Source organism: Nocardia anaemiae NBRC 100462, assembly GCF_001612725.1.
Taxonomy (GTDB): domain Bacteria; phylum Actinomycetota; class Actinomycetes; order Mycobacteriales; family Mycobacteriaceae; genus Nocardia; species Nocardia anaemiae.
Window position 1 is genome coordinate 1 of the sequence record NZ_BDAZ01000065.1, and the last position, 55,251, is coordinate 55,251.

Below are 55,251 nucleotides of genomic sequence, written 5' to 3' on the forward strand. Positions count from 1 at the left end.
GTCCAGCTGATCGCCGAGTCCAGCTGATCGCCGAGTCCAGCCGATGGCATCGGCCACCCCGAACGCGCCATCGAACTTGGTCGTAGCGACGAGGCCAGAGCCCTGCGGGTGACGAGGCCACCGAAGTTCGCATTGTGGTCGCCGGTGCCCGCATGGGCCATACGACCAGGCCGTAGTCACCCTGCAAACCTCGAAACTCGATCCCTCCCGGAGGGTCAGCGGCGGATGGTCGGTGAGCGCACACGAGGCCTCGGCTCGGGATGACGCAGGGTGACCTCGATGGTGGGCGCGTGCGGGGCGCGGGGTGGTGGGGTGGGACGATTGCCGCGTGCCTGCTGTCCGTCGTCTTCCCGTTGTGGCGGATCTGACGTTGGTCACGGCAGGGGCGATGACGGCCAATGTGGCGGGATATCTGCTGCAGATGCTGGCCAGCCGCTGGTTGGGGGTCAGCGGATACAGCGAATTCGCCAGCCTGCTCGCGGTGCAGCTGTTGTGTGCGGTGCCCGCGCTGGCGTTGCAGAACGTGGTGGCCAGGGAACTGGTGCGCGGTGCGGGCGTCGCGGTGCTGCGCGGGTTGCAGTGGCGGTGTGCGGTGATCGTCGCGGTGGTCGCCGCGGTGCTGGTACCGGTTGTGACGACAGCACTGGATGTCGGCGTAGTCGCCAGCGCGGCCGCCCTCGGCGCGGCCCCCGCCTTGGTACTGCTATCCGGTGAACAGGGAATCCTGCAGGGCAGCAGGCGTTTTCGAGCCTTGGCCGTAGTGCTGGGCGCGGCCGGAGTAACGCGCGTCGTCCCGGCGTTGGTGGTCCTCGCGGCGGGTGGCGACACAGCGCCCGCATTGTGGGCCGCCGCGATAGGAATCGTCGTCGCGGCCGCATTCGCCCGCGCCACTGCGGGCTCGCCCCTCGCACGCGTTCGCGCCCCTGTGACGGATCGGTCGCCGGACGTCACCTCACAAGGTCCGCCAGGTGGCGCTGCCGCCGAGGCGCCGATGCCTGGATTCGCGGTCGGAGTGTTGCCGGTGTTGCGTGCGGCGCAGGTGCAGGCGGCGTTGATGGCATTGTCGTCGGCGGATTTGATCGTCGCGCGGATCGTCTTGGACGAGGCGGATGCGAGCCGGTATGCGCTCGGTGCGATCGCGGCGAAGATCGCGTTCTGGCTGCCGCAGGCCGTGGGGGTCGTGCTGTATCCGCGGATGGCGCAGCCAACGCATTCGGCGCGGGCGATCCGGGATGCACTGGCAGTGCTGTCGGGCATCGGAATCGTGGCGGTATTGGGCGCTGCGTTGGCGGCACCGGTCGCGCCCTTGTTCGCGGGACAGGATTACGCGCCGATCCAAGGCCTGCTGTGGTTGTTCGCCCTGCAAGGAGCCATACTCGCGGTGCTGCAGGGTGCGTTGCTTTCGGCGATCGCGGTGGACCGCACCGCCCTCGCCGCGGTGACCTGGCTCGGCCTGGTGGCCGAGGTGGTGCTCATGACCTGCTTCGCCCGCTCGGTTCCGGCGCTGATCACCACCGCCCTCGGTGTCGCGGCCGCTACCACCATGTTCGTGGCGGTGATCGTATTGCGTACCGCCGACCGCGCCGGGACCGCCGAACGTATTTGACCGAAGCACAATCGACGCGGGGACGACAGAACACCCATCGCGCAGCCGTCCGCTCACCTAGCATCACCAGCATGATCACCGCTGTGCACACGCTGGTCTACGCGGAGGATCCGGACGCGGCCCGCGCCTTCTTCCGTGATGTTCTCGGCTGGCCGAATGTCGACGCCCACGGTGGCTGGCTGATATTCGGAACGGGGCCGAGTGAGCTCGGGGTGCATCCTGCTGATGGGCCGCCGCGCCATGAGATTTCGTTGATGTGCGATGACATCGAGCAGACCATGGCGGAATTGGGCAGTCGTGGGGCGCAATTCGTGGGTGAGATCGCCGAGCGGAGTTTCGGACGCTGCATCGATATGAAGATTCCCGGCGCGGGACTGATGCTGCTGTATCAGCCGTCGCATCCCGTCGCCTACCCGTTGGCGCCCTGAATCAACCCAGGCCGAAACGAACTCGGCTCCCCGACATAACGCCGGGGAGCCGAGTAGCGGAACTAATTGTCAGAGATTCTTCTGGATCCGGATCTGCTCGGTCGGAGCGTCATCCCCGCCACGACCCGGCCCACGCCGACCCGCACCGACCGGGGCGGACTCGCCGCGGATACCCAGGAACACACCGGCGACCACGGCGATGACACCGAGCACACCGAGCACGATCGGCATGATCCGGCCGTACAGCGACAGCTTGTCGATGTTCTCCTTGGCCACCGAGATCTGCGATTCGATGGTGTTCTCGTCGAAGACCAGGTGCGACTTCAGCGCGGTGACGTCCGGGTGGTCGCCGCTGCGCGCGTAGTACAGGTGGATCTGCTCGCCACCCTTGACCACGGTGCCGGTCTGCGGCTCGACCCACAGGTCGCGGGTGTCGGTGTAGAAGCGGGTCATGGTGACCGGGTCGTCGCCCTCGAGGCCCCACTTCGAGGCGGGCAGGCTCAGCTTGTTGGACGGCGACTGGATCACGTCCCACAAGTTGGTCACCGGCACCGACATCTGGAAGTGGTAGACCTTCATATTGTTGATCTCGGCCTCTTCGATGAACTTGGCGTCGTAGGACTTACGCGCATTGACATCGAAGTACGGGTAGCTCTTCTTCTCGGTGCCGATCGGGAAGCGGTACTGCAGACCGGTGTGCTGGACCGGGTCGGCGATGCTCTGCATGTCCTTGTTCACCGTGACGGCGATGGAGCCGTTGGGGTCCTTGGCCACCGGCTCGCCGGACTTGCGGTCGATGGTGACCCGGTCGACGGTCGCGGTGAGCAGGCCGGTGTCGCCCTGCTTATCGATGCGACGCAGGGTCTGACCGGCCTGGACGGTCATCTCGGTGGCGTCGGAGGGCTCCTCGACCGTGAGGAACCGCTGCGAGATCAGCGGCACATTGGTGTCGACCTTGGCTGCGCCCTCCGGTGCGGTCAGCGATTTGGAGTCCAGGACCAGGCTGTCCTCGCCCGGCTGGTTCGTCGCGATGGTGGTGATCTCAAGATCGAGTGGAGTTTTCGCCAGTTTGCTGACGGTGTAGGTCGGGATCATCACTGCTGCGACGATCAACAACGCGCCCAGACCCACGAGCAGGCAGGCCACCGTCCTTCTGGTTCCGGCACTCAGTGCCATGCAAACTCTCCTCGTCGTAGAACACAGGTCTGTGCGGCGAGTACTGCGGGCGCGCCGCGGCACTCGTGAGCCCCGACACTAACAGCCCGATGTCGTACCATGCGCTGCCGAGGCCGGATTCGACCCAGAAATCGCCCGAGTCTAGCGCGAAATCTGAAACGGTGGGTTACCAGCTGGTAGAGGATCCGGCAGACTGGAGTTCGATGACCGCAACCCTACCCGCACCGACAACCGACGCACCCACGCGCACACGCGGTTTCGTGCCCGCCTTGGAAGGTATGCGCGGCATGGCCGCACTCGGCGTGCTACTGACCCATGTCGCATTCCAGACCGGCGCCGCGAATACGCCTGTGCTGGGGCGGATTTGGGAACGGTTCGATATGGCGGTCGCGGTGTTCTTCGCGCTGTCGGGATTCCTGCTGTGGCGTCCGCACGCGCAGGTGGCGCGCGGACTGGGGACCGCGCCGACGGTCGGCTATTACCTGCGGCATCGGGCGGCGCGCATTCTGCCCGCGTACTGGGCTGTGGTCGTCGCGGTGCTGATCCTGGTGCCGAGTGCGGCCGATACCGCTGGCCTGCGGGTATGGCTGTCGAATCTGGCGTTGACGCAGGTTTTCGTGCCGCTCACGCTCACCGATGGACTCACCCAGATGTGGAGTCTGTCGGTCGAGGTGGCTTTCTACGTTGTGCTGCCACTGCTGGCATTCGCGGCGGTGCGACTGCGTGGCGATGCCGCGCGCTGGCGCGTCCCCGCGATCATCGGGCTCGCGTTGGTGAGCCTGGGCTGGAACTTCATTCCGGTGCCGACTCCGGACGCCATTCACGCCGACAATTGGCTGCCCGGATATCTGCCGTGGTTCGCGGGCGGCATGTTGCTCGCCGAGCTCGTCGACAATAGGGATCTGCTATCGCCGAAACTTCGGCTGCTGGCCAATCAGCCGGTGATGTGGAGCATCGCGCTGGTCGCCTTCCTTGTCTCGGCCACCGATCTGGGCGGTCCGGCCGGGCTGACGCGGGCCGAGCCGTGGCAGTACGCGGCGAAGATGGGTTTCGGGGCGATCATCGGTTTCGCGCTGCTCGCGCCGCTGGTGCTGCGCCCGCCCGGCGCGCGTCCACATCGCTGGCTGGAATCCGGGGTCGCCGCGATGATCGGCCGCTGGTCCTACGGCATCTTCCTCTGGCATCTCGCGGTGCTTTCGGTGGTGTTCCCGGTTTTCGGAATCCTGCCGTTCGGCGGCAATTTCGTAAAGGTGCTCATCCTGACGATCGCGATCACCCTCCCGATCGCCGCGGCCAGCTACGCACTCATCGAGGAACCGGCGCGCCGGTTCGCGCGTGACCGCGATCGTGCCAAGGCCGCGCGGCGGGCCGAGGTGAGTTGACCGTCGTCAGTCGAGCTGGCGACGGATGTCGAGCAGATGGTGCCGCAGCTCGTGCAGGGTGTGCAGGGCCAGCCAATGCAGCGGACGTTCTCGAGGCTCGGGGAAGGTGAAAATGAGCGTGCGGTCCCAGTCCGAGGGGGCCAACCGGTCGAGGACATTGCTGAAGAGCAGCGCGGCATCCTCGAGTTGCCTGGCGACATCCGAGGGTCGCTGATCGGCATATCCGTCGTGTTCAACGCGTTCGTCGCGCCCCATCGGCTCCGGTGCCGGTGTATCGACCCGGCGAGCAAGCAGCACCCGTTCTCGTTGGGCGAGCAGCACATCCCGTACATGGCAGGCATATTCCAATGGTGACCACACCTTCGGCGCGGGGCGCTGCCGCAGGCCATGGTCGTCACCGGCGAGCAGTTCCGCGTATTCCGCCGCGCGGGCCCTGGTCAGCGCCGACACCTCGGGAACCAAGGCCGAGTCGTACTCGAATCCACACTCCGCGCAGTCCGTCATCTGGTCGAGGGTATTCCCTCAACGATGTTCACGTTGGGCGGGTAGAGCCGCGATGCCGAGGGCGATCACCGCGATCAACGCGGGCAGTTGGACCCACAGCGAGCCGCCCATGTATCCGTTCGCGGCGCGCCATGGTCCGGTGGACAAGGCCGCGGCGGCTGCCGCGGTACCTAGACCGGCAACGGCCGCAAGGACTTTCGACCTCACCTGCACGGCGAATCGGTTCGCGGCGAGTGCGGCAACAGTGAGTACGGTGCCCACCGGCCCGGCGATGATCGTTGCGACAGTGGCGATTCCGAGTGCGCCGATAATGCGATTGCCCCAGGTGGTAGGGGCCGACGCGCCGTCAGGGATTTGCTCGGCCGCGTGCGCGTCGGCGTCGGCGCGGCCGCGCGTACCAGGTGGATTTGCGGTGGCGTCGGTGCCCGCGGGTGAACGCGGCTCCGGGGCAATGGTTGTCGGGATCCCGCGCTTGCGTGGGATGGCGAGCAGGATCAGCGGGATGAGCAGAAGCAGGCCACCGAAGATGCTGAGGCGGTACCAGCGGTCGATGGGGAATGAGACGGTGATGGGCTTCGATCCGGCGACGTAGTCTTCCGGGAGCAGCCAGCCCTGCTGCCAGCCGTTGACCACGACCGGTTCGAGTACTTTGCCGTCGACAGTGCGCGCCTTCCAACCGACATTGGTGCTCAGCGGCAGGACCAAAAGCTGTCCCGATGTCATGGGCGCGGCGACAGGGTTGAAATCGGTGCGGTTCAGGCGAAGTCGGTCGACGAAGAACAGATCCGTCGGCGCAACCGTGACATCCGCGCGCCCTGCGGACAACGCGACCGCGTCGGTGGATTCGAGACCGGTGCCAGCCGCATCCGGTGCGGGGGCCGCACTCGGGAGGGTGGGGTCGGCCGAACCGAGACGGGCATTCCCGGCGAGCTCGGGCGGAAGTTCCGAATCGGCACAGACGCGAGCGGGAACCGGTGCACCAGAGCGCAATTCATCAGCGGTCGCGGTGACGGAGGTATGCACGAAGCGCCCACCGAGCGCAATCGTCGGCCCCTTCGCACACGGGACGGTGATCAGTCGATCCCCCGCGGCGGGCGCAGGGTAATCGGGGCCGAGTACCGATACCTCGGCGAGACCAGGCGGCTGCGTCTGGGCGAAACCGAGTGCGGTGCGGTCGAGTACCGGCTTCCAGGTCTGAATGCTCAGTTCGATGCGGTCGGTCACGGTTGGCTGCAACGAGACGCGGGTCGGTTCGCCCGGTTCGATCTCGCGAACCTGTGGACCGTTGCCGAGGTTTACCACTATCGAAACAGGTGCGGCGGGCAGCTCACCGAGCGACGGCGTCACGTCCAGCCCCGTCACCAGTGCCGGTTCGGGCAACTCGAGGGTGAGAGTCGGTTTGCCGCCCGCCAGATTGCGTACCGAATCCTCCGGTGCGGTCCAACTGGTGCGCGGATCCCCATCGGTCGCGGCGAAGGCGGATCCGCGCAGGTCACCGACATCGGCCTTACCCCGGGCAACGGGATGCGTGTGGTCGGTGAGCAGCGCTTCGAGCGCCGGGCCCTGTCGAGTCCGCACGGTCAACTGCGGCGTCACACGCACCGGTTCCGGCACCGAAAGAGTCCGTTCGAACGTGCCGGGCTCCTCCGGTGCCAGCGCGAGTCCCTTACTGCACCGCACCCGGTCCGGCGCATCGAAACACGCACTGCGCCCGGGGAATTCCTGTCCGAGATCCCAGGCCCGCACCTGCGCGCCCGCCGGGGTGGGCGGCAGTACGGTCCGATGCCGAATATCGACCCGCACTGGCGCGCTGCGGTCGGTGTAGTCGTCCAGTGTCAGCTCGCTGATCCCGAATTGCCCGCCGCGGGTACCGTCCTCGGTGCGGATGGCGGTGATGGTGAGCCAATCCGTCTTACCCGCTGGCAGCGAAATCGACACCGGCATACCAGGTTCGGGGATGCGCGCGGAAACGCTCCCGTTCGCGGTCCGCACCTCGACCCATTTCACCGGATCGCCGATCGCGGCCGCGCTGGTGGTCAACTGCAGTAGCCCGGAGCTGATCGGATGGTCGAGATCGAGCCGAAGCCATTGCCCCAGTGCGTGTTCAGCGCCGTTGCTGATCCACGCGGTCGACGGATCGCCGTCCACGACCGCGGCGGTCGAGCTGCCTGGCGCGGATCCGCCCAGCTGTGTGGCGTCGGCGGCGGAACTCGATGCGGTGATCGTCGCCCCCGACCATTCACCGCGCACCAATTCCGCACCGGGAACCGGATAGTCGGGCACCAGATTGTGTGTGCGGCGCGCATCGTCGGGAGCGCGCAGCGCCGAATTGTGATTGTCCACCCGACCGAAGTCGGCCTCCCGGTCCATCGGCGTATCCGTCACGGTCAACGGCCCGATCGGCAATCCGGCCGCGGACACGTCGGACGCGAGGAGTGTCGGCGCGGTCGTGCCGTCACGGCGCATCCGTTCGAGCACTTCCGGACCGCCCTGAACCGTCCCGACCGAGGTCATGGGCACCGTGTAGGCGCCGGGGAATGTTGTCGGCGCGCCTGTGCCGCTGCGAATTTCGATCGGTGTGCCCGCGGGCGATGCCTCGACGCGATATATCTCGACCGCCGGATACGCGGGGCGCAGATCACCGTCGGCGACCAGACCATCGGGCCGGACAGTCTCGATCGGGTTACCGAATTCGGCGACTTTGTGCAATCCCGGGGACCCGTCGATCGCCTGATGCGCCAACATCGGCCGGGTCGAACGCGACGTCTCCGGATCGAGATCGTTGCGCAACACCAGAATTCCGATGCCCTGTTCGGTCAGCGTCGCGGCGAGTCCGGTCGACGGCCTGCCGTCGGCAATCAACCGCTGTACCGAATCCATGGCCCGGATGGTGCCCGGCGGATTCAGCGGCACCGCGTCCCGGATCGCCCACGGCGTACTCGCGAGCGCCTGCAGTGGTTCGTCGCGGGTCAGCCCCCACACCTGACTGCCGAAGGGCGCGCCAGGCACGACCAGCGCTCGGGTGTCGGAGGCATGGTGGGACAACCACTGCGCCGTCTGCTTCCAGTACCCGGGCACTTCGTCGTAGGCGCCGCGCGGTGCGAGCTTCCCGGTCCAGGCCAGTGAGGTGGACAGTGTGAGCGCGGTGAGGATCAAGGCGGCGACGGCGACCGACTTATCGCGTTCGGGATGCGCGAAGGCATTGCGCCACACCGGCATCGGGACGGACGCGGGCAACGGCACCCGGCTCAGCAGATGAGCCAGGCCGAGCACCAATGGAATTCGAATCAGCGGTTCAAGCTTGTGCACATTGCGCAGCGGCGCACCCCCGGCATCCAGGAACACTCGCACCGAATCCGCGAACGGCCCGCTCAGTTCACCGACGAATCCGGCACAGATCCCGACCAGCCCGACCAGCAGGATCAGCGCGAACCGCCCGCGATACGGCATGGAGCGCATCGCCAATCCGGCCATACCGGCGGCCGCGAGCAGCCCGGTGGCCAGCACCGCGGCGGGTTGGGTCACCAGCACCGCGCCCGCGATTCGCTCCGGTGAGACGAACGGCGTCCAACTGTCGGTGCCGCGCAGCACCTCCCCGAGAGACGCCCACTGTGTGGTCACCCCCGAGGATTCGATGTAGTCCAGGAACGGCGGACTCACCTTGCCAAGCAACAGCAACGGCACCGCCCACCAGAAGGTGGCCAGCACCAGCAGCGGAATCCAGGCCAGGGTGAACCGCCACCAGCGCCGGTCCGGGCGATACGACGCCCACCACAGCAGCGCGGGCAGAAACGCGGCGACCGTCGCCACCGCGTTCACCGCCCCCATCAACGCCAGTGCCAGCGCGCTACCGGCGGGCGAGGCCGCACCGCCGCGCCGGTTCCGGTAGGCGGTGCCGAGCGCCGCGGGCGCGAGCAGCACCCACGGCGCGAGCACCATCGGCAGCGTCTCCGAGGAGATCGAACCGAGCGTGGTCAGCACCCGCGGTGACAGCGCAAACGCGGCCGCCGCCACCATCCGGGACCCGCGCGAGCCGATGCCGAGCGTTTCGCAGAGCCGCACGATGCCCCAGAACCCGGCGAGCAGCAGCAACGCCCACCAGATCCGCTGCGTCACCCACGCGGGCAGGCCGAGCACATGTCCGGCCGAGAAGAACGCGCCGTGTGGAAAGAAGTATCCGTAGGCCTGGTTCTGCACCTGCCCCATCGGGGCCTGACTGCTCCACAGATGGGCGGCGCGTTCGAGGAAACCCAGCGGATTCTGCGCCAGGTCGTATTTGGTGTCGGCGACCGTCAGGCCGGGCGCCTGGAGAAAGGTGAGCAGGAATGCCGCGACCACGGTCCCCACGAACCAGCCTCTGCCCAGCGGGGCGAAGTCATGCTGACGCGCCGCGCCGGAGGAACCGAGCGAATCGGTAGCCGAAGGCTGTGTTGAATCTGCGGCGCTCACCGGCCCTCCGTGGTTATCCGGGCTGCCGCCTACGGGCCTATCGCCCGCACCTCGCGGGATCAGCGGCTGCCGTACTCAACGTTGTTGAGTAGCGAGGAGGTGGAGTCGGTGCGCTCGATATCGGGCCGCGTGTTCTGCTGCACTGCCATCGTGATGACGAACACCGCGATCGCGCCCAATACGGCGCCCGCGACCGCACTCGCAACACCAGGGACAGCAAACTTCATCGCGGCACTCCAATACATCGATGCAGGCACATTCTGGGCCAACCTAGCAGGGCCGCGCGCGATCACCTACGTTCAGGCCACCGATAGCCGAAGCGAATAGCGGGGCGCGGGTCGCTCAGCTCGGAATCGCGCAGTGCAAACTGCCGAGCAATGTGCGCAGCTTGGCCGTGGTCTCGTCCAACTCGGCATGCGGATCCGAGGCGGCCACGATGCCGCCGCCCGCGAAGGCCCGCAGCGAGCGGCCGTCGGCGGCGATTTCCGCGCTGCGAATCGCGACCACCCATTCGCCGTCGCCGTGCGCATCGCACCAGCCGACCGCACCGCCGTAGAAGCCGCGCTCCTCTTCTATGCGCGTGATCGTGTCGAGGGCGAGATCGGTCGGCGTGCCACAGACCGCGGGCGTGGGGTGCAGCCGGATCGCCAGGTCGAGCGCGGTCGTCGCGGGATCGCGTAGGCGGCCGGTGATCGGGGTGGCCAGATGCCAGACCTCATGGGTATTGATCAGCTGTGGGCCGTCCGGAATGGTGAGTTCCGCGCAGACCGGCGCGAGCACCTCACGAATCCAGTCGATCACGAAAGCATGCTCATCGCGGTTCTTGGTGCTGGCCAATAACTCTCGCGCCTGCGCGGCATCGGCGTCCGGATCGGCGAGGCGGGGCAGCGTCCCCGCGAGCGGATGCAGCGTGACGGTCGCGCCGTGCCGTGCGACCAGCACCTCGGGGGTGGCGCCGACCAGCGTCGCACCCGGCCGACCGGCGGCCGTCAGGTCGACCGCGAAGACATTCGCATGTGGATGCCTGGTCAGCAGATGTCCCGCGACCAACTCCGGTTCCAGCGCGCTGTCGGCCTCGGCCAGCACCGATCGGGCGGCCACGACCTTGCGCAGCGGCTGCGCCGGATCGTTCAGCTGCTCGACCAATTTCGTCACCCGCGCGACATGCTCTGCCGGACTGGGCATTTCGGTGATGACCCGAACAGCGGGCAGGTCCGGCAGCGCTGCGGGCCGCCACGGTCCGACCGTGCGTTGCGCCCGCTCGGGAACGCACAGCGCGGCCGAATTCCGGGGATCGAACGGCAGGGCCCCGACGATCAGCTCGGCGGTCCCGTCGCGCAGCGCCGCCACCGCCCGCGCCGCCTCGTCGAAGGTGACCCCGGTCCCCGACGCGCGGATCACCCCACCGGGCTGAGCGAGCAAGAAACCGTTCATGATCCCTCGACCCTAACCCCGCAAACCGGGAGCAGAGCCCCTGAGCGACCCAAATCTCAGCGCCGCGGTTCCTTACCGGGCGGCACCATGAGCACCGGACGGTGGCAATGTTTGAGTACCGCGTCCGCGACGCTGCTGTGCATCAGCGCTCGAATGCCGGTGGCGCCGCGCGTGCCCGCCACGATGATGTCGACGTCCAGGTCGTCGGCGGTTTCGACAATGGCGTTCCAGATCGTCGATGTGCATTCCGCCGTGCGCGCCTCGGCGTTCAGACCGGCGAGTTTGGCCAGGCGGACGCCCTCGGTATTGATATTGCGGGCGTCGACGTACGCGACATCCTCGATCTCCTCGTCGGGAACCCATTCCGGCTGCATCACGCCGGAGAGTCCGGACAGCCGAGCGGCCTGGCGCACCATCGGTTCCCAGGCGGTGAGCACCACCGCTCTGTTCGCGGCGAGGAACCGACCGGCGTATTCGATGGCCCGCTTGGCATTTTCGGAACCGTCATAGGCAATGAGCATGAGATCGCACGGCACGATGACCTCCAGTTGGGAGTCATTTGGCTACGCCACAACATTACTCCGGACAACCGCGTCCCGAGGTATTGCCGCGCGCGGATAATCTGCTGCGGGAACGGATTGAACGGCGAATAACCGACCGGGCGCCACGGACCAGGAGCGGATATGCCCGATGCGAACGAACTGGTGTTCTTCGGCAGGCACGAGATCGACCCGCGGACGTTGCTGTTCTATGAATGGCGGCAGCGGCTCGAATCGGGCTATCGGGTGGCCGAGTTCGAGTCCGAGGTGCGCGCCTCGGTCGCCGCCGAACATGGCGAACCTGCCGAATGCTGGTCGGTTTTCGACCGACTCGAAAATACCGAACGCGATCCCGACTGGGCTTATGACGAATCCGAAACCGCGGCACCGCGGTCGGTAATGCGGCCGGTCGGGCCGATACCCGAGCTATTCGAGCGGATCCACGGCGGTTGGCTCGGGCGCTGCGTCGGCTGCACGCTGGGTAAGCCGCTGGAAAACGGATTCGTCTGGACTCCCGCGCGAATCCGCGGCTATCTCGAGCGGGCCGATGCCTATCCGCTGACCGACTATGTGCCCGCATTATTACCGCCGTCACCGGAATTTCCGTTGAATCCGACCTGGCCGGTTTCGGTGCGGGGCCGAATCGACGGTGCACCGCGCGATGACGATGTCGATTACACCGTGCTCGGATTGCAGCTATTGGAAACGTGCGGAGCGAATTTCACGCAATCCGATCTCGCGGACGCCTGGTTGGCGCATCTGCCATTTCTGCAGACCTACACCGCGGAGCGGGTCGCTTACCGCAATCTGATCGCCGGACGAAAACCGCCGCAGGTGGCCCGGTATCGAAATCCGTACCGCGAGTGGATAGGCGCGATGATTCGCGCGGATGTCTACGGCTATGTCAACCCGGGTAATCCGGCGCGTGCCGCAGAACTGGCCGCCCGTGATGCGGGGCTTTCCCATACCGGCAACGGTGTGTACGCCGCGATGTGGGCGGCCGCATTGGTGGCGGCGGCCTTCACCGCCGACGGTATTTCGGATGCGCTTTCGGTTGCCCAGCAATGCATTCCGGAACGTTCGAGGTTGCACGTCGCGGTCGCCGAAGTGATCACCGACCATGACAGCGGCATGCCATGGGAGCGGGCCATGGAAGCCATTCACCGCCGCCACGACCACTACAACTGGGTGCACGCCATTCCGAACGCCTGTCTCGTCACCGCTGGATTACTTTGGGGCGCAGGTGATTTCACCCGAACCATCGCGCTCACCGTGCAGGGTGGTTGCGATACCGACTCCAATGGGGCGACCGCCGGTTCAGTGGCCGGAATTCGCATCGGCGACCATGGCATCCCAACCCACTGGACCGACCCGTTCCACGACCGACTGCACAGCGCGGTCTTCGGCCACGACGGCAGCCGGATCTCCGAGCTGGCCCGCCGGACGCAGCGACTGGCCACTAGCCGTACCTGAGTCGGACCGGCCGGACCGTGCCGATTACCGTGGACTCTCATGCGGAAGACGCCTCTCGTCCTGCTCGCAATCCTGGCCGCCGTCGCGACGGCGTGCTCGAACGGTGACTCCGGCCCCGCGCCGTCGAAAGCCGCGACTCCCGCCGCGACGACCGGTTCCCCGGCTCCGGCCAGCACCACCGCCAAAGGCGACTGCGGCGCCGATTACCTGGCGAAACTCACCCTGCGCGAGAAGCTGGGGCAACTGCTGACCGTCGGTGTCACCGGTGCCGACGACGCCACTAATGTGGTGCGCAATTCGCAGGTCGGCGGCATTTTCGTCGGCGGCTGGACCGATAAGTCGCTGCTGGCCGACGGCCTGATCAAACAGGTCAAGTCCGCGGCCAAGGTGCCGCTGCTGGTGACCATCGACGAGGAGGGCGGCCGGGTCTCCCGGGTCAAGGACCTGATCGGCCCGGCCCCGTCGGCGCGGGTGACCGCCCAGACCATGACCGCCGAGCAGTTCCACGACGCCACCGTGACCCGCGGCCGCGCGCTGAAGGATCTGGGCGTCACGGTGGACTTCGCCCCGGACGTCGATGTGAGCAGTCAGCCCGACGATTCGGTCATCGGTGACCGGTCCTTCTCCGACGATCCCGCGGTGGTCACCGAATACGCCGACGCCTATATCCGCGCCATGAACGAGGTCGGCGTCGGCACGGTGATGAAGCACTTCCCCGGCCACGGTTCCGGCTCGGGCGATTCGCACACCGGCGCCGTCCGCACCCCGCCGTTGTCGCAGCTGCAGACTGTCGATCTTGTGCCGTTCCGCAATCTGGTCGACTCCGGTGCCGCCGTCATGGTCGGCCACCTCGACGTACCCGGCCTGACCACTCCCGATGTCCCCGCCAGCATCAGCCCGCAGGCCATGGCACTGCTGCGCGATGGGACCGGCTACGGCGCGGCCCCGTTCCAGGGTCCGATCTTTACCGACGACCTCGGCGGCATGGCCGCCATCACCAGCCGGATGAGCATCGAGGACGCGGTCGAGGCCGCGCTGGTCGCCGGTGCCGACAATGCCCTGTGGATCACCACCGATGCGGTGCCGCGGGTGCTGGATCGTCTCGAGCAGGCGGTATCGAGTGGACGCCTGTCCGCCGAGCGGGTCGACGCGTCGGTGCTGCGGATGGCTCGGTACAAGGGCGCGCTGCCGTCCTGCTGATCTGCCTGTCGTATGTTGTACAGCCGCCTTATCGCCGGGCACCCGTAGTATTCCTCTGCTGGACAGCTGAACAGCTGCGCCCGCGAATCCAAGGACATCGCGGTCCGAAGGATGGGAACCGAGTGCCGATAGTTCGCCGAACTTACGAACGCGCAATCCGACCCGCCGAACTTACCTTGGAGTAATATAAGAGATCGACCATGCGGTAGGAGAGTGATGGCGGGCGGAACGAAGCGACTTCCTCGGGCGGTTCGTGAGCAGCAGATGCTCGACGCCGCGGTCGAGGTGTTCTCGCGTAAGGGGTTCCACGACACCTCGATGGACGCCATCGCCGCCGAGGCGAAAATCTCCAAGCCGATGCTGTACCTCTACTACGGCTCCAAGGACGAATTGTTCCGCGCCTGCATCCAGCGCGAGGGACTGCGCTTCATCGAATCGGTGGCGCCCGCGGGCAATCCGCAACTTTCCCCGCACGAACAGGTACGCACGGCACTCGAGGGTTTCCTCGGATTCGTCGACCGCAATCGCAACTCATGGCAGGTGCTCTACCGCCAGGCGATCGGCCAGCAAGCCTTCGCCTCGGAAATCGAAAACGCCCGCGAACGCGTCATCGAACTGACCGCCAAACTCCTCGAATCCAGCGCCAAGCACGCCGAACCCGGCACCAACTTCGACGTCGTCGCCGTGGCCGTCATCGGCGCGGGCGAAGCCATCGCCGACCGGGTGGCCAGCGGCCGCATCGAAGTCTCCGAGGCGGTCGACCTCTTGGACGATCTGGCCTGGCGCGGCCTCGCGGGCCGCAAGAAAGCGGAGTAGCTCAGCGGCCCGGTCACTGCCCCAGCGCCATTGTCGTAGCAGCGCCACTCTATTCGCGGCTGTGCATCGCGAATAGGCGTGACCGGGTCTGTGCAAACGTGGGCAGTGGCTGGGCTTGCGGCGGTGTTAACGGGCTGCCAGAGTGCGGGAGATCAAGAGAGTGGACCGGCATGTGGGTCGGGGAACGGGGTGGAATTGTTCGGGATGTTGCGGCCGTGTTCGCATGGGGCCGAGAAGTATGGGATCGATGCGAGCACGTGGCGTACCCATATGTGTGGGCTGTGTTTGGGGCTGCGCGATGGGCACGGGCAGTTGGCGCGGGCGGCGACGAATACCGATGCGATCGTCCTGAGCGTGCTGACCGAGGCACAGACGTCCGGCTCGGTGGGGCGGACCACGGCCGGGCCGTGCGCGTTGCGCGGGATGCGGCGGGCCGAGGTGGCGAGTGCGGATTCGCCGGGCGTACTGCTGGCCGCGACCGCGTCACTATTGCTGGGATCGGCCAAGATTCGCGATCATGTCGTCGATGGTGACGGTTCCGTACTCACCCGGCGGCCGATGACGAAGGTCTCGAGCCGCTGGGCCGACCGTGCGCGAGCACAGGCCTCCCTGATCGGCCTCGATGTGGAACCGCTTGTCGCCGCGATCAATTCGCAGGCCGAGTTGGAGGCTCTTGCCTCGACGCGCGCGAGTATGCGCAAAACATCGGAATATGCGTCTCGCACAATCTCTCTCGACGAGCTGACGGCACCGACACAGATCTGCGGGGCGGAATTCTTCGCGCACACCGCGGTGCTGGCCGACCGCCCGGACAATGTCGCCGCTTTGCGCGAGGCGGGCAGGCATTTCGGACGGATAGCGCATCTCGCCGATGCCGTCGAGGACTTCGACGCCGATCGGACCCGCGGCCGCTTCAACCCGCTCGCCGCCACCGGAACCACCATGCCCGAGGCATACGATCAACTGCGGCAATCGGATTCACACCTGCGCAAGGCGGTCGCGGAAGCGAAACTGGACCAGGTCCCCACCATCCGCTGGATGCTGCTCGACCCGCTGCACGCCCTGGTGCGCAGGGTCGGCCGCGGCCTCGGCGCAACCGCCAACGCCTGCGGTACATCTCGGCACACCGCGACGATGCAGTATCCGATGCCACCGGGAACGGGATACGAGAAACCGCCGCGTCGCCCCGGCATCGGCGGGGCGCTGGCATTGGTCCTCGGCGTCTACTGCACCGGCTACGCCTGCTGCGCCGACCACACCAACCCGTGCGACGGCAAGCGCAAGGACGCTTGGATCAAGAACTGCGACTGCGGCGACTGCTGTGACTGCGGCGATTGCAGCTGTAACTGCTGCGGCAACTGCTGCGACTGTGACGGCTGCTGCTGCGACGGTTGCGGCTGCGACTGCTGACACCGCCGTTGGCGAGCCCTGCCGTTGCGGCACCTGTTCGTCATGCCGCGCATTGATTCGCCGGGATTCCGTGCCCGTGCAGCGAATTCTTGCGCGGCATGACCCGCATCGATCGGCTTGCCGGTGGCGCGCTTGTGTCGCGGCGCGCACTGATTCGCCGGTGATTCCCTGCGCGGGAGGCAAACTCGTGCACGGCAGCCTGGAAATGTCGAAGCCGCACTCCGAACCAGGAGTGCGGCTCCGACGTCGGGTCAGCGCAGGGTGGCCGTCAGGTGCGGATACCCCTTCTTCGGATGCAGCAGCGCCAGATCCCAACCGCCGTCGACCTGGTCGGCATACACATTCACTGTGGACGGCAGCAGAATCGGCTTACCGAATTTGACCGTGTAGCTGGCCTTTTCGGGAATCCGCCCCTCGACATTCGAGAGAATGTTCGCCGCCGACCACATGCCGTGCGCGATCGCCTTCGGGAAGCCGAAGGCCTTGGCGCCCAATGCCGAGGTGTGGATCGGGTTGTGGTCACCGGAGGCGGCCGCATACCGGGTGATCGTCTTCTGATCCACCCGAACGGTCCGCATCGGCGGTGGCGGAACCTCTTCCGGCTTCGGCTCGGCCTTCGGTTCGCCCGAGAGCGAGGTGCGCTGTTGGTGCAGGAAGGTGGTGACCTGACGCCACACCAGCTCGCGGCCGACATTCACCTCGGTGATCGCATCTACCAGCAGCCCCTTCGGGTGCTCGCGCAGATTCTCGATATGCGTGCTGAAGTCCAGCGGCTCGCTCACCGAGATCTCGCGACTGCGCTCGATCAGATTCTGCGCGTGCACCGCACCCACCGCGACGAACGGAAAGTCGCGTGCCACAACGAGTTGCATCGCCAGCGGGAAGCTGAGGATGAACGGATAGGTCAGCGGTAGCGAGTCGCCGAACCGCAGTCCGGTCGCCCGGCAGTAGGCGGCCAGGTGATCCGGGTCGACGCGCAGGCCCTGCAACCGGACGACGCGATCGGGCAGCGTCGATTTGCGCGCCGAGACCAGTGGCACCGGTACCGCACCGAGCGCGGCCTTGACGAAAAGGCTGCTGTTCTTGGGAGGTTCGGTGAGCGTGATCGTCTCGGTCATCATGCTCCGATCAGGCTCTGACCGCAGACCCGAACCACATTGCCGCTCACCGCATTCGATGCCGGACTGGCGAAGTAGGCGATGGTCTCGGCGACGTCGATGGTCTGTCCGCCCTGCAGCAGCGAGCTCATCAGCCGACCGGCTTCACGGGTGGCCAGCGGGATGGCCGCTGTCATGGCGGTTTCGATGAAACCGGGCGCGACGGCGTTGATGGTGATGCCCTTCTCGGCCAGCTTGGGCGCCTCGGCGTCGACCATGCCGATGACACCGGCCTTGGACGTGCCGTAGTTGGTCTGCCCGCGGTTACCCGCGATGCCCGCGATGGAGGATACGTCGATCACCCGACCGCCCTCCTTCAGCGCGCCACGGGCCACCAGGCCCTCGGTAATGCGATGCGGGGCAGCCAGATTCACATTGATGACCGAATTCCAACGGCCCTCGTCCATATTCGCGAGCAGCTTGTCACGGGTGATACCGGCATTGTGCACGATGATATCGATGCCGCCGAAGCGCTCGGTGGCGAATTCGGCCAGCTTCTCCGCGGCATCGGGCGCGGTCACGTCGAGCGCGAGCGCGGTGCCGCCGACCTTGTTCGCGGTGGCCGACAGGGCCTCACCGGCGGCCGGGATATCGGCGACGATCACGGTCGCGCCGTCGCGGGCGAACACCTCGGCGATGGTCGCGCCGATGCCGCGCGCCGCGCCGGTGACCACGGCGACTTTGCCGTCGAGCGGCTTATCCCAGGCTGCCGGGGCCACCGCGTCGGCCGCACCGACCCGGATGACCTGACCGTCGACGAAGGCCGACTTGGCCGAAAGCAGGAAGCGCAGTGTGGATTCCAGGCCGGACGCGGTGGCGGAGGCCTGCGGGTGCAGGTAGACCAGCTGGGCGGTGGCGCCGCGCAGCAGTTCCTTGGCGACGCTGCGGGTGAAGCCCTCGAGCGCGCGCTGGGCGATCTGCTCGTCCACGCCCGCGGTGAGCTCCGGGGTGGTGCCGATGACGACGATGCGACCGGACGCCGCGACGCTGCGCATGGCGGGCTGGAAGAATTCGAACAGCTGCGAGAGATCCTCGACCGTGCCGATGCCGGTCGCGTCGAATACCAGCGCGCCGTACTTCTGACCCGCGGCGGGCGCGTCGGCGAAGGTGTAGTCCGAAAGCAGGGTACGCACCGGTTCGGCGACCCGGCCCTTGCCGCCGAGCAGCACCGGACCGGGCAGCGGCGGCTCACCGGCCTGGTAGCGGCGCAGGTTCTCCGGCTGCGGCAGGCCCAACTTACTTGCCAGGAACTGGCCGGGAGCGGAGTGTACGAACGATCCGTAGAGGTTGGGAGCACCCTTGCTCTTGCTGGCTGCCACTGTTTCTCCCTTTTCTCGTGTGTCGTGGTTTCGGCCCGCCGGTGGCTGCGTTGCCGTGATCTGCGCATGCCCCGGCGCGAATTTTCGCAGACTTGCGGGGGTACGGTGTCGACAACAAACTTACTCCAGAGTAAGTTTAAAGTAAACCAACCGCGACGGGGCGCCGATCTGCGCGGATAGTTCCGTGTCGAACGGCCCACCGGGCACCCGACGAGACCTTGGAGACTCGAGTGACAACCAAAGCCCGTTCAGCGAAGAGCACGGCAAAGAAGGGCCCACGCCCGGTTGCGATCGTGGGCGGTAACCGGATTCCGTTCGCCCGCTCCGATAAGGCCTATGCCCACGCCTCCAATCAGGACATGTTCACCGCCGCGCTGGACGGCCTGGTGAGCCGGTTCGGTCTGCAGGGGGAACGCCTCGGCATGGTCGTCGGCGGCGCGGTGCTCAAGCGGGTCGGCGAGCACGGCATGGTCCGTGAGAGCGTGCTCGGCAGCAAGCTGAGCCCCTACACCCCGGCCCACGATCTTCAATTGGCCTGCGGCACCGGGTTGCAGGCGATCGTCACCGTCGGTGACGCGATCGCCGCCGGTCGTATCGATGCCGGTGTCGGCGGTGGTACCGACACCACCAGCGATGCCCCGATCGGGGTCAGCGAATCCATGCGCGAGTGGATGCTCGACGCCAACCGCGCCAAAAGCAACAAGGACCGCCTCAAGCTGGTCGGTCAGCTGCGTCCGGCGATGCTCGGCATCGAAATCCCGCGCAATGCCGAACCGCGCACCGGCCTGTCCATGGGTGAGCACGCCGCCATCACCGCCAAGGAATTCGGCATCGCGCGCGAGGCCCAGGACGAACTGGCCTACCTGTCGCACAAGAATATGGCCGCCGCCTACGACCGCGGCTTCTTCGACGACCTGATCACCCCGTTCCTCGGCCTGACCCGCGACGACAATCTGCGTCCCGGTTCGACCATCGAGAAGCTGGCCACCCTGAAGCCGGTCTTCGGCACCAAATTGGGCGATGCCACCATGACCGCCGGTAACTCGACCCCGCTCACCGACGGCGCCTCCGCGGTGCTGCTGGCCAGCGACGAATGGGCCACCGAGCGCAACCTGCCGGTGCTCGCGCATCTGGTCGATTCCGAGGTCGCCGCGGTCGATTACATCCACGGCCCCGACGGCCTGCTGATGGCGCCGACCTACGCGGTGCCGCGTCTGCTGGCCCGAAACGGCCTGACCCTGCAGGACTTCGATTACTACGAGATCCACGAGGCCTTCGCCTCGGTGGTGCTGGCCACCCTGCAGGCGTGGGAGTCGGATCAGTACTGCAAGGAGCGCCTGGGCCTGGACGGCGCGCTCGGTTCGATCGATCGCAGCAAGCTGAACGTCAACGGGTCCTCGCTCGCCGCGGGCCACCCGTTCGCCGCAACCGGCGGCCGCATCGTCGCCTCCACCGCGAAGATGTTGGCGGAGAGGGGGTCCGGCCGCGCGCTGATCTCCATCTGTGCCGCGGGCGGTCAGGGCGTCGTCGCGATCCTGGAGCGCTAGACAGCCGACAGGAGGTGGCGTCCGGCTCGTCCGACTCCACCTCCTGTTCGGCGCCGCACTGTGCGAGTACTCTTCGGCACCAATCTATTTCGCGGTGACATCGGCGAACTCCCGGCAAGGCCCTGAGGACTCATTCGCGGGCGAGTGCCGCACGATCCTCGACCAGTCCGCGCGTGATCTCGGCGAGCCGATCCGTCGGAACCTCCACCGCGCCTTCGGAATTGATGACGATCACGGTCGGATAGATGCCGCGAGTGAGATCCGGGCCGCCGGTGGCGGTGTCGTCCTCGGCGGCGTCGAAGAGCGATTCGACGGTGATCCGCAGCGCCTGATCCTCATCGATGCCGCGGCTGTAGGTCTTCTTCAGCGAGGATTTCGCGAACAGCGAACCTGAACCGACCGCGGTGTAGCCGAAGCGCTCCTCGCTGCGCCCGCCGACGACATCGTAGGAGAAGATCCGCCCGACCTTCTCCGGGTCGGTGGCGCTCAGGTCGTAGCCGACCAGCACCGGGACCACCGCCATATCCTGCAGTGCGGCAGGCAGATTGTCGCGCACCATCTTCGACAGCTTGTTGGCCTTACCCTCGAAGGTCAGACCGACGCCCTCGATCTTTTCGTAGTGTTCGAGTTCGACCGCGAACAACCGGATCATCTCGATGGCCATGCCGACCGTGCCCGCGAAACCCGCCGCCGAGTAGGTATCGGTGATGAAGACCTTCTCCATATCCCGGCTGGCCAGTAGATTTCCCATGGTGCCGCGCCGGTCACCGGCGAGCAGCACGCCGCCGCGATAGGCGACGGCCACGATCGTGGTGCCATGCGGCGCGATATCCGATCCGCGCACCGTGGCCTTGCCGAAATCACTGCCCGGCAGGAGTTCCGGGGCGTATCGGCGCAGGTTCTCGGAGAAGGAAGACGTCGCGAACTCCATACCTCTCACGGTAACGACTCGCGCCCCGTGCGTCAGCGCACCGAACTCCCACCGGCGGTGGCGAATCCGATCGGGCCCGAATCGCGGCTAGTCCTATTTCGCGGGCAGCTCGATGTGACCGCCGAACGCCTTGCGCATGGCCGAGAGCATCTTGTCCGCGTACAGCGCCTCGCCTCGCGAGGAGAATCGCGCGAACAGTGCCGCCGCGAGCACCGGCGTGGGGACGCCGGTATCGATCGCGGCGTCGAGGGTCCAGCGGCCCTCACCGGAATCCGAGACCCGGCCGTCGAAGGATGCCAGCGTCGGATCGGCGTAGAGCTCACTCGCGGTGAGGTCCAGCAACCACGAGGCGACCACCGAACCACGGCGCCACACCTCGGTCACCTCCGGCACGTCGATGTCGTATCGGTACCACTCCGGATGTTCGAGCGGGGTCTCCTCGGCGGAGGCCACGGCATCGTGCGTCGCGCCGATATTGGCCTTGTGCAGGATATTCAGACCCTCGGCGTAGGCGGCCATCGCGCCGTATTCGATGCCGTTGTGCACCATCTTCACGAAGTGGCCCGCACCCGCAGGTCCGCAGTGCAGATAGCCCTGCTCGGCGGGTGAGGGCTCGCCCGTGCGGCCCGGCGTCCGCTCGGCCGCCTCGACTCCGGGTGCGATGGACTTCAGCAGCGGATCCAGATGCGCCACCGGCTCGGGCTCGCCGCCGATCATCAGACAGAAGCCGCGGTCCAGACCGAACACACCGCCCGAGGTGCCGATGTCGACGTAGTGGATACCCTTGGGTCGCAATGCCGCGGCGCGCGCGATGTCGTCGTGATAGCGGCTGTTGCCGCCGTCGATGATGATGTCGCCGGGTTCGAGCAGCTCGGCCACCTGGTCGATCACTTGACCGGTGACCGCGGCCGGGATCATCACCCACACCACGCGCGGGGTGTCCAGCCTGGATACGAAGTCCTTCAGATCGGTGCCGCCCTGGAAACCATCGCTGCCCAGTTCCGCGACGAGCGTGTCGACGGTCTTGGGTCTGCGTTCGTAGCCGACGGCGGTATGTCCGTCCTTGACAATCCGGCGCACGATATTGCCGCCCATCCGGCCCAGGCCGATCATTCCCAGCTGCATTCCATCCATCTCCTCGTCGCGTGTGGAGCCCTGGTGGCAGGGATTCAGCTCCGATTGTCCCGCGCGTGTGTAACGCGCGGTGCGCCGAACCGATAAACGGGTTGGCTCCGCGTAGTTGCCAGACCCCCGACCCGGCAACTACGCGGGGCCCTTCCATGTGCGGTGCGGTCCATTGCACGGGATTTGCTGGTGGACCGTGCTGTGCTGACGATGTCGGTGGTGACGATTATCGTTGGCGGGGCTCGCACCGTGCGAGCTCCTTGAAATCGAGCGGGGAGGACGGTTCGTGACGAGCGAATCGAGTACCGGACGGCACGACCGAAACGAAGGCGGCCAAGTCGGACTACGACAGCTCCTCGACTCGGCTCGTTCCGCCACACCGCAGCAGCCACCACCGCCGCGTACCGTCGCGCAACAGGCTCCTGCCGCGGATCAGCGGCCGCCGCAACCACCCAGGCCTCGGTCGGCGCAGCCCTACCAGGCGGCGCGGCATGAGTCGGGTGTACAGCCGCCGTCCGGACATCAGTCATCGGAGTGGGCCGGGGATGCCATGCCGACCGAGCCGCTGCGGACATCCCGGCGGCCCAAGGCAACCGGCGCACCGCGGCGTCGCGCACCCGAACAGCCGTCCAGACCGAGCGGGCTCAGATCGCCCATCGCCAAACGCATCGGCATCGGCGTCGGCGCACTGATCGCGGTGTGCGGACTGGCTTACCTCGCCGATCTTGTACTTTCCTCGGGCCATGTACCGCGCGGTGTCGTGGTGGCCGGAATCGATATCGGCGGCAAAGATACCTCGGACGCGGCCGCCCAGCTGCGCGCAGCGGTGGATCCGCGCGTCGACCAGGAACTGCCACTGCAGATCGGCGACGTGCAGACCAGGCTCACGCCCAAAACCGCTGGCCTTGCCGCGGATTGGGATACCACCTTGGCCCGCATCGGCGGCCAGCCGCTCAACCCGATCACCAGACTGACCTCGCTGTTCGTCACGCATACGGTGCCGATCGCCAGCACCGTCGACGACAACGCACTGGATGCCCAGCTCACCGCCCTGCGCGTGCACGACCGCGCCACGGTCGAGGGCACCATCGCCTTCGACGGCGCCCGCCCGGTCGCGGTGCCACCGGTACCCGGGCGCATCCTCGATGTGCCTGCCGCGCGTGCCGCGCTCATCGACAACTGGTATCTCGGTGCGCTGCTCGATCTTCCGGAGACGGCCGCGCCCATCGCCGTGCGCGCGGAGGCGGTCGAACAGGCCTTGCACAGCATCGCCGAACCGGCGGTGAGTGCGCCGATCGTGTTCGCGGGCAAGAACGATGCCGTGGGCAAGCTGGAACCGGAGCAGATCGCGTCCATACTGTCCTTCGCCCCCGACGGTCAGGGCGGTCTCGCCGCGACCTTCAAACAGGATGTCGCACTCGGGGTGCTCGGTCCGCAACTCGCGCCGTCCGAGGTCGAGGCCAAGGATGCGACCTTCGCCGTGACCGGATCGACCGCGACGGTGGTTCCGGCCGTGATCGGCGACAAGATCAATTGGGCGAAGACCTTCGAGCAGCTGCCCAATCTCGTCGTCGCACCGCAGGAGCGCACCGCGCAGGCCGTCTACGAGAAGGTGGATCCCAAGCTCACCACCGAGGCCGCCAATGCGCTCGGCGTCACCGAGGTCATGGGTCAGTTCACCACCAGCGGCTTCAGCGGGCCCTCCGGTGTAAATATCCGCGTGGTGGCCAAGAAGGTGAACGGCGCCATCGTCAAGCCGGGAGAAACCTTCTCGCTCAACGACTTCACCGGCCCGCGCGGCACCGCTGAGGGCTACGTCGAATCCGGCATCATCGATCACGGTCGCCCGAGCACCGCGGTCGGCGGCGGCATCAGCCAGTTCGCGACCACCCTCTACAACGCCGCCTATTTCGCGGGTATGGAGGATGCCGGTCACACCGAGCACAGCTACTACATTTCCCGCTATCCGGCGGCGCGCGAGGCCACCGTCTTCGACGGCGCCATCGACCTCAAGTTCCGCAACAACAGCCAATCCGGTGTCTACATCGAAACATCGACCACCGACTCCGAGGTCACCGTTCGCCTCTGGGGCACCAAGACCGTCAATGTCGAATCCATCACCGGCGAGAAGACCAAGCCCACCGAACCGACCACGGTCAAACTGCCCAAGGGCAAGGATTGCATCGCCACCGAAGGGGCGCCGGGCTTCACCATCTCCGATACCCGAGTCATCACCGACCGCAAAACCGGTCGCGAGATCTCGCGCAGCACGCGGACGGTGAAGTACGACCCGGTACCAGTGGTGAAGTGCGAGTAGATAACTGCTACAGCGGGGCTCGCATCAGCAGCACGTTGTACTGGTTCCATACCGACAGCAAGAAGTACAGGTCACTGCCGGTCTGATACGGGAAGATCATCGGCGCGTAGGCACTCGGCAGCGCGGTGCCGTCGACGAGCACCTCCGACTCGCTCCACGGTCCCTCCGGCGCCGGTGCGGTGCGCAGCACCACCGAATTCGTGGAATCGGTGGTGAGCATGATGAATTTGCCGAGGTGCTCGTTCCACATGACCGACAGCTCACTGACATCTCCGACGATCGGTGTGGCGTCCTTGGCCTCGGGCTTCCACTCCTTGCCGTCCCAGTACTCGTAGCGATCGAGATCGGCGATATCGGATTCCTTTGCCCGCGAGACGAATCCGGGATTCAGCCGACCGGCGGGTGTGCCGTAGCGGTAGATGTAACCGGCGTCCTTCAGGAACGCGTTCTGCTGAAAGTTCTGGTGCCCGTCCACATTCGCGCGTCGGGTGGTGGTCAGCGGGGTCCAGGTCCCACCGCCGTCACCGGAGGCGGCCAGGGTGGAGAAGTTGGTCGCCCACTTGCCGTGCTGACCCCATTCGCGCACCGACATCAGGCTCATGTACTGCACCCCATCGACCGAAATCCCCGCTGTCGGAATGAGACTGATCTCGATGCCCGGAATCTTCGGGCTGGGCAGCGGATTGGTCACGGCGTCGTCGAAGGAGATCCCGTGCGACGGATCCTTGGTCGAGCTGTGGAAAACCACCTGACTGCTCCAGGCGAAGACGCTGCCGACGAGCAGGTTGGGGAAGCCGAGGCCCGCGCTGTCGCCGAAGGCGGTGATCATCCGGCCGTTGCCGTCGTCCCACATGACGCCGAGGTCGGTGCCGAGCACATTGACGTTCTGGGTGCGATTGGGGCTGTCCATGCCGGTCATCTGGAAGACCGCCTGGGTCGGTCCTGGTAGATGCGGCAGGCCGCGTGGCTGTCCGTTGACGCCGGGAATGGGATTGATGCCGGGAATGGGAAGCACGAAATTCGAATCGGCGGCGGCCGGTCCGGCCAGCGCGACCGAGAGTGCGGCGGCGAATGCCCCGGCTCTGGTGAGTGCGGACAGCGATCGGTTCATCCGGACGATCCCTTCTTGCGCGCGCGGTCTAGCCCGGTCATTGTGCACCGTTTCGTGACCTGTGTCCGGCTGCTACGCGCTGGAGCCCGACATGTGACCGTCGCTACACTGAAGATCACCAGGAGACGGAGGCTTCGACAGGGGCTGGCCTGTCACCGCTGCTTAATGGTCGCTCGAAATGGCAAAGCTGTTCGGTACATCCAGCAGGATTTCGTGAACGCTAGGCGGTGGCTCCATGGGTGATAGTCGCGCGATACTTCGCAGTTGGTGGCGCGATCCGGCGCACTATCGCTGGTTCGTGCGGACTCTCGAATCCCATTCCGGGCTGCGCCTGATCAAGGCGATCATCGGTGCGGGCGGTGCGATCATGCTCGTGATCAACATCCTGATCTGGATGTCGCCCGCCGGTCCGGCCGGGACGGTGAACCGCACCATCTTCGCCGCGGCCGGTGCGACGGCGGTGGTGTGGACGGTTCGTTGGTGGCTGTTCCCGTGGCCCCGCGCGATCACCTCGCTGGCCATGTTGACCTGGGCGGATCTCGCGATCACGGCGTCGTGCCTGGTGGACAGCGATCGGGTGTACGGCGCCTTGAGCGCGATGCTGCTGGTGGTCACCGGCGCCTACATCACCTTCTTCCACAGTCCGAAGGCCCTTGCCGCGCATGCCGGATGGTCGCTGCTCACGGTGGGTGCGCTGGCCGTGCTGCTGGTGACCGATGCGCAGAGCAATGATCTCGCGCTGGCCGGTGCGATGGTCTTGATCATGGTCGCGGCCATCGTCGTTGTGCTGCCCGCGTTGCAATTCTGCTACTGGGTGCTGCGACTCGATGTGCTCTCGGATCCGCTGACCATGCTGCTGAATCGCCGCGGACTCGACTACTACGCGCACCGTTCTCGATACCAGCGCCAACTGTGTGTGATCACCCTCGACCTCGACCACTTCAAGGCGGTCAACGACACCTTCGGCCACACCATCGGCGACGAGGTGCTGGCCTCGACGGCCGAGCGGTTGCGTGCCGCGGTCGATGCCGATGCCGTCGTCGCCCGCACCGGTGGGGAGGAATTCGCGGTCGTCGATCAGTTGGATCGAGCGGACGCGCTGAGTCTGGGCGAGCGATTGCGGCGTGCCGTGGCTGAGACGCCCGGCATACCCGTCACCGTCACTGTCAGTGTGGGAGTCGCGGTGTGCGACTGCGGCACGGACGCCGGACGGCCGCAGTTGCTGCTGCGGTGTGCCGACGACGCGATGTATCGAGCGAAACGGCTGGGCGGCAATACGGTTGTGCTTGCCGAAGATTCGGAACACGCGACGATCCCGCTCGCCGAGCCCGTCCGAGAGATGGTGCACCGCACCGAATAACAACAGCGGCCCCGGAGATTCCGGGGCCGCTGTCTGCGAAATCTATTGGATCAGAACGCCGCTTCGTCCAGCTCCATGATGTCGTTGTCCACGTTGGACAGGATGGCGCGGGTCGCGGTCAGCTCCGGCAGCACATTGCGTGCGAAGAACTGCGCGACGCCGACCTTGCCCTGGTAGAACGACTCGTCGGCACCGGTCGCGCCATTGTCGAGTGCCTTGATGGCGACGTCGGCCTGACGCAGCAGCTGCCAACCGATGAGCAGGTCACCCACGGCGAGCAGGAAGCGCACCGAACCCAGACCGACCTTGTACAGCTCGCTCGGCTGCTCCTGGGCGCCCATCAGGTACCCGGTCAGCGTGGCGGCCATGGCCTGCACATCCTCGAGCGCGGTGGCGAGCAGCTTGCGCTCGGCCTTCAGTCGGCCGTTGCCCGCCTCGGACTCGATGAACTTCTGCACCTGTCCGGCCACATGGGCCAGCGCGACGCCGCGGTCACGGGCGATCTTGCGGAAGAAGAAGTCCTGCGCCTGGATCGCGGTGGTGCCCTCGTAGAGCGAGTCGATCTTCGCGTCGCGGATGTACTGCTCGATCGGGTAGTCCTGCAGGAAGCCGGAGCCACCGAAGGTCTGCAGCGATTCGGTCAGGTACTGGTAGGCCCGCTCGGAACCGACACCCTTGACGATCGGCAGCAGCAGATCATTGACGCGGAAGGCCACATCCTTATCGGCGCCGGAGACCAGCTCGGCGATGTCCGCATCCTGGTGCGCGGCGGTGTAGAGGTAGATGGCGCGCAGACCCTCGGCGTAGGCCTTCTGCATGGCCAGGCTGCGGCGCACGTCCGGGTGGTGGGTGATGGTGACGCGCGGGGCGGCCTTATCGGTCATCTGGGTCAGGTCCGCACCCTGGACGCGCTGCTTGGCGTAGTCCAGTGCGTTGAGGTAACCGGTCGACAGGGTCGCGATGGCCTTGGTGCCGACCATCATGCGCGCGTTCTCGATGACGTCGAACATCTGCGCGATGCCGTTGTGCACCTCGCCGACCAGCCAGCCCTTAGCGGGCACGCCGTGGCCGCCGAAGGTGACCTCACAGGTGGCCGAGACCTTGATGCCCATTTTGTGCTCGACATTGGTGACGAAGACACCGTTGCGGTCGCCCAGGGTCTGGGTCTCGAAGTCGAAGTGCCACTTCGGCACGTAGAACAGCGACAGGCCCTTGGTGCCCGGACCGGCGCCCTCGGGGCGGGCCAGCACCAAGTGCATGATGTTCTCGAACAGGTCGTCGGAGTCACCCGAGGTGATGAAGCGCTTGACGCCCTCGATGTGCCAGGAGCCGTCCTCCTGCTTGATCGCCTTGGTGCGCCCGGCGCCGACATCGGAACCGGCATCCGGCTCGGTCAGCACCATGGTGGCGCCCCAGTTGCGATCGGCGATGATCTGGGCCCACTTCTTCTGCTCATCGGTGCCGTTGTTGTAGAACACCTGCGCGAAACCCGCACCGGCGGCGTACATCTGAGCAGGCGGGTTGGCGCCGAGGATCATCTCGCCCAGCGCCCAGGAGACGGCGCTCGGGGCGCCGAGGCCACCCAGTTCCTCACGGACGGCGACCTTGGCCCACCCCGCGTCTTCCAGCGCGCGGTAGGACTTCTTGAAGGATTCGGGGAGAGTGACCGTGTGGGTCTCGGGATCGAAGGTCGGCGGGTTGCGGTCACCGTCGACGAACGAATCGGCCAGCGGACCCTCGGCAAGACGACGCACCTCGTTGAGCATCTCCTTGACGGTCTCGGTGTCGAGATCGCCGTAGGCGTCGCTGTCGAGGATGGTGCCGAGGCCGAGTACCTCGAAGAGGTTGAACTCCAGGTCGCGGACGTTGCTCTTGTAGTGGCCCATTTCTGTTACTCACTCTCCGTTGAGTTGGTGCGGTCGGTTGGTTGCCGTTCCCGCCCGTTGTCCGTCCACCGGGTAGCCTTGCCGGTATTCCGCATGCTACTCGCGGGTAACTTATCCGCCATATTACCGGTCGGTAATGGGGGCGCAAAGGCTCGAGCGGGCAAATGTGATGTGAAAAACACTCGAATGCGTTGCCGTTCGTCTACGGCTCGCGTAGGAGACGACCGAGCGCGTTTGCCAACGCAGGTCTGGCGGCCGACTGGCTGGGCATCTCCGAATAGCTGGCGACTACCGTGAAGCTGTGCGAATCGAGACGAGCGCGGGCCCCGCGGAGATCGAGCTCGACAAGCCGCGCAAGGCGGCGTTCCTACTGCTGCTCACGCATGGATCCGGCGGTGGTGTCGACGCGAAAGACCTTCTCGCCGTTCGCGATTGCGCCTACCAGCTGGGCGGCGCGGTAGCGCGGGTGATGCAGCCGTATCGGGTCGCGGGACGACGCGCGCCCGGGTCCGCGGTCAAGCAGGACGAGGCCTGGCTCGAGATCGTCGCCGACCTGCGCAAGCGGGTGAAGAAGGGTCCGCTGATCCAAGGTGGCCGCAGCAATGGCGCCCGGGTGGCCTGCCGCACCGCCATTGCCGCCGATGCGCGTGGCGTGCTCGCGTTGTCATTCCCGCTGCATCCGCCAGGTAAACCGGAGCAGACGCGTCGCGAGGAACTGCTGGCCGCGGGCGATATCGAAGTCGTCGTGATCAACGGTGCGAACGACCCATTCGGGATCCCCGACCCCGCCGATGCCACCGAAGTGCGCGTTATCCCTGGTCAGCCGCACTCCTTCCGATCGGGATTCGACATCATCACCGAGACGGTCACGCCCTGGTTGCAGCGCTGGTCACAGTAGCGGCGCTCATGTACAGCCCGGGATCTGCACGCCGAGGCTGCCTGTGACAGGTGGCGCGATATGCCACGCCTGCGCTTTGCGCGCCCCGTGTGAAATCTGATGTTTGCGTAGTGAGTTGAGGCCTGTGTGCTCTGAGGCGGATTCGGCGACGACAACGGTCGACCGCCCGCTGAACTCGGTATCGAACCGCCGCGCGTGCCCTCGACGATGCCGCCGATGAGTTCGACGGGTGTGTCCGAGGCGGCGGCGATGCCGAAAGACTGGGTGGTCGGCTGAGGCCTGCGCGGCTGAGATGTGCGTTGAGGCCCTGCGCGTGCTTTGAGGCAGATTCGGCGAAGGGAACGGTCAGACCTGCCGCGGACCTGCAGAATCGGACGGCCGAGTGTGCCACCGGTGCCACCGATGAGTCCGGCGGGTGCGTCGGAGGCGATGGCGATGCCGAGGGACTGCGTGGTCGGCTGAGGTCTGCGGGGGCTCAGATGTACCTGGTGCGTTGAACCGTGCGTGGTGGGCGAGAATGCGGCAGCGTCGGTCAGCTCGGGGATGCGGGTTCGACGGGTGGCGGGTCTGTCGGGGGCTTGGTGGCGATGACCAGTGCGTCGATGGCGTCGCGTTCCTCGGTAGGGCGGTAGATGCGGTCGGCGATGCGGACCCGGATGCGGTGCGGATCGGGGCCCAGGTCATCGATGATGTCGTCGGGAGTGAACAGGACCGAAGGGTCCTTCGGGCCGCCGAAGCCCTCGGTGAGATTGCTGGTGTCGTGTCCGAGGATCAACAGGGTGCCCTCGGGGGCGAGTAGATCGGCGAGGCGGCGGACCAGCGGACGGCGTTGCTCGGCGGGTAGGTGCAGGAAGACCATCAGCACGAGTTCGTAGGGGCCGGTTATGCCCGCGGCATCCAGGTCGGTGACATCGGCGCACTGCCAGCTGATCCGGCTGCGGACCGAGCGGGACAGTCGGCTCGCGATGGTGCGGCCCTTATCAATACCTACCTGTGAATAGTCGACGGCATGCACGTGCCAGCCGTGCGTGGCCAACCACAGCGCATTGCGTCCTTCGCCGCAGGCGAGATCGAGGGCACGCGGCAGTGCGGGCGGCTCGCCGTCGGGACTGTCCGGCATCACCGGCGCGTTCCGCTCCAACCCGTAGACATGCTCCACCACGGTGCTGTTCGGCGGCGCACCCCAAACCAGTTCACTCTGCGTATACCGCGTATCCCAATCGGCCGCGTCCATATGCGCGAGTGTATTGCCCGCACGCCGCCCGATGCTCCTGTGCCATGCGATGCCCGCCCAGCCGCGATCGCCCCACGACCCGCCCTGCGCTGCGTGCTAGGCGTGCGCCGTGCGGCCGCGTGGTGGGCGTGCACCCGTGACGGCCGCGCATTGCGCACCCGCCACGATCGCGAATCCCTCCGCCGTGTGCGTCGGGGATATCGTTGCTGGTCGGCCAGAGCTCTAGGCGCTCGCTTGCGGTAGCCAGTGCACCGGTGAGGTCTCGCGGATGTGGACGAGTACGTCGAAAGCGTCTGCGAGGGATCGCACTGTGGTGTGGGCGGTGGCGTCCTCGGCCGGATCGTAGATGCCGCTGATCGTGCGCAGCTTGGCCGGACCGTGCAGCCACTGCCGCACCGATTCCGGTGCGGCGCTGTGCAAGTCGATGTAGAAGGCGGGCAGATCCACTGTGCCGAGCGCTGCGTCGACCAGCTCCGGCTGCGGTTCCGGTGCCACTGCCATACCGAGGTCCCCGTGATGGAAACCGATGGCCACCGAGACGTACCCGGCATCGAAATGTTCGCGCAAATAGCTACCGGTGCCACGGAATTCGGAGGTCTCCGCCGGACCGGCGCCGAGGGTGAGGGCCGCGGTGTGGGCGATGCCGTCCCAATACGCGATTTTCACGCCGGTATCTCGCTGCCATTCGATGACGCGATCCGCGGCGGGCCGCTCATCGCGCGCGAAACCACCCTGTCCGGCGACGCTTTTCTCGTGGAATTCGACGATGAGCCGCAGATGTGTCAGTGCGTTTTCGAATTCTGTTGTGGTCGGAAGCTTTTCGAATAAATTCAAGGCATCGCGTGCGTCGTCGACAAAGGCGCGCCCGGGGTGAATTCCCTGATGGCGCTGCACATGTTCATCGATCTGATGCGCGGTGCGTATCGGGTCGAGGTGGGATTCGATGGCGGCCAACCGATCCGGTGCATGCCTTCGAACATAATCGAGCACCACATCGTAATCCGACGGTTCGGCGCGCGGCGGCTCGACGCCGAAAATCCGCACGGGATCTTCCGGGTGCTCCTTATTGAATTCACGAATCCACCCCAGTGCCGCCGCCATTTCGGCGGTCCGGGTCGGCCGCCACGCATCCGCGAGCACGGATTCGGGATCACCGGTGCCGGTTCGCACATAGGCATCGAGCCGCTCACCGGAACGCGCACTGTCCTGTACCGCGAGCGCGCGAAAACCGTATTTCGCCACGAGCACCCGGAATACCCGCTCACGCAGTCCGAATGTCTGTCGGGAAAACCGGGTCGACTCGCCGAGCCCGACCACGGTCGCCGATCCCAGCCGCTCGTTCAATTCCGCGATATCTGATCCGACGCTATTCGAACCCGTATCGAAAATCGGCCGTGCCTGTGTGCGCAGCCATTCGCGCAAATCCGAAGTGCCGGTATCCGATTCGCTGGATGCGAGGGTGGTGCCCATGGTCTCTCCCGAAGCTCGACGACTCGACTCGCCCCAGCCTCATACCTGAAGTGCCATTGAGGTCAAGTCGGTGGAACATTTCGCACATGGCCGCGGGCAGGCCGCGGCCATGCGCCGTGGGAAGGACTAGAGCGTGGCGCGCATCAGAATCACGTTGTACTGGGTGTGCACCGTGGTGACGAAGTACAGATCGCGCCCGGTCTGGTACGGGAAGATCGACGGAGCGTATGCGGCCGGGAGCTCGCGGGTGTCGATCAGCACCTCGGGATCGCTCCACGGACCCGCCGGTGAGCTGGCGCGTCGCATGACCACCGAGTTGAACGGGTCGGTGGTGAGTGAGATGAACTGGCCGAGGTACGCGTTGTACTGCACCGACATCTCGCCGACGCCCCCCATGATCGGCGCCGCGGCATCGACATCGCCCTTCTTGCTCCAATGCTCGCCGTCCCAGTACTCGTACTCGCCCAAGTTCGCGATATCGCCTTCCCGGACCCGCGCGATGTATGCCGCCCGGTTGCGCCCGGCCTGGGTGCCGTATTCGTAGACGTAGCCACCGTCCTTGACGAATGCGTTCATCTGGAAGTTGGCATTGCCGCCCTCATTCGGCCGCCGGGTCTCGGGTAGCTCGGCCCAGGTCTCACCGTTATCGCCGGAGACGGCGAGTCCGGAGAAATTCGTGGTCCACCGGCCGATATCGTCCCAGCTCTGCACCGACATCAGGCTCATGTACTGCACGCCGCCGACCGAAATACCAGCGGTGGGGATCCGACTGATCTCGATGAATGGAATCTTCGGGCTGGGAATCAGATCGCGCGCCTGGCCGAAGATATCGCGCACGACGCTGTCGAAGTAGATGCCGTTGGACGGATCGTGGGTGTGGCTGCGCACGAGAATATTGCTGCGCCACGCCCAGGTGCTGCCCGCGAGCAGATTCGGCAGGCCGAGTCCGGCGGTATCGCCGAATGCGGTCAGCATCTCGCCGTTTCCGTTATCCCACATGATCCCCAGATCGGTGCCGAGCACGTTATAGGACTGGGTGTTATTCGGGCTGGCCATGCCGGTCACCTGGAATACCGCCCTGGTTCGGCCGACCAGATTGGGAAGTCCATTGGTGCCGTTCAATACCGGGATCGGATTGATCGCATTGGGGTTTGCCGTGGCTGGGGTAGTCGCTGCGAGGAGCAATGCCGAAGCTCCTGCCAGTGCCGAGAGCAAGGCGGACGCGGTTTTGTGCAAGTCTCAAAGCCCTCCGGTTCTGGCCGAAGTGGCACGGTACGCACGCCCCCACACCGTGTGTCGTGTCACATTTCGGCTGGCTGGCAAATCGTTCAAGATGCTAACAGCGAAACCGCGGAAATTGGTGGCTTGAGTGATTCGATTGGAAACTTGTAAGCGTAGCGCTACCTGAATTGTGATCAGCGACTACGGGATATGGCCTGCCGCAGGATCAACGGCAGCTGGGAGGCCCGTTCGATGGCGAAGGTGCGCCGAGCCGAGGCGTGCCAGGAGCGATCGAAGAGTTGTTTGGCGCCCGCGACGGCGCGCGGGGGGCGGATGGCGATGCGATCGGCGAGCCTTTCCGCCGCCGCGATCGGATCCGCGGTCACCTCGGTGACCAGGCCGATCCGCTCGGCGTATGCGGCGTCCACGATATCGGCGGTCATGGCCAGCAGCAGTGCCTTGTCGACGCCGATCAGCCGGGACAGCGTCGCCGCGCCGGTCATATCCGGGACCAGGCCGTACTTGGCCTCCATTACCGAGAACTCCGCGTCGGGGCTGGCGAAGCGGACATCGGCGGCCATTGCGATCTGCAGTCCGCCGCCGTAGCAGTGGCCGTGCACCGCCGCGATCACCGGCACCGAGAGTCGACGCCAGGCCCAGCAGGCCTCTTGAAAGGTGTTGGTGCCGCGCCATGGCAGCGGTATGAAGCCGCGGACGGCGGCGAGCGGATCGCGCTTGGCCCCGGCGATGTCGAGGCCGCTGCTGAAACTCGGGCCGTTGCCGGACAGGATGACCGCGCGGACCTCCTTGTGGCCTGCGACGGCATGCGCGGTCGTGACGAGATCGCGCAGCATCTCGATGGTCAGGCCGTTGTGCTTATCCGGCCGGTTCAGCCTGACGTAGGCGCGGTCGTCGACGAACTCCAGCTCGATATTCGAAGCCATTCCCGGATCTTACCCGCGGGTCAGTTCGAGGGCTATTGCCTGCACGCATGCGGTTTGCTCTAATCGAACGCAAGTTACCGTCAACATTGACGGTAAAGAGTGGAGGAACCGTGCTGCCACCCGGATTGGACCCGCGCACACCGGTGCTCGTCGGCGTCGGACAGATCGTGCACCGCACCGGCGAGCCCGGCTTGCCCGGACCGGTCGAACTCGCCGCCGAATCGCTGCGCCGCGCGGGCGCCGACAGCGGCACCGGGGACCGGCTATTGCGCTCGGCCGATCTGATCGCGGCCGCGGCCCCGGTGACGAGGCCGTATCCGGATCTCGGCGGGTTGGTCGCGGCGGAATTGGGCGCCGCGCCGAAGCACACACTGCAATCCGCGCGATTCGGCGGTGACGCGCCGCAGCGCCTGGTCAATACCGTCGCCCAGGCCATTGCCGACGGACGCTGCGAGGTCGCCCTGATCACCGGTGCCGAATCGGTCGCATCCTGGAATGCGGCCACCCGCACCGGCGCCGCACTCGATTGGCCAGAGCAGGGCGAGGATGTGCGACCGACCGAGCTCATCGGCACCGAGCGCGGCCCCAATTCAGAGATGGAGACGGCGGCGGGGCTGTGGGGGCCGATCTACTTCTATGCGCTGATGGAGACCGCGCTGCGCGGACGGCTCGGCCTGAGCGAGGCCGCGCATCGCGAGCGGATCGGGGGACTGTGGTCGCGGCTCTCGGCGGTCGCGGCCCGGAATCCGTATGCGTGGCAGCCCGCCGAACACTCGATCCAGGATCTGATGACGCCGACGCGCACGAATCGCATGGTGTCCTCGCCTTATCCGAAGCTGCTCGTCGCGAACCTGTCCGTGGATCAGGGCGCGGGGCTGATCCTGTGCAGTGCGGCCGCGGCCGACGCGGCGGGCGTGCCGAGGGACCGCTGGGTCTTTACGCACGGCGGGGCGAGCGCCACCGATGAGTGGTTCGTCTCCGAACGCGCGGATCTGTCCAGGTCACCGGCCATCGCCGCGGCCGGGCGGGCGGCATTGTCGGGCGCGGGTATCGACATCGACGATGTCGCGCATATCGACCTGTACTCGTGCTTCCCGGTCGCGGTGCAGGTCGCGGCCGAGGCGCTCGGGCTGCCGATCGACGATCCGGCGCGTCCGCTGTCGGTCACCGGCGGACTCACCTTCGCTGGCGGCCCCGGCAATAACTACGCGACCCATTCGATCGCGACGCTGGCCGGTCGGCTGCGCGATGACCCGTCGGCCTACGGCTTGGCGAGCGCACTCGGCTGGTACATCACCAAGCACGCCATCGGTGTCTACTCCGCCCGCCCACCTGCGCGACTCTTCCATGCCGTCGAACCGGAAGTGCCTGTAGCACGGCGTGATACGGCACCCGGCTACACCGGTCCGGCAACCGTCGAGGCCTACACCGTCGCCTACCGCAAGGGGCCCGCGCCCGAACACGCCGACGAACCCGAGGCCGTGGTGATCAGCGCGTTGACTCCGGCCGGTGCCCGCATACTGGTTCGGGCGTCCGATTCGGAAACCGTCGCGGCGTTCACCGACGGCGACCCGATCGGCGCGGACGCCGATGTGATCGCCGCCGATAAGCTCATCATGCTCACCGAGAGGACCGTCTAATGAATTCAGCATCGCACAGCGACTCCGTGAGCGGTGGCGGCCGGGAGACGGGTGAGCCCGATCTTGTGCTGGTCGAAAAGCGTGGTCCGATAACGCTTTTGACCATCAATCGCCCGGAAGCCCGCAATGCCGTCAACCTGGCCACCGCGCAGGCCATCGAGGCGGCCGTCGACGAATTCGAGGCCGACGATGCCGCGCGTGTGCTCGTGCTCACCGGCGCGGGCGCGGCCTTCAGTGCCGGAATGGATCTCGTCGCGGCATCCAAGGGTGAGATGCCGATGACCCCCAACCGGGGTCCACTCGGCATTGCCGCCAAACCGCCCGTCAAGCCGATGATTTCGGCCGTCGAGGGTTTCGCGCTGGCCGGAGGGTTCGAACTCGCGCTCTCCGGCGATCTCATTGTCGCCGCGAACAATGCCCAGTTCGGTATCCCCGAGGTCAAGCGCGGTCTGGTGGCCGCGGGCGGCGGCGTACTGCGACTGACCCAGCGGCTGCCGCGCCCCATTGCCGCGGAGCTGGCACTCACCGGTGGCCGCATCGATGCCGAACGGCTCTACCAGCTCGGGCTGGTCAACCGGCTCACCGAACCCGGCGCGGCACTCGACGGCGCATTGGCGCTGGCGGCCGAAATCGTCGCGGCCGCACCGCTTTCGGTGGCGGCGAGTAAGCGGATCATCGATGAATCCCCGGATTGGTCGGTCGCAGAGGGATTCGCCAAACAGGGCGAAATCGCGCTGCCCGCGCTGTTCTCCAAGGATGCCGCCGAGGGTGCGCTCGCCTTCGCGCAGAAGCGCGAACCCCAGTGGCAGGGACGCTGATCCGATGTCCGAACGCGTCCGGGAGACGCAGGCGCAGCGGAGCTCGCGCATGCGCACGCGGCTCCTGGACGCGGCGGTGGAGAGTCTGGTCGAGGTCGGCTACGCCGGTACCACCACACTCGAGGTGCAGAAGCGGGCCGGGGTGCCGCGCGGCACGCTGCAACACCACTTCCCGACCAAGGCGGATCTGCTCGCCGGTGCCGTCGAACATCTGGCCGAGCGCCGATTCGCCCAGCTGACAAGGGAATTCGAGGCGATTCCGGTCGATGCCGATCGACTCGAAACCGCGGTCGAGCTGACCATGCGCATGTTCACCGGGCCGTCGTTCTGGGCGGCGCTGGAGATGTGGGTCGGCGCGCGCACCGACCCCGAGCTGCTCGCCGCTTTCCTACCGCTGGAGCATCGACTATTCGACCTGATGCACAACAGCATTCGCGATATCTTCCGTCAGGAGTTCCCGGATGACCCGCGCGTGCCGACCATTACCGAATTCACCATCGAGATCATGACCGGTCTCGCCATGCGTGTGCTGCTCACCGGCGATCTGGACCGCAATCGAATCCTCCGGCGGCGCTGGGGAAATGCGGTCCGGATCCTGCTCGGCACGGCGGATCCGGCAACACTGACGGTCAGGAATGTGGACTGATGGTGTCGAGCAGGACCTGCGCGCAGCCCGCCGGATCGTCGAAGAACGGGGTGTGGCCGCTGCCGTGCAGCGTGACGTGGCGGGCATTCGGCAGCACGGTGCGTGCCTTCCTGCTCTGGGTGGCGTAGGTCAGCAGGATATCCCGGTTGCCCCACGCGATGGTGACGGGAATGTCGGCCAGCGCACCGATTTCGTGCAATTTCGCATCGGTGAAGGAGGCAAGGGCGGGCTCGAAGCCGGGTGCGTCGGCCGCGTCGGCGGCGGTGTCGATGGCCACCTGTGGATCGATCGCCCACGGCTTGCCGAAGACCAGTGACAGGAATGCGGTGCGGCCCGCGGCGGTGCCGAGCACGTCGGGCAGCCATCGGCGCAGTACCAGGGCCAGTTGGCGGGATTTGCCGAGCGACTGTTGGCACCACACCCGGCCGGGGGTGTCCCAGAATCCGATCGGCGAAAATGCCGTGACCGAGCGGGCCGCACCCCGCGCGCCGAGGTTAAGGCTGATGAGTCCGCCCATCGAATTGCCCGCAAGATGCGGACGCTCGATGCCCTGTTCGGTGAGGAAGTCGGCGAGTGCTTCGGTGAGGGTGTCGACGGTGGTGTGCTCGATCGGCGCGGAACCGGCGAAGCCGGGCAGATCGACGGCGATGACATCGAAGGATTCGGCGAGGGTGTCGATGATCGGCTCCCACACCTGCCAGCGGCTGCCTACGCCGTGCACCATGACCAGCGGTTCCCCCGCGCCTGCCCGGTGGTGGTTCAACGTCGTCATAGCTGTGACCGTACAGCGATTCCCGGCGGTCGGACCGAGATTTCCGGCCACGGCCGAGGCGGGATTCGCGCTGGTAGTCAGCCGAAACGCCGGTACGATAAATGGTATGGCAACGCGTAAGGTCACCCTCTCGCTGGACGAGGCGTCCTGGGCCTTCGCCGAACAGGCGGCGGCTCGCGCTGGGATGTCGCCGTCGGCGTGGATATCGAAGGCAGCGCGTCGCGAAGCCGTTCGGACCGGCGTCGGTCCGGTACCCGATGTGACGGCGCTGGCCGGGGCGGACGAGGCGGAGCTGGCCGCCGCCGAGGAGGCGATGCGTGCGCAGGGGTGAACTGTGGACCTATCACCCACACGGTTCGCCGCGGCGCCGTACCGTCGTGCTCATCAGCAGTGATGGCATCAATGAATCACCGAGGCAGTGGCTGATCGCCGCCGAGGTCGTCGACGAGGACCCGCTGGACATTCTGGCTGTGCCCGTGGAGCGGCACGGTTGGGTGCACGCCGGGAATATCGGTCGCATCTATCGCGGCTGGCTGGCCGAGGCCATCGACGAGATGGAAGCGGATGCGCTGGAGCGGTTGGATACCGCGTTGCGCGCGGCCATGGACCTGTAACCCCTTCCCGACTGGGAAGTCGATCGCCGCGCTACCGCTTGACCCCGTACGGCATTATCGTTGCGGCACCACCGCGGTGGCCGTGTATTCGAACTGAATCGAGAAGAGGAATCAGGTGCGGACCTTCCTGATCGCCGCAGCGCTCGTCGCGCTGCCGGTACTGGCGGCTTGCGGCAACGACAAGGCCGCGGACCAGCCCGCGGTAACCCAAGCGGACCTCTCCAAGTCGCTGCAGGACAAGGGACTCAAGGACAAGAGCCTGGCCGACTGCGCCGCCAAGCTCTATGTGGACCAAGGCATTTCGCAGGAGGGCCTGCGCAAGATGATCAGCGACGAATACGACACCAAGGCCGCGGACCCGAATAATTTCGGCATGAGCCAGTCCGATGCCGATAAGGCCCGCGAGGCCAACACCAAGATCTTCACCGAATGCCGCGCGAAATAACGGGTTGACCTCCGCCCCGAACCCAGTGGGTTCGGGGCGTGGCCCGGTGAAGCCATTGCGCCACTACGACACTCAGCGGCTCAGGTCAGGGAGTTGACCGGCATAGTGGCTGGTCTGATAAAGTCGCGGACGCGCATAGCGCGCTGCCGATGTAGTTCAATGGTAGAACTTCTGCTTCCCAAGCAGACAGCGCGGGTTCGATTCCCGTCATCGGCTCAAAAGGGCCCTGACCAGCATATTTGCGGTCGGGGCCCTGTTGTTTGCGCAGGCCTACGCGGTTCGATCGCGGCGGTGTTTGCGGTGGCTCGTGTCGCACAGTGGGTAATTCTTCGAGCGACGGCACAGGCAGATGGCCACCAGGAAACGGTCGCAGTGCAGTGTTCGTCCGTCGGCAGTCACCAGCTCGACCGGGCCCTCGACCAACATGGGCCCGTCGTCGGTGAAGGACAGTCGGCGTACCGGATCAGATTCGGTCGGCACGGATCACCACCAGCTCTTCATGTCGTTGTCGTGGACCGATCAAACCGGTCGCCTCGAGCCAGGCGGCGCGCCCGCGCATCACCGGACCGAACGGCAGGATGGCCCTGGCGACGATCGCCGCCTTCAGTCCGCCGCCGCGCAGTTGGGTGAGGGTGCGATCCGGATCGCAGACCGCGGAGTGCACGATCAGCCCGATACCGTTGTGCGCCAACAGCGTCGGCAATCTGCCGCACAGCTGGTTCAGTACGGTCCTGCCGTGCTGTCCGGCGTCCCAAGCGCGCGTATGCCCCCGACCCGGGTGAGCGCTCGGTACATACGGCGGATTGGCGACCACCACATCGAATCGGCGATCGCCCAGCGCGGTGGCGACATCGCCGCGCACGACCTCCACGCCGATGCCGCGGATGCGGCTGTTGAGCCAGGCCGAGGCGACCGCCGCCCGGGAGATATCCACGGCGGTGACCGACGCGGCTCCGGCCAGCGCCGCGTGGATCGCGAGTACTCCGGTTCCGGTGCAGGCATCCAACGCGCGCCCGCCGCGCGGCACCGGAGCGTCCCGCATGGCGCGGGCGAGCAACCAGGTATCGGCTTGCGGGCGATAAACGCCCGGCGGGCGAATCAACATCACATTCGCCGATTAACCCGAATAGTGCGCGGCAATCGGGTCCGCTGGTATCGAATCGGGGCCGAGGAGTCCGGGACCGCGCAGCGAACTGCGCCCATGTGCCCAGCTCTGGGCGAGAACATGATCGGCGAAGCGATCTTCGAGCAGGTTGGTGGCCTGGATGCCGAGGACGATCGACGAGGTCAGTTCGGGTTGGCGGGCGATCAGGTCGCCGATCACATCGCGTCGCATGACCTGTTCGTGGACCGCGTCCGCCTCGACATGTTCGGTGTAGAACCGCACGCACTGCGGGGCCGCATCGAGTCTGCGCAGGGCTTCGACCATCCGTGCCGCCCCCGGCGACGATGTTGTCTCAACGGTTGCGAAGTGTCCGACCAGCGCACCGCGCAAGTGCCGATGCAGCCCGAATAGCGACATCATGTTGACCACCGCCAGCATCGGCGCGGGCACCACATCGAGGTAGTACAGATAGCCGGACTCCAGCCCGGCCGCGGCCATCAGGTCCGCGTAGAGCTGTGCGTGCACGCGCTCGCCGCGCCCGCCACCGAATTCGTCGAACTCCACCGCGACCAGCGATGCCTTGGCCTGACCGCGCAGTCTGGGGATCACCCACGCATACGGATCGGCCTCCTTGTGGTGGTAGATCGATCGATGCACGAAATACTCACGCAGCTGCCACCATTCACCGGCCTCCCACAGGTGCGCGCCGATGCCGGTCGGCTCGGTGGGCTCGGTGACCAACTGTGTCAGCTCGGCGTCCAGGTCCGTGCCGCCCGGCACGTCCCGCAGCAGCGCGTCGAGGAACTGTTTTTCACATGCGGCCCGCAATTCCAGTAACCGCGGATTCCACTCCCACCCTGGATCGACCCCGTCGAACCCCTGGTAGTGCAGCTCGTAACACAGCTGCAGAGCCAGTTGCAGATCTTCGCCGTACGGATCCGCATCGATCATGGGCGGAACGGGGCCACCGCCATCCCCGCGCAACACCTCGATGATCCCCGCGGAGAGTTCCCCGCGCGGTCCGGGCAGCACGGGCGCCGAAGTATCGACTGCTGTCATGGTTGCGCAATACCCGACCTCGGCGAATCTATCGCCGCGCCGTCGGCCGAACTCGCGCGCGAATGGCGGCTGAGGAGCGGTATCGAGCAGGCGCTACGCTCGTCGGCGTGCTGCTTTCCGATCGTGACATCCGTGCGGAGATCGCCGCTGGGCGTCTCGGTGTCGAGCCGCTGCTGGAAAACCTGATCCAGCCGTCGAGTATCGATGTGCGGCTCGATGGGCTGTTCCGGGTTTTCGACAACAGCCGCTACACCCATATCGATCCAGCGCAACGTCAGGATGAGCTGACCAGCCTGGTCGAGCCCGACGAGGGTGAGCCCTTCGTGCTGCATCCCGGCGAATTCGTGCTCGGCTCCACACTGGAGGTCTGCACGTTGCCGAATGATCTGGCCGGTCGGCTGGAAGGCAAGTCCAGTCTCGGACGGCTCGGCCTGCTGACCCATTCGACAGCGGGCTTCATCGATCCTGGCTTCAGCGGACACATCACGCTGGAACTGTCGAATGTGGCGAATCTGCCGATCACCCTGTGGCCGGGTATGAAGATCGGTCAGCTGTGCCTGTTGCGCCTGACCAGCCCGGCCGAGAACCCCTACGGCAGCACCAGCGCGGGCTCGAAGTACCAGGGCCAGCGCGGGCCGACACCCTCGCGGTCCTATTTGAACTTCCCGCTGCCCACCTAGGTCGATTTGCCAAGTGGCAGTGCGGGTTTCGGCGAACCGGAAGTAGCGCGGCAACCCGTACGTCGGCGTCGACCCGAGCGATCTTCCTCGGCTCGCTCGAATCGTGCGCCCACGTACGGGTTTCGGCTCCGGCATGCAACTCCGGTGCCCTTTCGCTGCCATTCGCCAGCATGGAATCGGCTCGCAAACACCCGACCGAGTCCGCCCCTGTCGACTGCCAATAGAGGGGCGGACTCGGTAGGCCCGGCGCCGAGTGGCGGCGGGGACCGACGACGCATTCAGTCCCCGCCACCCGCCCCCACCGCGAGTGCCGCCGTGACAACGACGGATAACGGTGGGAGCGTGTCGCCGCGACTCGGTGGGTTGACCCAGAAGCACCCTTCCCGGGTCCACCGCCCGAGCCCGGTCGGCAACATCACGGCACTGCCGATGGCCGGAATGCCTATATCGAGACGGTTCAGCACCTCCAATACCTGTGCGCCCGGCCGACTGTCCGGCGCGGCGAGGAAGCTCCAGCGGATCTGCCTGGCCAGCATGGGGCCCCTCGTCCCCTGCTGTTCCATTGCGGCCCTGACCTTTTCGGCCCGAGTCGTCGGCAGATGGACAACGCATACCCGGCCGGTGATGGGCAGCATCACGAACCCGCCGCGTTCGGTGACCGGCAATCCGAACTCGTGCCGGTAGTAGGCCACCCAATCGTCGACTGTTCTGAGTTTCTCCACATTCACGGCCAACTCCTTGCCTCCTCGGTCCAAGGGTCCTGTGCCGGATGGCGATTCGGGAATTGCCCACCCGCCCGCCTTCCACTGCCTTTCCGCTGCCTCTGATAGCCGAATGCTTTTGCCTGTGGCCGCACTCACAAACCGCTCGTACTCTGAGAAGGAGTTCGTTCGGAAGGGATGCCATCGTGGTCCGGCAGTGGTCAGGTAAGGAGGCCCGTGCCCTTCGCGATGCCAGGCGGATGAGTATCCGGGAGTTCGCGGCACATCTGGGAGTGCACGAGCGGCTGGTATCGAAGTGGGAGGCCGGTGGCGCGCGGGTCCATCCGCGTCCGGTCAATCAAGCCGCCCTCGATACCTCCCTGGCCAGGTCCGACGAGGTTGTGCGGGCACGGTTCGCGGCCATGATCGATCAGCCCGTATTCGATCGACCGACCGCGCCCGGATTCGACAGGCGGGCCGATGCCTCGGCCCGCGCCAACTATTCCAGTGACGCGGACCTTTTGGCTCTCATAGACGCCGGTGCGATGAGAGGTGATGCGTTAGCGGCGATTTCGGAGAGGGATCTGATTATGGCGGCTGCCCACGAGGCGAGCGAGCACGCCGGCCGGGCCGAGAGCACCAATGTGGGCGCCACCACGTTGGAACAGCTCGATGCTGATGTCACGCGCATCGCGAATGAATATGTGCACATCCCGCCGGTACCGATGATGGTGGAGATGCTGCGAGTGCGACGCCGGGTCTACCGGCTGTTGGAGGGGCATCAGCGCCCCGCCGATACCAGCCATCTGTATCTGCTGGCGGGCACGCTGTCGGGATTGCTCGCCAATGCGAGCACCGACCTCGGCTATCTCGATGCCGCCGGTGAGCAGATCAGAGCGGCCTGGGCCTATTCCGAATTGTGTGGTCACAACGGGTTGCGCGCCTGGACCCGCGGCATGCACGCGCTGATCGAATACTGGTCCGATCGGCCGCGCCGGGGAGTGCTGCTGGCGCAGAGCGGGCAGGAGTTCGCCGAATCGGCCACGGCCAAGGTTCGACTATTGAACATCGAGGCCAGGATCTGGTCCCGGTTGGGCAGTGACGCCGATGCCGACCGCTGCATTCGGGCCGCCGAGGATGCCCGCGAGGCGGCCGATACCGACTCGCTGCACGACGAGGTCGGCGGCGTCTTCGGCTTCAACGAGGCCAAGGCCCATTACTACGCGGGTGCGACCTATATCCATCTCGGTCAGGCCGAACCCGCATTGGCCGCGACCCAACAGGCCATCGAGTTGTATGCGAACGGTCCGTCCGAGCGGCGCTCCTACGGCACGGAGGCGATGGCCCGGGTCGACAGCGCCGCGGCGCATCTGATCAATGGCAGCCTCGACGGTGCGTCCGCCGCCCTGCTTCCGGTGCTCGGCCTCGTCGAGGACAAACGCATCGCGCAACTGGAGGAACGGCTCATCGGGCTGCGGCGGCGGATCGCCGGACCGCAGTTCCGCGACGCCGTCGAGGCGCGGTTACTCGATGAGAAAATCGAGGAGTTCTGCGGATCCACTGCGGCCAAAGGCATCCCGCCGGGGAATTCGTCGTCGTAATTCGAGCGCACTGGATCTCGCTGCGGCTACAAGCACTCTCGACCACAACGGAGCGAGACTTACGAGCGACCCGTTCGCGGCCCGTCTCGCGTCCGAGTCGTCGAAGCGCATGCGCCGCAGGCGCGAGTCTCGACGGCTCGGACGCGAGACACCAGGGGGCCGCGAACACGCCGCGGCCACGCGGCCAAAAATACAGATGGCACCATAGGCAAGGTGAGTCCTAGCCATTTACCGCACCATCCGCCGCGCGTGCTGGAGCAATCCACGAAGCTGCAGAACGTCCTCTACGAAATTCGTGGACCGGTGGGCGCGCATGCGGCACGGCTGGAGGCGGAGGGGCATCGCATCCTCAAGCTGAATATCGGCAACCCTGCGCCGTTCGGATTCGAGGCGCCCGATGTGATCATGCGCGACATCATCGCCGCACTGCCGTATGCCCAGGGCTATTCCGAATCCAAGGGCATCCTCTCGGCCCGGCGCGCCATCGTGACCCGGTATGAGCTGGTTCCCGGCTTTCCCGAACTCGATGTCGACGACGTCTACCTGGGCAACGGCGTCTCCGAGCTGATCACCATCACCATGCAGGCGCTGCTCGACAACGGTGACGAGGTGCTGATCCCGGCCCCGGATTATCCGCTGTGGACGGCCATGACCAGCCTGGCCGGGGGCACCCCGGTGCACTACCTGTGTGACGAATCCAACGGTTGGCAGCCCGATATCGCCGATATCGAATCGAAGATCACCGCCAAGACCAAGGCGCTGCTGGTCATCAACCCGAACAACCCGACCGGCGCGGTGTACTCCACCGAGGTGTTGCAGCAGCTGGTCGACCTGGCGCGCAAGCATCAGCTGCTGCTGCTGGCCGACGAGATCTACGACAAGATCCTCTACGACGATGCCAAGCACATCTCGCTGGCGACGCTCGCGCCCGATCTGCTCTGTCTGACCTTCAACGGACTCTCCAAGGCCTACCGGGTCGCGGGCTACCGCTCCGGCTGGTTGGCGATCACCGGACCCAAGGAGCATGCGGCCGGTTTCCTCGAGGGCATCGATCTGCTCGCCTCGACCAGGCTTTGCCCGAATGTGCCTGCGCAGCATGCGATTCAGGTGGCACTGGGCGGACATCAGAGCATCGAGGATCTGATCCTGCCCGGCGGGCGACTACTCGAGCAGCGCGATGTGGCGTGGGAGCGGCTGAATATGATCCCGGGCGTTTCCTGTGTGAAGCCGAAGGGTGCGCTCTACGCGTTCCCGAAGTTGGATCCGAACGTCTATGAAATCCACGATGATTCGAAGCTGATCCTGGATCTGCTGCTGCAGGAGAAGATCTTGATGGTGCAGGGCACCGGATTCAATTGGCCGAATCATGATCATCTGCGGATCGTCACGCTGCCGTGGGCACGGGATCTCGCGGTGGCCATCGAGCGCTTCGGGAACTTCTTGTCGAGTTACCGGCAGTAGCGGGCTGGGCGGTCCGATCTTCGGCGCCAGCGTGTGCTGGGCTACCGGATCGCCCTGCTTCTGGGGCCGAAACATACCCTGCGTACGGATATTCAAGAGTTTTAGTTACTAGCTAGCGCTAAACGAGACTTTTTGTGTACAGTGTCTCTTGGCACTTCGAGTGCCCGGTCAAGTTGTCTACCCCCCCTGGACAACCTGACCTCGGGTTAGGCTGCCTACCCCCCTGGGCGCCGACCTGCGGGCGGCGGAGACATCCCCCTGCTCTCCGCCGCCCCCTCCCGATCTTCCATTCGGAACCTTTCCTGACTCCGCGTCGGTCACTGTCGGTCCGTGAATCCGATCTTGAAAATGAAATCCTTTAAGCTCGCACCCTGGACTACAGACGAAAAGGTAGGAGTCCGGTGAGCCATGAGTGATCATCACCATCACCACGACCATTCCGGCCCCATCGCGATCGGCGCGACCGCGGCCCGTGTCGTCGTCGGGCTGCTCGCGGCGATCGGAGTCGTGGTCGTGATCGCCGCCATCGTGCTGTGGCCGAGCAGTCAGCACATCGATATTCCGCTGCCGATGCAGAACGCGGGCGGTGGCGCGGTACAGACCGAGGCCGGAACCGTGGTGATGCAGGACCTCGGCGCCTGCGGCAGCAGTTCGATCGGCAAGGTGTTCATCGATAAGCCCGAGCAGCCGCGTGCCGCCGGATATACCTGTCAGCGCAGTCTGATCAGCATCGATTCGGGTCCGCACAAGGGCAATCACACCCTGTTCGAAATTGCGCCCGGCCCAGGCCAACCCGATCTGCACGCCGGTGATCACATCCGGATCGTGCGGCAGACCGATCCGAGCGGGATGCCGCTGTACTCGTTCGAGGACTATTCGCGCGGGCTGCCGTTGATGCTGATCGTGCTGGCCTTCGTCGTCGTGGTGATCGTGGTGGCGCGCTGGCGCGGATTGCGGGCACTGCTCGGGCTGATCTTCGCCTTCGCGGTGCTCGTGCTGTTCATGCTGCCCGCACTGTTGGACGGCAAGCCCGCCATTCCGGTCGCGCTGGTCGCGGGTGCGATGATCCTGTATGCCGTGCTGTATCTCGCGCACGGGGTGAATCTGCGCACCAGTTCGGCGTTGCTCGGCACTCTGACCTCGATGATCGTCGCGGCGGTGCTGTCCTGGGTCGCCATCGAGATCACCCATCTGACCGGGCTGTCCGAGGAACAGAACACCAATGTCGCCACCTACATTCAGCACGTCAGCATTACCGGTCTGCTGCTGGCCGGCTTCATCATCGGTTCGCTCGGTGTGCTCAACGACGTCACCATCACCCAGGCCTCGGCCGCCTTCGAACTCGCCGCCATCGACCAATCCGCCTCGCGCCGCGAGGTTTTCGCCGCCGCCATGCGCGTCGGCCGGGACCACATCGCGAGCACGGTCTACACCCTGGTGTTGGCCTATGCCGGTGGCGCGCTGCCGCTGCTGCTGCTGTTCAGCGTCGCTGGCCGCTCCATCCGGGACGTGCTGACCGGTGACGCGGTCGCCATCGAAATCGCTCGCTCCTCCGTCGGCGGTATCGCGCTGGCCCTTTCGGTCCCGTTGACCACCGCCATCGCCGTCATGCTCGCCCGCCCCTTCGGTCACAAGCCCGAACCCGCGGCCCCCGCCAGGCACTCGCGTCATGCGAGGTCCGAGTCGTCGGCAGCGGCCCGGCGCTCCGGCGGTCCGGCCAAGCGGTCCAGCGGCGCAGTGGCCACCGATACGAGCAATACCGGACGCCGACGGATATCGGATCAATCCCGGGACAACGAGGCGGGCACCGGCTCACACCGCCAGGTCAGCTGGGACGATCGAGCCTCCAATCCCCGTGCATACGACCGTAATCGCGGCTACCGCAGCGCTGATCCACAAGAGTACGAATCCGATTACGAGACCGGCCACCGCGGCTACCGCCGCCCGGATCCTCGCGGATACGAGAGCACGGGGGACGACGAGGGTCCCGCCCCTCGATAACTGCCGCAGTGCTCAGCTGGTGCCGTGTCCAGATAGCTTCTGCCGTATCGCCGCTCGGCCCGGGGTCCGTCGAACGTAGTTGAATGGTGGTCGCCTACGACGAAGTCGACCGCCATATCACTACGCTCGGCGAGCTGCTGGAGGCGGATAGGGCGGCAACCAGCTCAGCGCGGTCCCGGCGGTGGGAATGGAAAGACCTCGGGTGGAATCGTCGGCACCACGATCGGCGGTAGGCCTGGTACGACAATGGTATTCGGGCCGGGTGTGGGCGGGGCCTCGGATGTTGTAGTGCGGCGCACGGGCGGCGGTGCGGCCACCGACTCGCTGGACTCGGTGGTGCTGGCGGGGGCGACGGCGATCTGCGGGTCCAAGGTGGTGGTGCGCGGCGGGTTGGTCGGGGAGACCGAGGTGGGGCGGTCACTGCTCTGTGAATCGCGCGTGAGAACCTGTGGACCGTAACCGAGTCCGAGTCCGATCGCCGCGACCACAGCCAGCGCGCTGACGGTCAGCACCGCACCATTGATCTCCCGCTTGCCACGGCGCCGCTTGGCCGGTGCGGATAGCCAGGCGGGTGAGAGGTCATCATCATCGAGCAGCGCATCGGCGGCGGGCGCGTGCCGCTGCGGGGTCTGCACGACCGTGCGAACCGGACGCGCCATCAGTGCGGCACCGCGGGTGACCACCGTCTCCGGGCTGTCCGGAACGATGACCGGCACCCCCATCCACCGCTCGAGGACCTTGGCGATCAGCGGAATTCGCGCGCAACCGCCGATCGCGAGCACACCGTGCACCGGACGATCCGAGCGCACGATGACATCGCGCGCCATCCGCGCCGACGATTCGATCGCCAGCATGATCAGGGCTTCGAATTTCTCCTGGGCCAGTAGCACCAGCCCTTGTTCGCTCGGCAGGGCCACCGCGGTATTCGAGGACAATTGCTCCTTGGCCTCGCGGCACAGCGCGTCCAGCGCGGCCAGCCCCGCCGAGTCCGGCGGATGCGCGATCCGGCCCGAGGCGATCTGCTGTTCGCGGATCAGCGAATCCAGATAGTCGCCGCTGATATCGCTGGTGCGTTCGCTGTGGCGGATCTCCCGGGTCTGGGTGTCGACGACGCTGACCGTCAGTCCGGAGCTGCCGAGGTCGTAGACGACGAGTGAGGAGATGCCGCGGATATCCCCGGTGGCCTGGGCGAATTCGACCGCCGCGATAATTTCGGGCACCAGTTCGTAATTGGTGAGCTGCTGGCGCGCCATGGCCGCGCGCAGCGCCTTGGCATGCTGCTCACTGCGGTAGGCGATCGCGGTGGCCGCGATGCCGGGCATGGCTTCCAGCGTCACGCCGATCGCCTCGGCGGCCAGTTCCTCTACCTGCTGCTCGACAACCGGAATGGTCTGTAGATCGAAGGAATGCGGGCCGATGGGGCCGTGGGGGCTCGCGGTGTGTGGTCGCGCCATTCGGACGGCGCCGGCCCCCACCGAAACTCCCAGAACCGAACTCATCAGCTGCCCATCCCGTTTCACACATCACGACATGCGAGCCTGCGCCGCCCGCCGGTGGATCGGCCCGCTCCCGGGACCCTACCGTCGACGTCCGACAGACCCGAAGGCAGGAGCTGATCGTCCCCACGTCGCAGGCAACTCTACGGTGTGCCGAGTCCGGCGTACACCCATCCGGCGGCTCTCCAGGTGGCACGATTGAGACAGTTCCGGCCGTCGATGATCGACCGTTTGCGAACCACCGAGTCGAGGTCTTGCGGACGCAATGTGACGAATTCGTCCCACTCGGTCAGCACCAGTACTACATCGGCGCGATCGCAGGCCTCGGTCACCGAGGTCGCGTAATTCAAGGTGGGGAAGACCCGTCGCGAATTCTCCGCCGCCTTAGGGTCGTACACCGTCACCACCGCGCCGTGCAGTTGGATCATCCCGGCCACATTGAGCGCGGGCGAGTCACGCACATCGTCGGATTCGGGTTTGAAGGCCGCACCGAGCACCGCCACATTGGCGCCGAGCAGCGATCCGCCACAGGCCCGCGCGGCCATATCGACCATCTTGGTGCGGCGGCGCATATTGATGTTGTCGACCTCGCGCAAGAAGGCCACCGCGTGATCGGCGCCGAGTTCGCCAGAGCGCGCCATGAACGCGCGGATGTCCTTGGGTAGGCAGCCGCCGCCGAAACCCAGTCCGGCATTGAGGAATCGGCGGCCGATGCGCGCGTCGTAGCCGAGCGCGTCGGCCAGCATGGTCACATCGGCGCCGGTCGCCTCGCAGACCTCGGAGACCGCGTTGATGAAGGAAATCTTGGTCGCCAGAAAGGCATTCGCGGAGACCTTGACCAATTCGGCGGTGGCCAAGTCGGTCAGCAGGAACGGCACCTCGGCCGCGATCAGGTCCGCGTAGATCTCGCGCACCAATTCTTCCACCCAGTCCGCGCTTTCACGTTCGCGGTCGACGCCGAGTACCAGCCGGTCCGGGCGCAGCGTGTCCTTCACCGCGAAACCCTCGCGCAGGAACTCCGGATTCCAGGCCACTTCGACCTCGGCATCGGTGAGCGCGCGGGCCCGCGCACCCAGTGCCGCGGCGGTCCCCACCGGCACCGTCGACTTTCCGACGATCACCGATGGCCGCTCCAGCAACGGCGCGAGCGTATCCACCACGGCGTGCACGTATTTCAGGTCCGCGGCGTACTCGCCCTTCTTCTGCGGTGTGCCGACACCGAGGAAATGCACCTGGGCATGGTCGGCGGCCTCCGCATACGAGGTGGTGAACCGCAGCCGACCGGCGTCCAGGTTCCGGCGCAGCACCTCCTCGAGCCCGGGTTCGTAGAACGGCACCACGCCATCGGACAGCTTCGCGACCTTGCCCGGATCGATATCCACGCCGATCACATCGTGTCCGAGGTCGGCCATGCACGCCGCGTGCGTGGCCCCGAGGTACCCGGTTCCGAAGACTGTGCATCGCATGATCGATTGATAAGTCCCGCCGATGGCCGTCCCACGTCAGCGAGGCAAGGGTCTCGGCAACAGCAGATGTACAGGTGGCGACACGAATTGCGGATAGCCTTGCTGACCTGCGCAAAACCCTCCGATGACGGCCTGGTTACCATCGATCCCGTGCGACGCCAGCGCAGCATCCGGGCCCGCAGCGCCTGGGCGGTACTCGGCGTTGCGATGGTGGCGTCGGTCGCGGGGCTGTGGCCGGTTTATGTCCGGCCGCAGGTCGATGTGCCCGCGAAAGCCGATGCGATTCTCGTGCTCGGCGGCGCACACGATGGGCGCGAGAAACTGGGACTGCGGCTGGCCAGCGAGGGTTACGCGCCCCGGGTGCTGTTCTCCGACCCATATGAGAACAGCGCGCTGGTGAATCGAATCTGCCACAGCCGCTACAGCTTTCAGGTCACCTGCTTCGATCCGTCGCCGCGCACCACGCGCGGTGAGGGTCGGGAACTCGCCGAACTCGCCGCGTCGCAGGGCTGGCGTCGCGTCATCGTCATCACCTTCACGCCGCATATTTCGCGGGCCCGCTACGTCCTCGGGAAATGCTGGGACGGCGAAGTGCTGATGGTGGATCCGCAGCCGCGTCTTTCCGTCGCCAGGTGGGCCTACGACTACGTCTACCAGTCCGCCGGATATGTCAAGGCCGTCTTCGAAGACTGCTAGTCCCGCACAAGTGCAGGCAGGTGGCCTCAGTTTGATTTTCCAGGTGGGACGGACGTACATTGCGTCTCATGGGGCCGCAGGACGACCCGATGCAATGACGCAGATCCCTCCGGGAGGGCAGATGGATTACGACTGGTCGGCGGCCGATCTGGCCTTTCGCGATGAGGTTCGCGCATTTCTCGACGAGAAGCTGACGCCCGATTTGCGGCGAGCCGGGCGCTTGGCGACGAGCGTGTACCCGGACCACGAGGCGAGCATGCGGTGGCAGCGCGTCCTGCACGAGCGCGGCTGGGCGGCACCGGCCTGGCCGGTGGAGCACGGCGGATGCGATTGGAGCCTCACCCAGCACTACATCTTCAATCGCGAGTCGACGCTGGCCGGTGCGCCTTCGCTCTCGCCGATGGGCATCCGGATGGTCGCGCCCGCGATCGTCGCATTCGGTACACCGGAGCAGAAGGCGTTCTATCTGCCGCGCATCCTGACCGGGGAAATCTTCTTCTGCCAGGGCTATTCGGAACCGGAGGCCGGTTCGGACCTGGCCGCCCTGAGCATGGCCGCAGTCGACGACGGCGCCGATTTCGTCTGCACCGGCAGCAAGATCTGGACCACCCACGCCACCGAGGCGAATTGGATCTTCTGCCTGGTCCGCACCTCGCGCGAGGGTAAGAAGCAGCAGGGCATCACCTTCCTGCTGATCGATATGACCACACCGGGTATCGAGATCCGCCCGCTGGTGATGACCTCCGGCGAACAGGTGCAGAACCAGGTCTTCTTCGATAACGTCCGGGTGCCGAAGACCAATGTGCTCGGTCGCATCGATGACGGCTGGACCGTGGCGAAATATCTGCTCGTGCACGAGCGCGGCGGTGCGGCCGCGCCGATGCTGCAGGTCATGGCCCAGGATGTGGCCACCGCGGCGGCCGGGCAGACCGGACCCGACGGCAATCCGCTGATCGATGACGCGGCATTCGCGGCGAAGCTCGCGGAGGCTCGAATTCGCACCGAGGTGCTGGAAATCCTGGAGTACCGCACGCTTTCGGCGATGGCGCACGGCAAGAATCCGGGTCCGGCATCGTCGATGCTCAAGATCCTGGCCACCGAATTGAGTCAGCGGCTCACCGAATTGGCGCTGGAAGCGGCCGGTCCGCGCGGACGCGTCTATCAGCCGCATGCCACCGCGCCGGGCGGGCCGATTGCCGAATTCACCCCGCCCGCCGACGGCTATCGCAGCGGTGCGGACTGGCAGGCCGTCGCGCCGCTGCGCTACTTCAACGACCGGGCGGGCTCGATCTATGCGGGCAGCAACGAAATTCAGCGAAATATCCTCGCCAAGGCAGCATTGGGGCTCTGATGGACTTCACCTTCACCGATGAGCAGGAACTGCTCCGCGACACGGTGGCCGGATTCCTCGGCGCCCGTTACGAATACAACAGCGTCGCGCAGCGACTCCATGAGGGGCGGTGGTCGGGCGACGGGTGGGCCAAGAGCCGGGGCGCCGCGAAATCCGATGCCGGATGGCAGCCGAGCGTATGGCGCGGATTCGCCGAGGAGCTGGGCATTCTCGGCGCCACCCTGCCCGAGCGGGTCGATGGCATGGGCGGTGGTCCGGTCGAAATGATGATCATCACCGAGGAACTGGGCCGTGCGCTGGTCGTCGAGCCGTATGTCGACACGGTGGTGGTCGGTGCCGGTCTACTGAACCGCGCGGGTGGCGCGCTCGCCGATTCGGTACTGCGTCAGATCGTTTCCGGTGCGGCGCGGACCGCGTTCGCGGCGCTGGAGCCGAGCTCGGGGCAGACGCTGCACGATGTGTCGACAACCGCGCGCCGCGACGGTGACGGGTGGGTTCTCGATGGCGTCAAGACCGTCGTGACCAGTGCGCCGTTGGCGACGCATCTGCTCATTACCGCGCGCACCGCCGGTGAGCGGCGCGATAAGGATGGAATCTCGCTGTTCCTCACCGAATTCGATGCCGCGAACCCGCCCGCCGGTATCGAGGTGCATTCGTATCGGACTATCGACGACCGGGTCGGCTCCGATCTCACCTTCAGCGGGCACCGGTTGCCAGCCGATGCGCTGCTCGGGGGCGAGGGCGCGGCCTGGGACGCGATCGATGCCACGGCGGACGAGGCGATCGCCGCGATCGCGTCCGAGGCGGTCGGCTGCATGCGAAAGGTATTGGCGGACACCGTCGAATACGCCAGACAGCGGCAGCAGTTCGGTCAGCCGATCGGCAGCTTCCAGGTGCTCCAGCATCGGATGGTCGATATGTTCATCGAGCTCGAGCAGGCCATTGCCGCGGTATACCTGGCCGTCTACTCGCTGGGTGCCGCAGCGGCGGACCGGGCGCGTGCGGCCTCGGCCGCGAAGGTCACCATCGCTCGGGCCGCGCGGTTCATCGGCCAGAATGCCGTCCAACTGCACGGTGCCATGGGTATGACCGAGGAACTCGCGATCGGCCACTACTTCAAGCGCCTGACCGCGATCGAATACGAATTCGGTTCCAGCGACCAACATCTCGCTCGCTATGTGGCGTTGACGAGGCCGTAGTAGTACTGGAGCGGGTCGGCAGGCCGACGCCGTAGCGGTCCAATCTCCGGACATCAATGGTTTGCACTGAAAAGCGAATCGGCCCGGGTGCGCAATGCGCGCACCCGGGCCGATCTCTATCCCGTCAGTTCTTGCGGCCGGGGGCCTTGGCACCGGATTTGAAGCCGAGGCCGCCGGGCTTGGCGGGTGGGGGTGTCACGGCGGGGGTGCCGTTGCCGTTGGGCTGGTCCGGTTCTGCGGCGGGTTCCGTCGCGGCCTCCGGGGTGGGGGAGGCTGGTTCGGCGGGTGCCGGGGTGGCCGTGCCGGGGGCCTTGGGGCCGGGGCGTTTGAAGCCGGACTTCATGGCCAGGCCCTTGGCGGGGAGGGACGGCTTGGTTTCGGTCGGGGCCGAAACCGCTTCGGAGGCAGGGGTTTCCGTTGCCGCGGCTTCGGCGGGGGCCGAGGCTGCCGCTCCGGGCGCCTTCGCCGCGCCTTTCATGGCGAGCCCTTTGCCCGGTGCCTTCGCCGGACCCTTCATCGCGAGCCCCTTGACCGGCGGCGTGGCCGGTGCCTCGGCGGCGGGA

General features: G+C 66.2%; 47 protein-coding genes, 1 tRNA gene and 1 pseudogene. 25 read left to right on the forward strand and 24 right to left on the reverse strand.

What is annotated here, in order from left to right:
• Positions 1-328: 328 nt before the first annotated feature.
• Together NA5_RS31145 and NA5_RS31150 are read left to right on the forward strand one after the other, a co-directional pair.
• Positions 329-1,606, forward strand: a complete 1,278-nt coding sequence (locus tag NA5_RS31145) for a polysaccharide biosynthesis protein (RefSeq protein WP_371856473.1) — start codon at positions 329-331, stop codon at positions 1,604-1,606.
• Positions 1,607-1,677: 71 nt separating this feature from the next.
• Positions 1,678-2,034, forward strand: coding sequence for a VOC family protein (locus tag NA5_RS31150; RefSeq protein WP_062992522.1), 357 nt, complete (start codon positions 1,678-1,680; stop codon positions 2,032-2,034).
• A 69-nt stretch (positions 2,035-2,103) separates the two neighbouring features.
• Here NA5_RS31150 and pgfA read toward each other — a convergent pair whose 3' ends face one another.
• Complete coding sequence (gene pgfA / locus NA5_RS31155) at positions 2,104-3,210, reverse strand: cell envelope lipid trafficking protein PgfA (RefSeq protein WP_062992524.1); 1,107 nt, start codon at positions 3,208-3,210, stop codon at positions 2,104-2,106.
• Positions 3,211-3,413: 203 nt separating this feature from the next.
• Here pgfA and NA5_RS31160 point away from each other — a divergent pair, with 203 nt between their 5' ends.
• The gene (locus tag NA5_RS31160) at positions 3,414-4,592 is read left to right on the forward strand and encodes an acyltransferase family protein (protein WP_062992607.1); all 1,179 of its coding nucleotides are present in this window, start codon (positions 3,414-3,416) and stop codon (positions 4,590-4,592) included.
• A gap of 6 nt (positions 4,593-4,598) precedes the next feature.
• On the opposite strand, the gene NA5_RS31165 is transcribed toward NA5_RS31160, so the two are convergent.
• From NA5_RS31165 to NA5_RS31180, 5 genes are all read right to left on the reverse strand, one after another.
• Positions 4,599-5,096, reverse strand: coding sequence for a DinB family protein (locus NA5_RS31165; RefSeq protein ID WP_084484558.1), 498 nt, complete (start codon positions 5,094-5,096; stop codon positions 4,599-4,601).
• 18 nt (positions 5,097-5,114) lie between these two features.
• On the reverse strand, positions 5,115-9,461 hold the full coding sequence (locus tag NA5_RS31170) for an alpha-(1->3)-arabinofuranosyltransferase (protein ID WP_218020198.1): 4,347 nt from the start codon (positions 9,459-9,461) through the stop codon (positions 5,115-5,117).
• 143 nt (positions 9,462-9,604) lie between these two features.
• Positions 9,605-9,772: a DUF2613 domain-containing protein gene (locus NA5_RS39730; protein WP_084484560.1), complete on the reverse strand. Its 168-nt coding sequence runs from the start codon at positions 9,770-9,772 to the stop codon at positions 9,605-9,607.
• A gap of 115 nt (positions 9,773-9,887) precedes the next feature.
• Complete coding sequence (locus NA5_RS31175; RefSeq protein ID WP_062992526.1) at positions 9,888-10,979, reverse strand: isochorismate synthase; 1,092 nt, start codon at positions 10,977-10,979, stop codon at positions 9,888-9,890.
• A 56-nt stretch (positions 10,980-11,035) separates the two neighbouring features.
• Positions 11,036-11,515: a universal stress protein gene (locus NA5_RS31180; protein ID WP_062992527.1), complete on the reverse strand. Its 480-nt coding sequence runs from the start codon at positions 11,513-11,515 to the stop codon at positions 11,036-11,038.
• 147 nt (positions 11,516-11,662) lie between these two features.
• Between NA5_RS31180 and NA5_RS31185 the strand changes: the two genes are divergently transcribed.
• From NA5_RS31185 to NA5_RS31200, 4 genes are all read left to right on the forward strand, one after another.
• Positions 11,663-12,991: an ADP-ribosylglycohydrolase family protein gene (locus NA5_RS31185; protein ID WP_218020197.1), complete on the forward strand. Its 1,329-nt coding sequence runs from the start codon at positions 11,663-11,665 to the stop codon at positions 12,989-12,991.
• Positions 12,992-13,030: 39 nt separating this feature from the next.
• Complete coding sequence (locus NA5_RS31190) at positions 13,031-14,191, forward strand: glycoside hydrolase family 3 N-terminal domain-containing protein (protein WP_062992536.1); 1,161 nt, start codon at positions 13,031-13,033, stop codon at positions 14,189-14,191.
• Positions 14,192-14,407: 216 nt separating this feature from the next.
• A complete protein-coding gene (locus NA5_RS31195; protein WP_062992537.1) occupies positions 14,408-15,007 on the forward strand; it encodes a TetR/AcrR family transcriptional regulator in 600 nt (199 codons plus the stop codon).
• 204 nt (positions 15,008-15,211) lie between these two features.
• Positions 15,212-16,417, forward strand: a complete 1,206-nt coding sequence (locus tag NA5_RS31200; protein WP_281201768.1) for a DUF5685 family protein — start codon at positions 15,212-15,214, stop codon at positions 16,415-16,417.
• 251 nt (positions 16,418-16,668) lie between these two features.
• Here NA5_RS31200 and NA5_RS31205 read toward each other — a convergent pair whose 3' ends face one another.
• Together NA5_RS31205 and NA5_RS31210 are read right to left on the reverse strand one after the other, a co-directional pair.
• The gene (locus NA5_RS31205) at positions 16,669-17,535 is read right to left on the reverse strand and encodes a MaoC/PaaZ C-terminal domain-containing protein (RefSeq protein ID WP_084484561.1); all 867 of its coding nucleotides are present in this window, start codon (positions 17,533-17,535) and stop codon (positions 16,669-16,671) included.
• Positions 17,535-18,893, reverse strand: coding sequence for a 3-oxoacyl-ACP reductase (locus NA5_RS31210; protein WP_062992541.1), 1,359 nt, complete (start codon positions 18,891-18,893; stop codon positions 17,535-17,537). Before NA5_RS31210 ends, NA5_RS31205 begins: the two co-directional genes overlap by 1 nt.
• Positions 18,894-19,123: 230 nt before the next feature.
• Between NA5_RS31210 and NA5_RS31215 the strand changes: the two genes are divergently transcribed.
• Complete coding sequence (locus tag NA5_RS31215; protein ID WP_062992543.1) at positions 19,124-20,440, forward strand: acetyl-CoA C-acetyltransferase; 1,317 nt, start codon at positions 19,124-19,126, stop codon at positions 20,438-20,440.
• 130 nt (positions 20,441-20,570) lie between these two features.
• On the opposite strand, the gene prcB is transcribed toward NA5_RS31215, so the two are convergent.
• Positions 20,571-21,371: a proteasome subunit beta gene (gene prcB / locus NA5_RS31220; RefSeq protein WP_062992546.1), complete on the reverse strand. Its 801-nt coding sequence runs from the start codon at positions 21,369-21,371 to the stop codon at positions 20,571-20,573.
• A gap of 93 nt (positions 21,372-21,464) precedes the next feature.
• A complete protein-coding gene (gene gnd, locus NA5_RS31225) occupies positions 21,465-22,496 on the reverse strand; it encodes a phosphogluconate dehydrogenase (NAD(+)-dependent, decarboxylating) (RefSeq protein ID WP_062992615.1) in 1,032 nt (343 codons plus the stop codon).
• A gap of 286 nt (positions 22,497-22,782) precedes the next feature.
• Between gnd and NA5_RS31230 the strand changes: the two genes are divergently transcribed.
• Complete coding sequence (locus NA5_RS31230) at positions 22,783-24,813, forward strand: VanW family protein (protein WP_062992548.1); 2,031 nt, start codon at positions 22,783-22,785, stop codon at positions 24,811-24,813.
• A gap of 7 nt (positions 24,814-24,820) precedes the next feature.
• Here NA5_RS31230 and NA5_RS31235 read toward each other — a convergent pair whose 3' ends face one another.
• Positions 24,821-25,924, reverse strand: a complete 1,104-nt coding sequence (locus tag NA5_RS31235) for a glycoside hydrolase family 183 protein (RefSeq protein WP_062992550.1) — start codon at positions 25,922-25,924, stop codon at positions 24,821-24,823.
• Between the two features lie 235 nt (positions 25,925-26,159).
• Between NA5_RS31235 and NA5_RS31240 the strand changes: the two genes are divergently transcribed.
• Positions 26,160-27,284 (forward strand): GGDEF domain-containing protein, encoded by a 1,125-nt coding sequence (locus NA5_RS31240; protein ID WP_062992552.1) that lies wholly within the window; start codon positions 26,160-26,162, stop codon positions 27,282-27,284.
• A gap of 50 nt (positions 27,285-27,334) precedes the next feature.
• Here NA5_RS31240 and NA5_RS31245 read toward each other — a convergent pair whose 3' ends face one another.
• Positions 27,335-29,170 (reverse strand): acyl-CoA dehydrogenase, encoded by a 1,836-nt coding sequence (locus tag NA5_RS31245; RefSeq protein WP_062992554.1) that lies wholly within the window; start codon positions 29,168-29,170, stop codon positions 27,335-27,337.
• A 301-nt stretch (positions 29,171-29,471) separates the two neighbouring features.
• Between NA5_RS31245 and NA5_RS31250 the strand changes: the two genes are divergently transcribed.
• Positions 29,472-30,068, forward strand: coding sequence for an alpha/beta hydrolase family protein (locus tag NA5_RS31250; RefSeq protein ID WP_062992556.1), 597 nt, complete (start codon positions 29,472-29,474; stop codon positions 30,066-30,068).
• Positions 30,069-30,600: 532 nt separating this feature from the next.
• Here the strand turns inward: NA5_RS31250 and NA5_RS31255 are convergent.
• From NA5_RS31255 to NA5_RS31270, 4 genes are all read right to left on the reverse strand, one after another.
• Positions 30,601-31,302, reverse strand: coding sequence for a class I SAM-dependent methyltransferase (locus NA5_RS31255; RefSeq protein WP_062992558.1), 702 nt, complete (start codon positions 31,300-31,302; stop codon positions 30,601-30,603).
• A 222-nt stretch (positions 31,303-31,524) separates the two neighbouring features.
• A complete protein-coding gene (locus NA5_RS31260) occupies positions 31,525-32,772 on the reverse strand; it encodes an erythromycin esterase family protein (protein WP_062992560.1) in 1,248 nt (415 codons plus the stop codon).
• Between the two features lie 126 nt (positions 32,773-32,898).
• The gene (locus tag NA5_RS31265; protein WP_062992562.1) at positions 32,899-34,008 is read right to left on the reverse strand and encodes a glycoside hydrolase family 183 protein; all 1,110 of its coding nucleotides are present in this window, start codon (positions 34,006-34,008) and stop codon (positions 32,899-32,901) included.
• 179 nt (positions 34,009-34,187) lie between these two features.
• Complete coding sequence (locus NA5_RS31270; protein ID WP_062992564.1) at positions 34,188-34,937, reverse strand: crotonase/enoyl-CoA hydratase family protein; 750 nt, start codon at positions 34,935-34,937, stop codon at positions 34,188-34,190.
• Between the two features lie 110 nt (positions 34,938-35,047).
• Here NA5_RS31270 and NA5_RS31275 point away from each other — a divergent pair, with 110 nt between their 5' ends.
• From NA5_RS31275 to NA5_RS31285, 3 genes are read left to right on the forward strand one after another with little or no spacing between them, the layout of a single operon-like run.
• Positions 35,048-36,577 carry an acetyl-CoA acetyltransferase gene (locus NA5_RS31275; RefSeq protein WP_062992565.1) on the forward strand — a complete coding sequence of 510 codons (1,530 nt, stop codon included), beginning with the start codon at positions 35,048-35,050 and terminating at the stop codon, positions 36,575-36,577.
• Entirely contained in the window at positions 36,577-37,395 is an 819-nt protein-coding gene (locus NA5_RS31280; protein WP_062992568.1) for a crotonase/enoyl-CoA hydratase family protein, read from the forward strand. Before NA5_RS31275 ends, NA5_RS31280 begins: the two co-directional genes overlap by 1 nt.
• A 49-nt stretch (positions 37,396-37,444) precedes the next feature.
• The gene (locus NA5_RS31285) at positions 37,445-38,041 is read left to right on the forward strand and encodes a TetR/AcrR family transcriptional regulator (RefSeq protein WP_245672482.1); all 597 of its coding nucleotides are present in this window, start codon (positions 37,445-37,447) and stop codon (positions 38,039-38,041) included.
• Here the strand turns inward: NA5_RS31285 and NA5_RS31290 are convergent.
• Positions 38,025-38,813: an alpha/beta fold hydrolase gene (locus tag NA5_RS31290; protein WP_062992572.1), complete on the reverse strand. Its 789-nt coding sequence runs from the start codon at positions 38,811-38,813 to the stop codon at positions 38,025-38,027. The genes NA5_RS31285 and NA5_RS31290 overlap by 17 nt on opposite strands.
• A gap of 106 nt (positions 38,814-38,919) precedes the next feature.
• Between NA5_RS31290 and NA5_RS31295 the strand changes: the two genes are divergently transcribed.
• The 4 genes from NA5_RS31295 (at position 38,920) to NA5_RS31310 (ending at position 40,088) form a co-directional block, all read left to right on the forward strand.
• Positions 38,920-39,144 carry a hypothetical protein gene (locus NA5_RS31295; RefSeq protein WP_062992617.1) on the forward strand — a complete coding sequence of 75 codons (225 nt, stop codon included), beginning with the start codon at positions 38,920-38,922 and terminating at the stop codon, positions 39,142-39,144.
• Entirely contained in the window at positions 39,131-39,427 is a 297-nt protein-coding gene (locus NA5_RS31300) for a hypothetical protein (protein WP_062992574.1), read from the forward strand. The genes NA5_RS31295 and NA5_RS31300 overlap by 14 nt, the downstream gene beginning before the upstream one ends.
• A 115-nt stretch (positions 39,428-39,542) precedes the next feature.
• The gene (locus NA5_RS31305; RefSeq protein WP_062992578.1) at positions 39,543-39,872 is read left to right on the forward strand and encodes a hypothetical protein; all 330 of its coding nucleotides are present in this window, start codon (positions 39,543-39,545) and stop codon (positions 39,870-39,872) included.
• Positions 39,873-40,017: 145 nt separating this feature from the next.
• Positions 40,018-40,088: transfer RNA gene (locus NA5_RS31310), tRNA-Gly, on the forward strand.
• 54 nt (positions 40,089-40,142) lie between these two features.
• On the opposite strand, the gene NA5_RS31315 is transcribed toward NA5_RS31310, so the two are convergent.
• Genes NA5_RS31315 through NA5_RS31325 form a run of 3 tightly spaced genes read right to left on the reverse strand, consistent with a single transcriptional unit; the run spans position 40,143 to position 42,036 of the window.
• Positions 40,143-40,298, reverse strand: a complete 156-nt coding sequence (locus tag NA5_RS31315; RefSeq protein ID WP_084484564.1) for a CDGSH iron-sulfur domain-containing protein — start codon at positions 40,296-40,298, stop codon at positions 40,143-40,145.
• A 37-nt stretch (positions 40,299-40,335) separates the two neighbouring features.
• On the reverse strand, positions 40,336-40,977 hold the full coding sequence (locus NA5_RS31320; RefSeq protein ID WP_062992582.1) for a HemK2/MTQ2 family protein methyltransferase: 642 nt from the start codon (positions 40,975-40,977) through the stop codon (positions 40,336-40,338).
• 12 nt (positions 40,978-40,989) lie between these two features.
• Entirely contained in the window at positions 40,990-42,036 is a 1,047-nt protein-coding gene (locus NA5_RS31325; protein ID WP_062992584.1) for an iron-containing redox enzyme family protein, read from the reverse strand.
• Positions 42,037-42,143: 107 nt separating this feature from the next.
• On the opposite strand from NA5_RS31325, the gene dcd reads away from it, so the two are divergent.
• Complete coding sequence (gene dcd, locus NA5_RS31330) at positions 42,144-42,716, forward strand: dCTP deaminase (protein WP_062992586.1); 573 nt, start codon at positions 42,144-42,146, stop codon at positions 42,714-42,716.
• A gap of 278 nt (positions 42,717-42,994) precedes the next feature.
• On the opposite strand, the gene NA5_RS31335 is transcribed toward dcd, so the two are convergent.
• Positions 42,995-43,444, reverse strand: a complete 450-nt coding sequence (locus tag NA5_RS31335) for a hypothetical protein (RefSeq protein ID WP_062992588.1) — start codon at positions 43,442-43,444, stop codon at positions 42,995-42,997.
• A 233-nt stretch (positions 43,445-43,677) separates the two neighbouring features.
• Between NA5_RS31335 and NA5_RS31340 the strand changes: the two genes are divergently transcribed.
• The 3 genes and pseudogenes from NA5_RS31340 to NA5_RS31350 form a co-directional block, all read left to right on the forward strand.
• Positions 43,678-45,018 carry a helix-turn-helix domain-containing protein gene (locus NA5_RS31340; protein WP_084484563.1) on the forward strand — a complete coding sequence of 447 codons (1,341 nt, stop codon included), beginning with the start codon at positions 43,678-43,680 and terminating at the stop codon, positions 45,016-45,018.
• A 204-nt stretch (positions 45,019-45,222) separates the two neighbouring features.
• Positions 45,223-46,479 carry a pyridoxal phosphate-dependent aminotransferase gene (locus tag NA5_RS31345; protein WP_062992592.1) on the forward strand — a complete coding sequence of 419 codons (1,257 nt, stop codon included), beginning with the start codon at positions 45,223-45,225 and terminating at the stop codon, positions 46,477-46,479.
• A gap of 408 nt (positions 46,480-46,887) precedes the next feature.
• A pseudogene (locus NA5_RS31350) lies at positions 46,888-48,156 on the forward strand (YibE/F family protein); the annotation flags it as partial.
• A 488-nt stretch (positions 48,157-48,644) separates the two neighbouring features.
• Here the strand turns inward: NA5_RS31350 and NA5_RS31355 are convergent.
• A complete protein-coding gene (locus NA5_RS31355) occupies positions 48,645-49,934 on the reverse strand; it encodes a DUF7159 family protein (protein WP_062992594.1) in 1,290 nt (429 codons plus the stop codon).
• 185 nt (positions 49,935-50,119) lie between these two features.
• Positions 50,120-51,442 carry a UDP-glucose dehydrogenase family protein gene (locus NA5_RS31360; RefSeq protein ID WP_062992596.1) on the reverse strand — a complete coding sequence of 441 codons (1,323 nt, stop codon included), beginning with the start codon at positions 51,440-51,442 and terminating at the stop codon, positions 50,120-50,122.
• A gap of 150 nt (positions 51,443-51,592) precedes the next feature.
• Here NA5_RS31360 and NA5_RS31365 point away from each other — a divergent pair, with 150 nt between their 5' ends.
• The 3 genes from NA5_RS31365 (at position 51,593) to NA5_RS31375 (ending at position 54,688) form a co-directional block, all read left to right on the forward strand.
• Positions 51,593-52,138 carry a YdcF family protein gene (locus NA5_RS31365; RefSeq protein ID WP_307188889.1) on the forward strand — a complete coding sequence of 182 codons (546 nt, stop codon included), beginning with the start codon at positions 51,593-51,595 and terminating at the stop codon, positions 52,136-52,138.
• 121 nt (positions 52,139-52,259) lie between these two features.
• A complete protein-coding gene (locus tag NA5_RS31370) occupies positions 52,260-53,489 on the forward strand; it encodes an acyl-CoA dehydrogenase family protein (RefSeq protein ID WP_062992598.1) in 1,230 nt (409 codons plus the stop codon).
• Positions 53,489-54,688, forward strand: coding sequence for an acyl-CoA dehydrogenase family protein (locus NA5_RS31375; RefSeq protein ID WP_062992601.1), 1,200 nt, complete (start codon positions 53,489-53,491; stop codon positions 54,686-54,688). The genes NA5_RS31370 and NA5_RS31375 overlap by 1 nt, the downstream gene beginning before the upstream one ends.
• A 124-nt stretch (positions 54,689-54,812) precedes the next feature.
• On the opposite strand, the gene NA5_RS31380 is transcribed toward NA5_RS31375, so the two are convergent.
• On the reverse strand, positions 54,813-55,205 hold the full coding sequence (locus NA5_RS31380; RefSeq protein WP_174555292.1) for a hypothetical protein: 393 nt from the start codon (positions 55,203-55,205) through the stop codon (positions 54,813-54,815).
• Positions 55,206-55,251: the final 46 nt, after the last annotated feature.

Coding starts and splice junctions, on each gene's coding strand:
- pgfA (WP_062992524.1), bottom strand. CDS start 3,210: ATGGCACTGAGTGCCGGAACCAGAAGGACGGTGGCCTGCCTGCTCGTG.
- NA5_RS31190 (WP_062992536.1), top strand. CDS start 13,031: ATGCGGAAGACGCCTCTCGTCCTGCTCGCAATCCTGGCCGCCGTCGCG.
- NA5_RS31255 (WP_062992558.1), bottom strand. CDS start 31,302: ATGGACGCGGCCGATTGGGATACGCGGTATACGCAGAGTGAACTGGTT.
- NA5_RS31175 (WP_062992526.1), bottom strand. CDS start 10,979: ATGAACGGTTTCTTGCTCGCTCAGCCCGGTGGGGTGATCCGCGCGTCG.
- NA5_RS31260 (WP_062992560.1), bottom strand. CDS start 32,772: ATGGGCACCACCCTCGCATCCAGCGAATCGGATACCGGCACTTCGGAT.
- NA5_RS31165 (WP_084484558.1), bottom strand. CDS start 5,096: ATGACGGACTGCGCGGAGTGTGGATTCGAGTACGACTCGGCCTTGGTT.
- NA5_RS31195 (WP_062992537.1), top strand. CDS start 14,408: ATGGCGGGCGGAACGAAGCGACTTCCTCGGGCGGTTCGTGAGCAGCAG.
- NA5_RS31160 (WP_062992607.1), top strand. CDS start 3,414: ATGACCGCAACCCTACCCGCACCGACAACCGACGCACCCACGCGCACA.
- NA5_RS39730 (WP_084484560.1), bottom strand. CDS start 9,772: ATGAAGTTTGCTGTCCCTGGTGTTGCGAGTGCGGTCGCGGGCGCCGTA.
- NA5_RS31205 (WP_084484561.1), bottom strand. CDS start 17,535: ATGACCGAGACGATCACGCTCACCGAACCTCCCAAGAACAGCAGCCTT.
- NA5_RS31280 (WP_062992568.1), top strand. CDS start 36,577: ATGAATTCAGCATCGCACAGCGACTCCGTGAGCGGTGGCGGCCGGGAG.
- NA5_RS31150 (WP_062992522.1), top strand. CDS start 1,678: ATGATCACCGCTGTGCACACGCTGGTCTACGCGGAGGATCCGGACGCG.
- NA5_RS31355 (WP_062992594.1), bottom strand. CDS start 49,934: ATGGCGCGACCACACACCGCGAGCCCCCACGGCCCCATCGGCCCGCAT.
- NA5_RS31315 (WP_084484564.1), bottom strand. CDS start 40,298: ATGTTGGTCGAGGGCCCGGTCGAGCTGGTGACTGCCGACGGACGAACA.
- NA5_RS31360 (WP_062992596.1), bottom strand. CDS start 51,442: ATGCGATGCACAGTCTTCGGAACCGGGTACCTCGGGGCCACGCACGCG.
- NA5_RS31270 (WP_062992564.1), bottom strand. CDS start 34,937: ATGGCTTCGAATATCGAGCTGGAGTTCGTCGACGACCGCGCCTACGTC.
- NA5_RS31370 (WP_062992598.1), top strand. CDS start 52,260: ATGGATTACGACTGGTCGGCGGCCGATCTGGCCTTTCGCGATGAGGTT.
- NA5_RS31380 (WP_174555292.1), bottom strand. CDS start 55,205: ATGAAGGGTCCGGCGAAGGCACCGGGCAAAGGGCTCGCCATGAAAGGC.
- NA5_RS31185 (WP_218020197.1), top strand. CDS start 11,663: ATGCCCGATGCGAACGAACTGGTGTTCTTCGGCAGGCACGAGATCGAC.
- NA5_RS31200 (WP_281201768.1), top strand. CDS start 15,212: ATGTTGCGGCCGTGTTCGCATGGGGCCGAGAAGTATGGGATCGATGCG.
- NA5_RS31290 (WP_062992572.1), bottom strand. CDS start 38,813: ATGACGACGTTGAACCACCACCGGGCAGGCGCGGGGGAACCGCTGGTC.
- NA5_RS31240 (WP_062992552.1), top strand. CDS start 26,160: ATGGGTGATAGTCGCGCGATACTTCGCAGTTGGTGGCGCGATCCGGCG.
- NA5_RS31375 (WP_062992601.1), top strand. CDS start 53,489: ATGGACTTCACCTTCACCGATGAGCAGGAACTGCTCCGCGACACGGTG.
- NA5_RS31295 (WP_062992617.1), top strand. CDS start 38,920: ATGGCAACGCGTAAGGTCACCCTCTCGCTGGACGAGGCGTCCTGGGCC.
- NA5_RS31325 (WP_062992584.1), bottom strand. CDS start 42,036: ATGACAGCAGTCGATACTTCGGCGCCCGTGCTGCCCGGACCGCGCGGG.
- NA5_RS31235 (WP_062992550.1), bottom strand. CDS start 25,924: ATGAACCGATCGCTGTCCGCACTCACCAGAGCCGGGGCATTCGCCGCC.
- gnd (WP_062992615.1), bottom strand. CDS start 22,496: ATGCAGCTGGGAATGATCGGCCTGGGCCGGATGGGCGGCAATATCGTG.
- NA5_RS31340 (WP_084484563.1), top strand. CDS start 43,678: ATGAGTATCCGGGAGTTCGCGGCACATCTGGGAGTGCACGAGCGGCTG.
- NA5_RS31285 (WP_245672482.1), top strand. CDS start 37,445: ATGCGCACGCGGCTCCTGGACGCGGCGGTGGAGAGTCTGGTCGAGGTC.
- NA5_RS31320 (WP_062992582.1), bottom strand. CDS start 40,977: ATGTTGATTCGCCCGCCGGGCGTTTATCGCCCGCAAGCCGATACCTGG.
- NA5_RS31245 (WP_062992554.1), bottom strand. CDS start 29,170: ATGGGCCACTACAAGAGCAACGTCCGCGACCTGGAGTTCAACCTCTTC.
- prcB (WP_062992546.1), bottom strand. CDS start 21,371: ATGGAGTTCGCGACGTCTTCCTTCTCCGAGAACCTGCGCCGATACGCC.